Source organism: Nonomuraea sp. NPDC001699 (genome assembly GCF_053596455.1).
Genome location: NZ_JBSFGF010000011.1, coordinates 54,305 through 110,855, shown reverse-complemented (window position 1 = coordinate 110,855; position 56,551 = coordinate 54,305). Strand labels below are relative to the sequence as shown.

At 73.2% G+C, this 56,551-nt stretch carries 51 protein-coding genes (2 of these 51 cut by a window edge); 34 read left to right on the top strand and 17 right to left on the bottom strand.

The window, feature by feature from the left end; translation table 11 throughout:
• The 10 genes from ACWCSU_RS30215 to ACWCSU_RS30170 form a co-directional block, all read left to right on the top strand.
• Nucleotides 1-2,711, top strand: the end of a protein-coding gene (locus ACWCSU_RS30215) for an ATP-binding protein (protein WP_449939538.1). The gene continues 2,788 nt to the left of window position 1, outside the view; only the last 2,711 of its 5,499 coding nucleotides appear in the window; the start codon falls outside the window, past its left edge; it ends in the stop codon at nt 2,709-2,711.
• A 210-nt stretch (nt 2,712-2,921) separates the two neighbouring features.
• The gene (locus ACWCSU_RS30210) at nt 2,922-3,380 is read left to right on the top strand and encodes a hypothetical protein (RefSeq protein WP_364087738.1); all 459 of its coding nucleotides are present in this window, start codon (nt 2,922-2,924) and stop codon (nt 3,378-3,380) included.
• A gap of 45 nt (nt 3,381-3,425) precedes the next feature.
• Nucleotides 3,426-3,788: a hypothetical protein gene (locus ACWCSU_RS30205; RefSeq protein WP_449939535.1), complete on the top strand. Its 363-nt coding sequence runs from the start codon at nt 3,426-3,428 to the stop codon at nt 3,786-3,788.
• A 125-nt stretch (nt 3,789-3,913) separates the two neighbouring features.
• The gene (locus ACWCSU_RS30200) at nt 3,914-4,294 is read left to right on the top strand and encodes a hypothetical protein (RefSeq protein WP_364087734.1); all 381 of its coding nucleotides are present in this window, start codon (nt 3,914-3,916) and stop codon (nt 4,292-4,294) included.
• A gap of 79 nt (nt 4,295-4,373) precedes the next feature.
• Entirely contained in the window at nt 4,374-4,967 is a 594-nt protein-coding gene (locus tag ACWCSU_RS30195; RefSeq protein WP_357696960.1) for a DUF305 domain-containing protein, read from the top strand.
• Nucleotides 4,968-5,569: 602 nt separating this feature from the next.
• Nucleotides 5,570-7,534, top strand: coding sequence for a glycosyl hydrolase family 8 (locus tag ACWCSU_RS30190; RefSeq protein WP_449939533.1), 1,965 nt, complete (start codon nt 5,570-5,572; stop codon nt 7,532-7,534).
• A gap of 72 nt (nt 7,535-7,606) precedes the next feature.
• Nucleotides 7,607-8,650, top strand: a complete 1,044-nt coding sequence (locus ACWCSU_RS30185; protein WP_449939531.1) for a hypothetical protein — start codon at nt 7,607-7,609, stop codon at nt 8,648-8,650.
• 251 nt (nt 8,651-8,901) lie between these two features.
• Nucleotides 8,902-10,221 carry a discoidin domain-containing protein gene (locus ACWCSU_RS30180; RefSeq protein ID WP_449939528.1) on the top strand — a complete coding sequence of 440 codons (1,320 nt, stop codon included), beginning with the start codon at nt 8,902-8,904 and terminating at the stop codon, nt 10,219-10,221.
• Nucleotides 10,222-11,394 (top strand): MFS transporter, encoded by a 1,173-nt coding sequence (locus ACWCSU_RS30175; protein ID WP_449939525.1) that lies wholly within the window; start codon nt 10,222-10,224, stop codon nt 11,392-11,394.
• A gap of 14 nt (nt 11,395-11,408) precedes the next feature.
• A complete protein-coding gene (locus ACWCSU_RS30170) occupies nt 11,409-12,344 on the top strand; it encodes a TolB family protein (RefSeq protein WP_449939522.1) in 936 nt (311 codons plus the stop codon).
• Nucleotides 12,345-12,407: 63 nt separating this feature from the next.
• Here ACWCSU_RS30170 and ACWCSU_RS30165 read toward each other — a convergent pair whose 3' ends face one another.
• Nucleotides 12,408-13,031, bottom strand: coding sequence for a response regulator (locus ACWCSU_RS30165; RefSeq protein WP_449939519.1), 624 nt, complete (start codon nt 13,029-13,031; stop codon nt 12,408-12,410).
• Nucleotides 13,028-14,230 carry a sensor histidine kinase gene (locus ACWCSU_RS30160; RefSeq protein ID WP_449939517.1) on the bottom strand — a complete coding sequence of 401 codons (1,203 nt, stop codon included), beginning with the start codon at nt 14,228-14,230 and terminating at the stop codon, nt 13,028-13,030. The genes ACWCSU_RS30165 and ACWCSU_RS30160 overlap by 4 nt, the downstream gene beginning before the upstream one ends.
• Nucleotides 14,231-14,430: 200 nt before the next feature.
• Here ACWCSU_RS30160 and ACWCSU_RS30155 point away from each other — a divergent pair, with 200 nt between their 5' ends.
• The 6 genes from ACWCSU_RS30155 to ACWCSU_RS30130 all read left to right on the top strand — a co-directional run bounded on the left by ACWCSU_RS30155 (nt 14,431) and on the right by ACWCSU_RS30130 (nt 21,628).
• Complete coding sequence (locus ACWCSU_RS30155; RefSeq protein WP_449939514.1) at nt 14,431-14,997, top strand: GlcG/HbpS family heme-binding protein; 567 nt, start codon at nt 14,431-14,433, stop codon at nt 14,995-14,997.
• Nucleotides 14,998-15,055: 58 nt separating this feature from the next.
• Nucleotides 15,056-15,730, top strand: a complete 675-nt coding sequence (locus ACWCSU_RS30150) for an ankyrin repeat domain-containing protein (RefSeq protein WP_364087719.1) — start codon at nt 15,056-15,058, stop codon at nt 15,728-15,730.
• Nucleotides 15,731-15,981: 251 nt separating this feature from the next.
• The gene (locus tag ACWCSU_RS30145; protein WP_449939510.1) at nt 15,982-17,604 is read left to right on the top strand and encodes an ABC-F family ATP-binding cassette domain-containing protein; all 1,623 of its coding nucleotides are present in this window, start codon (nt 15,982-15,984) and stop codon (nt 17,602-17,604) included.
• A gap of 95 nt (nt 17,605-17,699) precedes the next feature.
• Nucleotides 17,700-18,137 carry a Fur family transcriptional regulator gene (locus tag ACWCSU_RS30140; RefSeq protein ID WP_357696981.1) on the top strand — a complete coding sequence of 146 codons (438 nt, stop codon included), beginning with the start codon at nt 17,700-17,702 and terminating at the stop codon, nt 18,135-18,137.
• Between the two features lie 32 nt (nt 18,138-18,169).
• Complete coding sequence (katG, locus tag ACWCSU_RS30135; protein WP_449939506.1) at nt 18,170-20,398, top strand: catalase/peroxidase HPI; 2,229 nt, start codon at nt 18,170-18,172, stop codon at nt 20,396-20,398.
• A gap of 132 nt (nt 20,399-20,530) precedes the next feature.
• Nucleotides 20,531-21,628 carry an LLM class flavin-dependent oxidoreductase gene (locus tag ACWCSU_RS30130; protein WP_449939503.1) on the top strand — a complete coding sequence of 366 codons (1,098 nt, stop codon included), beginning with the start codon at nt 20,531-20,533 and terminating at the stop codon, nt 21,626-21,628.
• On the opposite strand, the gene ACWCSU_RS30125 is transcribed toward ACWCSU_RS30130, so the two are convergent.
• Complete coding sequence (locus tag ACWCSU_RS30125) at nt 21,625-22,212, bottom strand: TetR/AcrR family transcriptional regulator (RefSeq protein WP_357696986.1); 588 nt, start codon at nt 22,210-22,212, stop codon at nt 21,625-21,627. The genes ACWCSU_RS30130 and ACWCSU_RS30125 overlap by 4 nt on opposite strands.
• Before the next feature lie 110 nt (nt 22,213-22,322).
• Between ACWCSU_RS30125 and ACWCSU_RS30120 the strand changes: the two genes are divergently transcribed.
• Together ACWCSU_RS30120 and ACWCSU_RS30115 are read left to right on the top strand one after the other, a co-directional pair.
• Entirely contained in the window at nt 22,323-24,554 is a 2,232-nt protein-coding gene (locus ACWCSU_RS30120) for an arylsulfatase (protein ID WP_449939499.1), read from the top strand.
• Nucleotides 24,555-24,672: 118 nt separating this feature from the next.
• Complete coding sequence (locus tag ACWCSU_RS30115; RefSeq protein WP_449939496.1) at nt 24,673-25,860, top strand: MFS transporter; 1,188 nt, start codon at nt 24,673-24,675, stop codon at nt 25,858-25,860.
• A gap of 19 nt (nt 25,861-25,879) precedes the next feature.
• Here ACWCSU_RS30115 and ACWCSU_RS30110 read toward each other — a convergent pair whose 3' ends face one another.
• Genes ACWCSU_RS30110 through ACWCSU_RS30100 form a run of 3 tightly spaced genes read right to left on the bottom strand, consistent with a single transcriptional unit; the run spans nt 25,880 to nt 28,065 of the window.
• Complete coding sequence (locus tag ACWCSU_RS30110) at nt 25,880-26,212, bottom strand: metalloregulator ArsR/SmtB family transcription factor (protein WP_364087700.1); 333 nt, start codon at nt 26,210-26,212, stop codon at nt 25,880-25,882.
• Nucleotides 26,199-26,630 (bottom strand): SRPBCC domain-containing protein, encoded by a 432-nt coding sequence (locus tag ACWCSU_RS30105; RefSeq protein ID WP_357696994.1) that lies wholly within the window; start codon nt 26,628-26,630, stop codon nt 26,199-26,201. The genes ACWCSU_RS30110 and ACWCSU_RS30105 overlap by 14 nt, the downstream gene beginning before the upstream one ends.
• Nucleotides 26,631-26,688: 58 nt before the next feature.
• Complete coding sequence (locus ACWCSU_RS30100; protein ID WP_449939490.1) at nt 26,689-28,065, bottom strand: MFS transporter; 1,377 nt, start codon at nt 28,063-28,065, stop codon at nt 26,689-26,691.
• Between the two features lie 124 nt (nt 28,066-28,189).
• Here ACWCSU_RS30100 and ACWCSU_RS30095 point away from each other — a divergent pair, with 124 nt between their 5' ends.
• The 5 genes from ACWCSU_RS30095 (at nt 28,190) to ACWCSU_RS30075 (ending at nt 35,248) form a co-directional block, all read left to right on the top strand.
• Nucleotides 28,190-28,954: an IclR family transcriptional regulator gene (locus tag ACWCSU_RS30095; RefSeq protein ID WP_449939487.1), complete on the top strand. Its 765-nt coding sequence runs from the start codon at nt 28,190-28,192 to the stop codon at nt 28,952-28,954.
• A gap of 25 nt (nt 28,955-28,979) precedes the next feature.
• The gene (locus ACWCSU_RS30090; protein WP_449939484.1) at nt 28,980-29,828 is read left to right on the top strand and encodes a fumarylacetoacetate hydrolase family protein; all 849 of its coding nucleotides are present in this window, start codon (nt 28,980-28,982) and stop codon (nt 29,826-29,828) included.
• On the top strand, nt 29,828-30,841 hold the full coding sequence (locus ACWCSU_RS30085; RefSeq protein WP_449939481.1) for a zinc-dependent alcohol dehydrogenase: 1,014 nt from the start codon (nt 29,828-29,830) through the stop codon (nt 30,839-30,841). Before ACWCSU_RS30090 ends, ACWCSU_RS30085 begins: the two co-directional genes overlap by 1 nt.
• A 20-nt stretch (nt 30,842-30,861) precedes the next feature.
• Nucleotides 30,862-33,651 (top strand): FAD-binding and (Fe-S)-binding domain-containing protein, encoded by a 2,790-nt coding sequence (locus ACWCSU_RS30080; protein WP_449939478.1) that lies wholly within the window; start codon nt 30,862-30,864, stop codon nt 33,649-33,651.
• 70 nt (nt 33,652-33,721) lie between these two features.
• Nucleotides 33,722-35,248 carry a serine/threonine-protein kinase gene (locus ACWCSU_RS30075; RefSeq protein ID WP_357697006.1) on the top strand — a complete coding sequence of 509 codons (1,527 nt, stop codon included), beginning with the start codon at nt 33,722-33,724 and terminating at the stop codon, nt 35,246-35,248.
• A 165-nt stretch (nt 35,249-35,413) separates the two neighbouring features.
• On the opposite strand, the gene ACWCSU_RS30070 is transcribed toward ACWCSU_RS30075, so the two are convergent.
• The 5 genes from ACWCSU_RS30070 to ACWCSU_RS30050 form a co-directional block, all read right to left on the bottom strand.
• Nucleotides 35,414-36,589, bottom strand: coding sequence for a sensor histidine kinase (locus ACWCSU_RS30070; protein WP_449939475.1), 1,176 nt, complete (start codon nt 36,587-36,589; stop codon nt 35,414-35,416).
• On the bottom strand, nt 36,586-37,245 hold the full coding sequence (locus ACWCSU_RS30065) for a LuxR C-terminal-related transcriptional regulator (RefSeq protein WP_449939472.1): 660 nt from the start codon (nt 37,243-37,245) through the stop codon (nt 36,586-36,588). Before ACWCSU_RS30065 ends, ACWCSU_RS30070 begins: the two co-directional genes overlap by 4 nt.
• Before the next feature lie 107 nt (nt 37,246-37,352).
• Entirely contained in the window at nt 37,353-38,324 is a 972-nt protein-coding gene (gene pip / locus ACWCSU_RS30060) for a prolyl aminopeptidase (protein ID WP_357697234.1), read from the bottom strand.
• Between the two features lie 50 nt (nt 38,325-38,374).
• Nucleotides 38,375-39,361, bottom strand: coding sequence for an FAD binding domain-containing protein (locus tag ACWCSU_RS30055; protein WP_449939470.1), 987 nt, complete (start codon nt 39,359-39,361; stop codon nt 38,375-38,377).
• Nucleotides 39,358-39,873 (bottom strand): (2Fe-2S)-binding protein, encoded by a 516-nt coding sequence (locus ACWCSU_RS30050; RefSeq protein WP_364087676.1) that lies wholly within the window; start codon nt 39,871-39,873, stop codon nt 39,358-39,360. The genes ACWCSU_RS30055 and ACWCSU_RS30050 overlap by 4 nt, the downstream gene beginning before the upstream one ends.
• Nucleotides 39,874-40,046: 173 nt before the next feature.
• Here ACWCSU_RS30050 and ACWCSU_RS30045 point away from each other — a divergent pair, with 173 nt between their 5' ends.
• Nucleotides 40,047-40,685 (top strand): DUF4396 domain-containing protein, encoded by a 639-nt coding sequence (locus ACWCSU_RS30045; protein WP_449939468.1) that lies wholly within the window; start codon nt 40,047-40,049, stop codon nt 40,683-40,685.
• Nucleotides 40,686-40,747: 62 nt separating this feature from the next.
• On the opposite strand, the gene ACWCSU_RS30040 is transcribed toward ACWCSU_RS30045, so the two are convergent.
• The gene (locus ACWCSU_RS30040; protein WP_449939466.1) at nt 40,748-41,128 is read right to left on the bottom strand and encodes a nuclear transport factor 2 family protein; all 381 of its coding nucleotides are present in this window, start codon (nt 41,126-41,128) and stop codon (nt 40,748-40,750) included.
• A gap of 59 nt (nt 41,129-41,187) precedes the next feature.
• On the opposite strand from ACWCSU_RS30040, the gene ACWCSU_RS30035 reads away from it, so the two are divergent.
• The 5 genes from ACWCSU_RS30035 to atpB all read left to right on the top strand — a co-directional run bounded on the left by ACWCSU_RS30035 (nt 41,188) and on the right by atpB (nt 45,922).
• A complete protein-coding gene (locus ACWCSU_RS30035) occupies nt 41,188-41,781 on the top strand; it encodes a winged helix-turn-helix domain-containing protein (RefSeq protein ID WP_449939465.1) in 594 nt (197 codons plus the stop codon).
• Nucleotides 41,774-43,096, top strand: a complete 1,323-nt coding sequence (locus tag ACWCSU_RS30030; protein WP_449939463.1) for an MFS transporter — start codon at nt 41,774-41,776, stop codon at nt 43,094-43,096. Before ACWCSU_RS30035 ends, ACWCSU_RS30030 begins: the two co-directional genes overlap by 8 nt.
• Before the next feature lie 187 nt (nt 43,097-43,283).
• Entirely contained in the window at nt 43,284-44,468 is a 1,185-nt protein-coding gene (locus tag ACWCSU_RS30025; protein WP_449939461.1) for a sensor histidine kinase, read from the top strand.
• Complete coding sequence (locus ACWCSU_RS30020) at nt 44,465-45,058, top strand: response regulator transcription factor (RefSeq protein ID WP_364087658.1); 594 nt, start codon at nt 44,465-44,467, stop codon at nt 45,056-45,058. The genes ACWCSU_RS30025 and ACWCSU_RS30020 overlap by 4 nt, the downstream gene beginning before the upstream one ends.
• A gap of 87 nt (nt 45,059-45,145) precedes the next feature.
• Nucleotides 45,146-45,922, top strand: a complete 777-nt coding sequence (gene atpB / locus ACWCSU_RS30015; protein WP_449939457.1) for a F0F1 ATP synthase subunit A — start codon at nt 45,146-45,148, stop codon at nt 45,920-45,922.
• A 5-nt stretch (nt 45,923-45,927) separates the two neighbouring features.
• On the opposite strand, the gene ACWCSU_RS30010 is transcribed toward atpB, so the two are convergent.
• Complete coding sequence (locus ACWCSU_RS30010; RefSeq protein ID WP_449939455.1) at nt 45,928-46,803, bottom strand: diacylglycerol/lipid kinase family protein; 876 nt, start codon at nt 46,801-46,803, stop codon at nt 45,928-45,930.
• Nucleotides 46,804-47,010: 207 nt separating this feature from the next.
• Here ACWCSU_RS30010 and ACWCSU_RS30005 point away from each other — a divergent pair, with 207 nt between their 5' ends.
• From ACWCSU_RS30005 to ACWCSU_RS29995, 3 genes are read left to right on the top strand one after another with little or no spacing between them, the layout of a single operon-like run.
• Entirely contained in the window at nt 47,011-47,577 is a 567-nt protein-coding gene (locus ACWCSU_RS30005; RefSeq protein WP_449939452.1) for a hypothetical protein, read from the top strand.
• Between the two features lie 51 nt (nt 47,578-47,628).
• Nucleotides 47,629-48,300, top strand: a complete 672-nt coding sequence (locus tag ACWCSU_RS30000; RefSeq protein ID WP_364087651.1) for a response regulator transcription factor — start codon at nt 47,629-47,631, stop codon at nt 48,298-48,300.
• Complete coding sequence (locus tag ACWCSU_RS29995; RefSeq protein ID WP_449939449.1) at nt 48,297-49,631, top strand: sensor histidine kinase; 1,335 nt, start codon at nt 48,297-48,299, stop codon at nt 49,629-49,631. Before ACWCSU_RS30000 ends, ACWCSU_RS29995 begins: the two co-directional genes overlap by 4 nt.
• Before the next feature lie 71 nt (nt 49,632-49,702).
• On the opposite strand, the gene ACWCSU_RS29990 is transcribed toward ACWCSU_RS29995, so the two are convergent.
• The 3 genes from ACWCSU_RS29990 to ACWCSU_RS29980 all read right to left on the bottom strand — a co-directional run bounded on the left by ACWCSU_RS29990 (nt 49,703) and on the right by ACWCSU_RS29980 (nt 53,067).
• Entirely contained in the window at nt 49,703-50,677 is a 975-nt protein-coding gene (locus ACWCSU_RS29990) for a hypothetical protein (RefSeq protein ID WP_449939446.1), read from the bottom strand.
• Nucleotides 50,678-50,767: 90 nt separating this feature from the next.
• The gene (locus ACWCSU_RS29985) at nt 50,768-51,880 is read right to left on the bottom strand and encodes a low temperature requirement protein A (protein ID WP_449939443.1); all 1,113 of its coding nucleotides are present in this window, start codon (nt 51,878-51,880) and stop codon (nt 50,768-50,770) included.
• A 35-nt stretch (nt 51,881-51,915) separates the two neighbouring features.
• On the bottom strand, nt 51,916-53,067 hold the full coding sequence (locus ACWCSU_RS29980; RefSeq protein WP_449939441.1) for an IS701 family transposase: 1,152 nt from the start codon (nt 53,065-53,067) through the stop codon (nt 51,916-51,918).
• 330 nt (nt 53,068-53,397) lie between these two features.
• On the opposite strand from ACWCSU_RS29980, the gene ACWCSU_RS29975 reads away from it, so the two are divergent.
• Together ACWCSU_RS29975 and ACWCSU_RS29970 are read left to right on the top strand one after the other, a co-directional pair.
• The gene (locus ACWCSU_RS29975) at nt 53,398-54,279 is read left to right on the top strand and encodes a sensor histidine kinase (protein WP_357697040.1); all 882 of its coding nucleotides are present in this window, start codon (nt 53,398-53,400) and stop codon (nt 54,277-54,279) included.
• Nucleotides 54,257-54,895 carry a response regulator transcription factor gene (locus ACWCSU_RS29970; protein WP_357697043.1) on the top strand — a complete coding sequence of 213 codons (639 nt, stop codon included), beginning with the start codon at nt 54,257-54,259 and terminating at the stop codon, nt 54,893-54,895. The genes ACWCSU_RS29975 and ACWCSU_RS29970 overlap by 23 nt, the downstream gene beginning before the upstream one ends.
• Here ACWCSU_RS29970 and glgB read toward each other — a convergent pair.
• A protein-coding gene (glgB, locus tag ACWCSU_RS29965) for a 1,4-alpha-glucan branching protein GlgB (protein WP_449939437.1) crosses the window boundary here: on the bottom strand, nt 54,878-56,551 show its 3' portion. The gene runs 222 nt beyond the window's last position; 1,674 of the gene's 1,896 nt are visible here — the last part of the coding sequence; the start codon falls outside the window, past its right edge; the stop codon is at nt 54,878-54,880. The two genes, ACWCSU_RS29970 and glgB, sit on opposite strands and share 18 nt — an antisense overlap.

The following is a 56,551-nucleotide window of genomic DNA, read 5'->3' as shown; positions in this document are numbered from 1 at the left end:
TGCTCGGCCAGCGCATCGGCCGGCCCGAACGCGACCTCGCCCCCCTGCTGGAGGTCCTGACCCGCCGCTACTACGGCAACCGCGGGTTGTCGCAGGTCGCCACCAGCGACAGCGCGGGCTGCCGGTTCGTCACCGCCGAGCACACCGGCCCGCGCGGCGTGACCCGCCTGGTCACCACCGCCGCCGACATCGCCGCCCTGCCCGACGTCATCGACGCCGTCGGCGCGCTGGCCGACGGGGTCGGCGGGCGCGGGCTCGTCGCCGACCTCTACCTCACCTGGGACGACCAGCCCGACGCCGAGGAGATGGCCGTACGGCTCGGGCGGGTCCTGGCCGAGCGCCCGCAGCCCGCGGGCATCCGGCGGATCACCACCACCGTCGTGGGCACCAGCGGCGCGGTGATGCACCACCACTTCACCTTCCGCCCCGACGGCGCCGGCTTCGCCGAGGACCGCCTGATCCGCGGCCTGCACCCGCAGATCGCCCAGCGCCTGCAACTGCACCGGCTCCAGGAGTTCGACCTCACCCGGCTGCCCTCGGTCGACGAGGAGCTCTACCTGTTCAAGGCCGTCGCCAAGAGCAACCCGGCCGACGAGCGGCTCATCGCCATGGGCCAGGTCCGCGACCTGACGCCGCTGCGCGAGGCCGACGGCCGCCTGGTCGCGCTGCCCGCCGTCGAGGACGCCCTCAACGCCGGCCTCGACGCGATCCGCAACATCCAGGCCCAGCGCCCCCAGAACAAGCGGTTCGACACCAACCGCATCATGATGTACGTCTGGCCCTCGACCGAGCTGACCACCGACGAGCTCAACATGCTGGTCCAGCGCATCCTGCCGACCACGGCGGGCGCCGGGCTGGAGGAGGTCCAGTTCGTGGCCCGCCAGCGCACCCCCTCGGGCGAGCTGAGCGAGGTCGCCGTGCGCATCACCCTCGACCCCGGCCACGGCGCCAGCCTCCAGGTCGGCAAGCCGTCGGACGAGCCGGTCCAGCCACTCGACGACTACCGCCAGAAGGTGCTGCGCGCCGCCCGGCGCGGCAACGCCTACCCCTACGAGCTGACCGGCCTGCTCACCGGCCCGCAGGGCGGCTTCGTCGAGCACGACCTCGACGCCGACGGCGTGCTCGTCCCGGTCGAGCGGCCCAAGGGCAACAACTCCGCGGCGATCGTGGCCGGCGTGGTCACCACGCCGACCGCCCGCCATCCCGAAGGCGTCACCCGGGTGGTGCTGCTCGGCGACCCGACCAAGGCGCTGGGCGCGCTGTCGGAGCCGGAGTGCTCGCGGGTGATCGCGGCGCTCGACCTGGCCGAGCGCATGCGCGTGCCCCTGGAGTGGTTCGCGCTGTCGGCCGGCGCCCGGATCTCGATGACCTCGGGCACCGAGAACATGGACTGGGTGGCGGCGGCGCTCAAGCGCATCGTCACCTTCACCCAGGCCGGCGGCGAGATCAACATCGTGGTCGCGGGCATCACCGTGGGGGCGCAGCCGTACTGGAACGCCGAGGCGACGATGCTCATGCACACCAAGGGCATCCTGGTCATGACCCCCGACTCGGCGATGGTGCTCACCGGCAAGCAGTCGCTCGACTTCTCCGGCGGCGTGTCGGCCGAGGACAACTTCGGCATCGGCGGCTACGACCGCGTGATGGGCCCCAACGGCCAGGCCCAGTACTGGGCGCCCAACCTGCCGGCCGCCCGCGACGTGCTGATGGCCCACTACGACCACACCTACGTCGTGCCCGGCGAGAGCGGCCCCCGGCGGGCGCCCACCGCCGACCCGGCCGACCGGGACGTCCGCGACTACCCGCACACCGTGGCGGGCAGCGACTTCACCACCGTCGGCCAGATCTTCTCCGCCGAGCACAACCCCGACCGCAAGAAGCCCTTCGACATCCGCACGGTGATGCGCGCCCTGTCCGACCAGGACCACCCGGTGCTGGAACGCTGGGCGGGCATGGCCGACGCCGACACCTCGGCCGTCCAGGACGTGCACATCGGCGGCCGGCCGGTCTGCCTGATCGGCATCGAGTCCCGGCCGGTGCCGCGGCGCGGCTTCCCGCCCGCCGACGGGCCGGACGCGTACACGGCCGGCACGTTGTTCCCGCGCTCGTCGAAGAAGACCGCGCGGGCGATCAACGCGGCCTCCGGCAACCGGCCGCTGGTGGTGCTGGCGAACCTGTCCGGCTTCGACGGCTCACCCGAGTCGATGCGCAAGCTCCAGCTGGAGTACGGCGCGGAGATCGGCCGGGCGATCGTCAACTTCGAGGGCCCGATCGTGTTCTGCGTCATCTCCCGCTACCACGGCGGCGCGTTCGTGGTGTTCTCCAAGGCGCTCAACCCGAACATGACCGTGCTGGCGCTGGAGGGCTCGTTCGCCTCGGTGCTCGGCGGCGCCCCGGCGGCGGCGGTGGTCTTCTCCGGCGAGGTGAACAACCGCACCGCGACCGACCCACGCGTGAGCGAGCTGCAACGGCAGGTCGCGGCGGCCAGCGGCGCCGAACGGGCCGCGCTCAACGCCCGCCTGGCCGAGGTTCAGCCGGCCGTACGGGCGGAGAAGCTCGGCGAGGTCGCCGCGGAGTTCGACCGGGTGCACAACATCCAGCGCGCGGTCGAGGTCGGCTCGGTCGACGCGATCGTCAGCGCCGCCGAGCTGCGTCCGCGGATCATCGAGGCCGTCGAACGCGGCATCGCCCGGCTGCACCAGGGTTCCTGACCGCGCACGTCCTCTCGACTCGGGGGGACGTGCGGCCTCATCCGCGCGGCTGGACGCCCACGAGCACGGGCATCGTGCTCATGGGCGGCGTTCCCCGGGACGGCGGAGGCGGTCGGGATCAGGTCGTCGCCTGGTCCGGCGTGGCGTCGTCCTTCGCTGGGGCGAAGTGGCCAGAATGGAACCGTCTGGTCACAACGCGTGAGGGGAAAGATGCTGTCGATCACTGTGCTGGCGGCGGTCGCCCTCGCGGGCGTCCCCGTGGGGCCCGCCGTCCTCGCCGAGGTGGCCTCCGGCCAGGACGGGGACACGTCCTGGAAGAAGCTCACGTCCTTCCGCGTCTCGCCGGCGGCGCCGCACCAGAACGACGCCATCCGGCTGCTCATCCACTGCCCCACCCAGGCCAACCACGCCGTCGTCGGGTCCACCGCGTTCCCCGTCAAGGGGTCGTGGCGGATGTTCCGCGAGGTGGGCATCGGGCTGGGCGGGATGGGGTTCGGCAAGAAGGGCGTCGTCATCTCGCGGTTCGCGCCGCCGGGGGAGCACGAGGTGCGGCTGAAGTGCGTCAAGGTGACGGCGGACTGGCGGACCGGCTTCAGGAAGGTCAAGGTCCTCAGCCGTTCGGAGGTCCCGCTGGTGGTGCGTCCGTTCCGCCTCGCCCAGTTCTTCTGACACACTCAGGCGTCCCACGACCCCGCCGCCCTCGGAGCGACTCCCTTGGACGACAGCCCTTACTTCACCTGGGCCGAAGACGGCTTCACCCTGGACATCCTGCTCGACGGCGAGGCCGACCCCTCGCGGCTGGAGGCGGGCGACGCGATCGTCACGTTGCCGTCCGGCGAGCGATACAGCGCTCTCATGCTCACCCTGGAGGAGGCGGGGCGCGTCATGGACCGGCACGCCCGGTCCGGGGAGAGCCTGGGCGGTCGGTACTGCTGCACCCCCGACCTGGTTCTCGTGCGGGAGCCGGGCGTCGCCGGGATGGTCGAGGTGATACGGGATCTCGTCGACGAAGGGGAGATCTCCGCCTGCCTGCCGAGAATCGGGGAGAGCGGCGCGCTGGTCAAGCCGGGAATGTAGGAGGAAGGCTCTGGGTCACCATCGTGATTCAGGTCTCATATACCCGTACCGGGTCCAGGTTGCCCAAGGTGGGCGGCTCCCGTATCGTGCTCGTTCGTCAGAGCCGGAGCTACGGGGGAGGGCCGGTGGGGATCCTGCGGCGGGGTGCGCGTGCCCTCCTGCTCGTCGTCCTCGCTCTCGGCGTGTGCGGGATGCACACTCTCGGGCACGTGAACGCCCGGCACGACATGGCGATCGCCCACGAGGCCCCCGCCGCCCATGCGGGGCTTCAGTCCGGCCACGCGGGGCTTCAATCGGGCCACGAGATGCCGGGGCTCGATCCGGCCGGGGTCTGCCTGGCCGTGCTGAGCTCGCTGCTCGTCGTGGCGCTGCTGGCCTTCTGGGTCGGCGCGCGGCGGCGTGCCTTCGGTGGTGCCGGCGCTGGGTCGTCTCTCCGGCCGGTCGCCAGGCCGCCGCCACGGCCCACGTCCCTACGGCTGGCCCACCTCTCGATCCTGCGCATATAGGCCGGCGGCCGGCGCGGACGCCCTCCACGGCGATCCGCGAGAACCTGCCGACCGTCCCAGCGAATCGAGAGATCACAGCATGTCCAGCAACCGTAAGATCGCCGTCGTCGTCGCCGCAGGGGCGCTCGCCCTGCTCACCGCGTGCGGCGGCACCGACACCGCCTCCACGGCCACGCCCGACGCGGCCGCCACCACCGCTGGTGCCCAGCCGTCGCAGGCGTCGTTCAACGACGCGGACGTCATGTTCGCCCAGATGATGATCCCGCATCACCAGCAGGCGGTCGAGATGGCCGAGCTGGCTCCGCAGCGGGCTAAGGACCCGGAGATCAAGGAGCTCGCCGCCAAGATCAAGGCCGCCCAGGATCCGGAGATCCAGACCATGAAGGGCTGGCTGGCCGAGTGGGGCAAGCCCGTCCCGTCCGGCGGGATGGGGCACGACATGCCCGGGATCATGTCCGCCGAGGACATGAAGAAGCTCGAAGGCTCCAAGGGGACCGCCTTCGACAAGCTGTTCGCGGAGCAGATGATCGCCCACCATGAGGGCGCGATCGAGATGGCGCGTACCGAGCAGGCGAGCGGGGCCGACCCGCGGGCCAAGGAGCTGGCCAAGGGCATCGAGAGCGCGCAGCAGGCCGAGGTGGCCCAGCTCCGCAAGCTCCTCGAACGCCTCTGATCCCACCTGCCGCCGGGACGTTCCCGGCGGCACCGGCCCCCTGGCCGGGGCGCACGTGCCCCCTGCTCGGCGAGGGCAGGGTCAGGGGCGGCCGTGCTGGGCCAGGGGCTCGGGGCGGCCGCCCGGTTCGGGGGTGGCGCGCCTGGCGGTGACGACGATCGCCGCCATGGCCGCCGCCGTGAGAGCGGGAACGGCAGACGCTCATCAGGCGCGAACGCGTCCCCCACAGGCGCCGCGACCGGTACGTCGCGGCACCGCCCGGCGAGATCGACCCGCCGTCACACCCCGCCTTCTGACGTCGCTGAGGGCGACCCGCTGTCATGTCCTGCCTTCTGACGTCGCTGAGGGCGACCCGCTGTCACGTCCCATCTCCTGGCGCCGTTGGGGGCGCCCGCTGTCGGGTGGGTTTGGGGTGGTTTGGGGAGGGGGTGGGGTGGCGGGGAGGTGAACGGGGGCGGTTGGTTTGGGGGGAAGGGTTGCGGAAGAGGGTGTTCTTGTTTAGCGTCCGCTGTGAGGGTTAGGAAAGTTTCCTAACGCCCGCCTTTCGATCACGGTCCACCTGCGGATGGCCCCATGGCACCCCCTATCCGAAGGATCAACGCATGATCAGACGTCCTGAGCGGCGCCCCCGGCGGTCGTCGCTTCTCGTCACGGCCCTGGTCGCGGCGCTGATGGCGGCGACGCCCTTGGCGCCACCGGCCACGGCCGCGGCCGGTTCCGTCAGCGCCGACACGCTGCTGTCCCGTGGCAGGCCGGTCACCTCGTCCTCGGTCGAGGGCAGCGGCTTCGAGGCGGCCAAGGCGGTGGACGGCAACGCCTCCACCCGCTGGGCCAGCGTCGAAGGCCACGACCCCGAATGGATCCGGGTCGACCTCGGCGACACGTACACCGTCTCCAGGGTGAAGCTGACCTGGGAGGCGGCGTACGGCAAGTCGTACAAGATCCAGACCTCTCCCGACGGCGGCACCTGGACCGACGTCTACTCCACCACCTCCGGCAACGGCGCGACCGACGACCTGACGGTCAGCGGCAGCGGCCGGTACGTGCGCATGTACGGCACCGCCCGCGGCACGACGTACGGCTACTCGCTGTACGAGCTGGAGGTCTACGGCAGCGGCGGCGGCGGAGGCACCGACACCACCCCGCCCTCCGTCCCGGGCAACCTGCGCGCGACCGGCACCACCTCCACCAGCGTGTCCCTGGCCTGGGACGCCGCCACCGACGACGTGGGCGTCACCGGCTACCTCGTCTACCGGGGCTCGACCCTGGTGACCACCGTGGCGGGCACCACGTACACCGACACCGGCCTGACCCCGGCCACCGCCTACGGCTACACCGTCAAGGCGCGCGACGCCGCGGGCAACCAGTCGGCGGCCAGTGGCGGCGTCACGGCGACCACGCAGCCCGGCGGCAGCGGTCCCGCGGTGCCCTTCGGCAGCCACACCATCCCGTACGCCGCGGGCATGCTGCGTCCCACGGGCGACCAGGCCACGCTGGACGCGCGGGTGGTCGACTACTACAAGCGGTGGAAGGCCGCCTTCGTCCGGCAGAACTGCGGGAACGGCTGGTACGAGGTGATCTCGCCCGACGCCGACCACCCGTACGTGGCCGAGGCCCAGGGGTACGGCATGGCGATCGTCGCGACCATGGCCGGGGCCGACCCCGACGCCAAGAAGATCTTCGACGGCATGGTCAAGTGGATGATCGACCACCCGTCGTCCATCAACCCCGACCTGCTGGCCGCCGAGCAGGACACCGCCTGCAAGAGCGTCGACGGGAGCGACGGCGCCACCGACGGCGACATGGACGTCGCCTACGGCCTGCTCCTGGCCCACCGGCAGTGGGGCAGCTCGGGCACGTACAACTACCTCGACCTGGCGGTCAAGCACATCAACGCCATCAAGAAGGACGAGATCAACCCGTCCACGAACCTGCTCAAGCTGGGCGACTGGAGCAGCTCGGGCGACCAGTACTACTACATCACCCGTACCTCGGACTGGATGATCGACCACTTCAGGGCCTTCAGGAAGGCGACCGGGAACAGCGCCTGGGACACGATCAGGACCGCCCACCAGAACCTGATCACCACGCTCCAGGCCAACTACGCCTCCGCCACCGGCCTGCTGCCGGACTTCGTGGTCAACACCAACACCACCGCCAAGCCGGCCCCCGGCCAGGTCCTGGAGGACCCGAACGACGGCCAGTACTGGTGGAACGCCTGCCGTACCCCGTGGCGCATCGGCGACGACGCCGTGACGAGCGGGGACGCCAAGTCGCTCGCCTCGGCCAGGAAGCTCAACTCCTGGATCAAGGGCAAGACCGGCGGCGACCCGAGCAAGATCGCGATCGGCTACAAGCTGAACGGCACGCAGATCTCCAGCGGCAGCGAGGCCGCCTTCTTCGCGCCGTTCGCGGTGGCGGCGATGACGGACTCCGGCAGCCAGGCGTGGCTGGACGCGCTGTGGAACAAGATGCTCGGCACGCCGATCGACGCGAGCAGCTACTACTCGGCCAGCATCCAGCTCCAGGTCATGATCACGGTGACCGGCAACCACTGGGTGCCCTGACCGGCGGCGGAACCCTCGGCCGTGCCCGCGGACGGCGTTCGCGGGCACGGCCCACCGAAGGGAGGAACCCCCATGAGACGGACCCTGCTGGCCGGCCTGCTGCCCTTCCTGCTCACCTCTCCGCCCGGCGCCGCTGCGGGTGAGGTGGTCGACGTGTCCACGGCGGCTCAGCTCGTGAGCGCGCTGGCCGGGGCGGCTCCCGGGCAGACCATCAGGCTCGCGCCCGGCGAGTACCACGGCGTCTTCGTCGCCCAGCGCCCCGGTACGGCCGCCGCGCCCATCACGCTGACCGGCCCGGCGAACGCCGTCCTGGTCAACGACGGTCCCTCGGGCGTCGCGCCGTCCTGTCCCGCGCCCGGCGGCGGCTGGGACTCCGGTTACGGGCTCTGGCTGTACGCGGCTCCCTACTGGCGGCTCACCGGGTTCACCCTCAAGGACTCCAAGAAGGGCATCGTCCTGGACGCCTCCGCCCACGTGGTGATCGACGGCGTGTACGTCCACCACGTCGAGGACGAGGGCGTGCACTTCCGGCGCAGTTCCTCCGACGGCGTCCTGAGGAACTCCCGCGTCGCCTACACGGGCCTCGTCCAGCCCGGCCACGGCGAGGGTGTCTACCTCGGCTCGGCCGGCTCGAACTGGGGCTGCCACGGCAACACCGGCGGCGTGGACCGGTCGGACCGCGTCCAGGTCACCGGCAACACGATCGGCCCGTACGTCGCCGCCGAGCACGTCGACGTCAAGGAGGGCACGAGCGGCGGCCTGATCAGCGGCAACACCTTCGACGGCACCGGCGTCAGCGGCCAGAACTCCGCCGACTCCTGGGTGGACGTCAAGGGCTCCCGCTACACGATCGAGAACAACACGGGCACGTTCGCCCCACCCGGCACCTTCGCCAACGGCTACGAGACGCACAATCCGGCCACGACGCCGTCCTTCCTCAACGGGTGCGGGAACGTCTGGCGCGGCAACCGCTCCGACCTCGGCGGCGTCGGCGCGTACGCCATCAAGATCACCTCGACCTCGAAGTGCGTGACCGACCCGAACGTCGTGCACTCCTCCAACACCGTCACGGGCGCGACCCGGGGCCTGACGAACGTCCCGGTGACCCCGGGCTGACCGGCGGCGCGGACCCGCCGCCCGGTCTCCGGGCGGCGGCCTCGGCGTGCCGCGCGGCGGCCGGGTGAACCCCGCCCAACAGGGTTAAGAAAGCTTCCTAACTTTATTGACAGCCCTCCGCGCCCTGGGCCACGATCCCGGTAAGCGGCTCGGCGCGGCCTCCCACGAGGAGGTGACGCGCTCAGCGAAAGACTCCTGACCCGGCCGCCCACCGGACCGTGCTCCGATCTCTCACCCCCAGGAGAATCGCCATGTCCAGAGTCCGCCTGGCCGTCATGGCCGTGATCGGCCTGGTGGCCGGCCTGCTCGTGGCCGCCACCGCCTCGGCCGGCACCGCCGAGACGCTGCTCTCGCAGGGCAGACCCGCCACCTCCTCCTCCAAGGAAGCCTCCTCCTACGCCGCCGCGAAGGCCTTCGACGGCGACCTCGCCGCCACCCGGTGGGCCTCGGCCGAAGGCCACGACCCCGAATGGCTGCGGGTGGACCTCGGCGCCTCCCAGCAGATCAGCCGGGTCAAGCTGACCTGGGAGGACGCCTACGGCAAGTCGTACAAGATCCAGACCTCCGCCGACGGCAGCACCTGGACCGACGTCTACTCCACCACCACCGGCGACGGCGGCGTGGACGACCTCGCCCTGACCGCCACCGGCCGCTACGTCCGCATGTACGGGACCGCGCGCGGCACCTCCTACGGCTACTCCCTGTGGGAGATGCAGGTCTACGGCGGCGGCACCCAGCCGACCGACCCGCCCACCGACCCGCCGGGCGACACGTTCGTGGTGGCCGCCGCCGGTGACATCGCCGAGCAGTGCACCGCGAGCTCCTCCTCCTGCGTGCACCCCAAGACGGCCGCCCTGGTCGAGTCGATGAACCCGGAGTTCGTCATCACCATGGGCGACAACCAGTACGACGACGCCCTCCTGTCCGACTTCCGCAACTACTACGACAAGACGTGGGGCAGGTTCAAGGCCAAGACCCGCCCGGTCCCCGGCAACCACGAGACCTACGACCCGGCCGGGTCCGAGGCCGGGTACAAGTCCTACTTCGGCGTCATCGCCTTCCCACAGGGCAAGAGCTACTACAGCTACGACCGCGGCAACTGGCACTTCGTCGCGCTCGACTCCAACCACTTCGACCAGTCGGCCCAGCTCACCTGGCTCAAGAACGACCTCGCCGCCACCACCAAGCCGTGCGTGGCCGCGTACTGGCACCACCCGCTGTTCAGCTCCGGCGAGCACGGCAACGACCCCGTCTCCAAGCCCGTCTGGCAGGCGCTGTACGCGGCCGGCGCCGAGCTGGTGCTCAACGGGCACGACCACCACTACGAGCGGTTCGGGCCGCAGAACCCCAGCGCCCAGGCCGACACCGCGAAGGGCATCGTCGAGGTGCTCGGCGGGATGGGCGGCGCGTCGCCGTACCAGATCGAGAACGTGCAGCCGAACAGCCAGAAGCGGCTGACCGACACCTTCGGCGTGCTGAAGCTGACGTTCGCCGGGAGCACGTTCGGCTGGCAGCTGGTCGGGACCGACGGCTCGGTCAAGGACAGCAGCCCGACCTACTCCTGCCACTAGATGTACATCTCGCTTCTCGGCACCCGGCTGACCAGGGCGGTGCCCGCCAACGTGGTGGCGCTCGGCCTGGTCAGCCTGGTCACGGACATCTCGTCGGAGATGGTCACCGCGGTGCTGCCGCTGTACCTGGTGGGCGCGCTCGGGCTCAGCCTGGTGCAGTTCGGGCTGCTGGACGGCCTGTACTTCGGTGTCACCGCGCTGGTCAGGCTGGCCGGCGGGCACGCCGCCGACCGGTGGAGCCGCCGCAAGCTGGTCGCCGGGCTCGGGTACGGGCTCTCGGCCGTCTGCAAGCTGGGCCTGCTCGCGGCCGGCGGGTCGGCCGCGGCGCTCGGCCTGGTGGTGGCCGCCGACCGCACCGGCAAGGGGCTGCGCACCGCGCCCAGGGACGCGCTCATCACGCTGAGCGCCCCGCCCGAACGGCTGGGCGGCGCGTTCGGGGTGCACCGGGCGATGGACACCGTGGGCGCCTTCCTCGGGCCGCTGGCCGCGTTCGCGGTGCTGACGGCGACGGCGGGCGCCTACGACGCGGTGTTCGTGACGAGCTTCTGCGTGGCCGCCCTGGGCGTGCTCCTTCTCGTTCTGTACGTACGGGACCGGCGCGGCCCCCTGACCGTCCGCGTACGGCTGCGGGCGGCGGTGACGCGTGAGCCCGGGTTCCGCCGGGCCTGCCTGGTGGCGGTGGCGCTCGGCCTGGTGACGGTCAGCGACTCGTTCGTCTACCTGGTGCTGCAACGGCGGCTGGCGATCGCGCCCGAGCTGTTCCCGCTGCTGCCGCTCGGCACGGCGGGCGCGTACCTGCTGCTGGCGGTGCCGCTCGGCAGGCTGTCGGACCGGTTCGGGCGCGCGGCGGTGTTCGTCGCCGGGCACGTGGCGCTGCTCGCGGTGTACCTGGTGCTGCTGGGCCCGGCCTGGCTGGTGCCCGCGCTGCTGCTGCACGGCCTGTTCTACGCCGCCACCGACGGCGTGCTCATGGCGCTGACCGGGCCGATGTTGCCCGAGAGCGCGCGGACCGGCGGCCTGGCGCTGCTCCAGACCGGGCAGGCCACGGCCCGGATGGTGTCGTCCATCCTGTTCGGCCTGCTGTGGGCGGGGACGGGGGAGGGGCCGGCGCTGGCGGTGATGGCCGCGGGGCTGGTGACGGCGTCCGTGGTCGCCTGGCGGACGCTGCGATGACAAGGAGGTCGTCAATGAGACGGGTGCTCGTACTCCTGGCCGCGGTGGTGCTGCTGGCCGGCGGCGCGACCGCGTACGCCACCTGGGCGGCGTCCTCGCGCCAGGTCGCGCCCGCCGCCGCGGGGTTCGACGCCGCCGAGCCCGGCCGGGTGCTGGTACGCAGCGGCGGACGCGTCGCGTCCGTGCCCCTCGCCGACCCGGGCGCGCCGCCGCGGGTCAGCTCCCGGGCCTGCGACCGCTTCTACACGGCGAACGGCACCACCCTGTGCCTGGCCACCCGCCCCGGCCCGCTGCCGAAGACCGAGGCGCTCGTCCTGGACCGGTCGCTGAAGGAGACCCGCCGGGTCAACCTGGCCGGGGTGCCGAGCCGGGCCCGCGTGTCCGCCAGCGGCCGGATGGCCTCCTGGACGGTGTTCGTCACCGGCGACTCCTACAGCACCGGCGGCTTCTCCACCTGGACCGGCATCCTCGACACCCGGACCGGCTACCTCATCACGAACATGGAGGACATCCCGCTCTACCTCGACGGCCGCCGCTACCACTCCGCCGACGTCAACTACTGGGGGGTCACGTTCGCCGCCGACGACAACCGCTTCTACGCGACCGTCGGGACCAAGGGCCGGACGTACCTGGTGGAAGGCGACTTCGGGGCCTGGCGGGCCCGCGTGCTCAGGGAGAACGCCGAGTGCCCGTCCCTGTCGCCGGACGGGACCCGGCTGGTGTTCAAGAAACGCGTCTCACCCGGCCCGTGGCGGCTGCACCTGCTGGACCTGGCCACGATGCGGGAGAGCCCGCTGGGGGAGCGGGCCAGCATCGACGACCAGGCCGCCTGGCTGGACGACCGCACGGTCATGTACGCCAAGGACGGCGACGTGTGGGCGGCCGACGTCACCGGCGGCCCGCCGCACCGGCTCGTCCCCGGCGCGACCTCCCCCGCCGCCATCCGCTGACGCCTGGCACGCGACCCCGCGCGCCCGGCCGCTCGCCCGGACGTCCGGGCGGGCGGCCGGTGCTCAAGGGAGCCGGATGAGGCGGCGTTCGACGGCGGCCGTGACGGCGGCCGTGCGCGTCTCCACCCCGAGCTTGTCGTAGATGTGCACCAGGTGGGTCTTGACCGTCGCCTCGGTGATGAAGAGCCGCCGGGCGATCTCCCGGTTGCTCGCCCCGCTGGCCAGCAGCTCCAGCAGCTCGACCTCGCGGGCGCTCAGCGCCGGGCCGGGCTCGCGCATGCGCCGCATCATCCGGGTCGCCACCTTGGCCGACAGCACGCTCTCGCCCCTGGCCGCGGCCCGGATGCCCTGGAACAGCTCCTCGGGCGGGCACGCCTTGAGCAGGTAGCCGATGGCCCCGGCGTCGACGGCCCGCATGATGTCGGCGTCGCTCTCGTACGTCGTCAGCACCAGCACCTGCGGCGGCGCGGGCAGCTCGCGGACCCGCCGGGTGACCTCCACGCCGTCGATGCCGTCGCCGAGCTGCAGGTCCATGAGCACGACGTCGGGGGAGCGGGCGGCGATGCCGCGCAGCGCCTCGGTCCCGTCGGCGGCCTCGCCGACGACCTCCATGTCGTCCTCGCCGCCGAGCAGGGCCACCAGCCCCGCCCGGACCACCGGATGGTCGTCGACCAGGAACAGCCTCATGCCGGGCCACCTCCGTCCAGGACGCGCGGGGGCCACGCGGCGGGCACCCGGGCCGCGACCGCCGTGCCCTCGCCCGGCGCGCTCTCGACCACCAGGACGCCGTGCACCTCCGCCAGCCGGTCGCGCATCGCCCGCAGCCCGTAGCCGCGACCGGGAGCGGGGGCGGGCTCGGCGAAGCCCACGCCGTCGTCGAACACGTCGAGCGTGACCTCGCCGTCGAGGTAGGACAGCGTCACCGTGGCCGTCACCGTGGCCGCCGCTGTGCCCGCCGCCGGTCCGGCGTGGTCGCGTACGTTGGCCAGCGCCGCCTGCGCCACCCGCAGCAGCGCCGCCTGCACCTCCGGCGCCAGCGGGTACTCCTCGCCGGCCAGCCGGAAGCGCACCCGTGGCCCGGTGCCGTCGGCGTCGGCGCAGAGCCGGGCCAGCGCCTCGGGCAGCGAGACGTCCACCAGGCCGGACGGCTGGAGGCCGCGGACGAACCGGCGCGCCTCGTCGAGGTTGTCGGCGGCGGCCGCGGCGGCCCGCCGTACGTGGGCGCGGGCCTGGGCGGGGTCGGTGGCCCACATGCGGTCGGCGGCCTGGAGCAGGATGCCCATGCTGGTCAGGCCCTGGGCGAGCGTGTCGTGGATCTCCCTGGCCAGCCGCTCGCGCTCCTCCAGCACGCCCGTGCGGTGGCGGGAGTCGGCCAGCGTGCCGCGGGTGCTGATCAGGTCGTCGATGAGCAGTTGCCGGGCGGCGCTCTCGCGTTGCAGCTCCCCGAAGATGACCGCCGTCATGGCCGCGATGCCGACCGGCGCGAGGATCAGGCTGACGTCGAGCTCCCGGGCGATCTCCAGCTGGGCCACGATCACCACCAGGGTCAGCGCCGCGGCGGCCACCGCGAAACCGCGCGCGTCGAGCAGCCGCAGGCACAGGAAGAGCAGGGGCACCGCGCACCAGCTGAACGACGGCGCCAGCATCACCAGCGCCAGCCACACCGCCGCCACGCCGCCCAGCCAGACGAGCCGCCCCTGCCGCCCCAGCCGGTCCCACCCCACGATCCCGGCCGCGTACGCGAGCGCGAGCAGGGCGCAGACGGCCAGCGACGTCACCGTCTGCGGGACCATGCCGTGCCGGGACACCAGCCGCAGGGCCGAGGCGGCGAGCAGCAGGTAGAACCCGACGTGCATGGCCCAGTTGAGCCAGGTGCGCTCCCTCATCGCCCTCCCCGTCGCCATGCCCTCCGACACTATCCCCTGCCCGATGGTGGCCCCCACCAGCACGGGAGCGCATCAACCGATCGGTTGACCCGGCGCTCGACCGGCCGGCGCGCGGGGATCGCCCGTGCTCCCGATGGCCCGGCGCGGTCCGCCGGGAAACCTTGAGGTGTCCGACTTCGCCCTGCCGAACTGGAGAAACCATGAACATCCGTACTCGCCTGGTCGCCGGCTCGCTGTCGGGGCTGGCCGTGCTGGCCGGCGCCGTCGCCGCCACCTCGCCCGCCCAGGCCGCCGACGCCGCCCACAGCGCACACAGCGCCCACAGTGCCCGCGTGGCCGCCGCCGAGCCCGTCGTGCAGACCGGGACGCTCTCCGCCGACGCCGCCCTGAAGATCGCCGACGCCGTGCTGAAGGAGGCCGTCAAGCAGAAGCAGCGCGTCTCCGTCGTGATCGTCGACCGGTCCGGCGCGACCCGCCTGGTGCTCAAGGGCGACGGCGCGGGCCCGCAGACCGAGGAGTCGGCCAGGCGCAAGGCGTTCACCGCGGTCTCCTTCGGCCGGACGACCAGTGAGCTCGGCAAGGGCATCACCGGCGGCGGACCGTCCATCGCCGACATCCCGGGCACCCTCTTCCTCGGCGGCGGCGTGCCCGTCGCCTCGGGCGGCGCCCCCGTCGCGGGCATCGGCGTCGGCGGCGCCCCCAGCGGCGACATCGACGAGTCCATCGCCCAGGCGGGCCTCAAGGCGGTCGCCGGGCAGCTGCGCTGACCGGCCGTGCCCGGCCCCCGGCGCGCGGCCGGGGGCGGGAAGGCGGAAGGATGAAGGGATGAAGCGCCGAGCCGTCCTGACCTGGGGGCTCGGTCTGATGCTCGCGGCCTGCGGCGGGCGCGAGGTGAAAGGAGCGGGAATGGCCGACGAGGAACTGCTGGCGGGGGCCGCGCGCGGTGACGCCGCCGCCGTCCGGGACGCGCTCGGGGCGGGGGCAGACGTCGAGGCCCGCGACGCGCAACGCCGTACGGCCCTGCTGCTCGCGGCGGCGGCCGACCACGTCGAGGTGGCCAAGCTGCTGGTCGCGGCGGGCGCCGACCCCGACGCCCAGGACTTCAGGAAGGACACCCCCTGGCTGGTCACCGGCGTCACCGGAAGCGTCGCGATGCTCAGGGCGCTGCTGCCCGCCGGGCCCGACCTGACCAAGCGCAACCGCTACGGCGGCGTCTCCCTCATCCCCGCCTGCGAACGCGGGCACGTCGAGTACGTCCGCGAGGTGCTGAAGACCGGCATCGACGTCGACCACGTCAACGACCTGGGCTGGACGGGCCTGCTGGAGGCGGTCATCCTGGGCGACGGCGGTGAGCGTCACCAGGAGATCGTCCGGCTGCTGATCGCCGCGGGCGCCGACGTCGACCTGGCCGACCGCGACGGCGTCACCCCGCTCGCGCACGCCGTGGCCAAGGGCCAGAGGCAGGTGGCCGCCCTGCTCCGCGCCGCCGGAGCCCACTGACACCTCACCCGGGAAGCAGGCGGCCGGAGCACGACGGGCCGCCTGCTAAGGTGTGAAATGCTTGTGATTCTCAGCTAGGAGACCAGACATGGCAGGTGACGACGACATCTCCGGGTGATACCGGAGGTTGATCGGCCCCGGCGTGAGCGCGTGAGCGCCGCCGGTGTGGCCCTGTTCGTCGTTTCCCGAATCCCTGTCCTTTCACCGGGCGGCTTCGGCATGCCCGCGTTCTCCGTTGAGGTCTTCTTCACATGTCCGACGCGTTCATCGTCTGCTCCAACCTGTCCTTCTCCTGGCCTGACGACACCCCGGTCTTCAGCGACCTGTCCTTCAGCGTGCCCGGCGGCCGTACGGGCCTGGTCGCCCCCAACGGCGCGGGCAAGAGCACCCTGCTCAAGCTCATCGCCGGGGAGTACCGGCCGCGCGCCGGCAGCGTGTCCGTCGCCGGCGTGCTCGGCTACCTGCCGCAGAGCCTGCCGCTGGCCGGCGACCTGAGCGTGGCCGAGGTCCTGGGCATCGCCCCGGTGATCGCCGCGCTCAACGCCATCGAGGCGGGCGACACCGCCGAGGAGCACTTCACCACCATCGGCAACGACTGGGACATCGAGGAGCGCACCCGCGCCCAGCTCGACCGGCTCGGCCTCGGCCACCTCGACTTCGCCCGCACGCTGCGCACGCTGAGCGGCGGGCAGATCGTCTCGCTCGGCCTGGCCGCGCAGCTGCTCAGGCGGCCCGACGTCCTGTTGCTCGACGAGCCCACCAACAACCTCGACCTCGACGCCCGCGACCGGCTGCACACCGTGCTCGGCGACTGGAAGGGCTGCCTGCTCGTGGTGAGCCACGACCGCGCCCTGCTCGACCGCATGGACCGCATCGCCGAGCTGGACCGGGGCGAGGTGCGCTTCTACGGCGGTGACTTCACCGCCTACGAGGAGGCCGTACGCACCGAGCAGGAGGCCGCCGAGCGCAACGTGCGCACGGCCGAACAGGAGCTCAAGCGCGAGAAGCGGGAGATGCAGCAGGCTCGCGAGCGCGCCGAGCGCAGGGCCGGCAACGCCGCCCGCAACCTCAAGAACGCCGGCCTGCCGCGCATCTTCGCCGGGAACATGAAGCGCGGCGCCCAGGAGTCGGCCGGCCGGGCGAGCCAGACGCACGCCGCCCGCGTCAGCGACGCCAAGGCCCGGCTGGACGAGGCGGGCCGCGCCCTGCGCGACGACCAGCGGATCTCCCTGCAACTGCCCGGCACCAACGTGCCCGCCGGGCGCACGGTCTTCCAGGGCGAGCACCTCATGGCCCGCGGGCTGTTCGCCGAGCCGGGCCTCGACCTGGTCGTCCGCGGGCCCGAGCGGATCGCGCTGACCGGTTCCAACGGCGTCGGCAAGTCCACGCTGCTGCGCCTGATCACCGGCGAGCTCGAACCCGACAGTGGCACGACCAGGCGGGCCGACGGCCGGGTGGCCTACCTGTCGCAGCGGCTCGACCTGCTCGACGACGAGCTCACCGTCGCCGAGAACCTGGCCGCCTTCGCCCCCGCGATGCCGGCCGCCGAGCGGATGAACCTGCTGGCCCGCTTCCTGTTCCGGGGCGCGCGGGCCCACCTGCGGGTCGCCGTGCTGTCGGGCGGCGAACGGCTGCGCGCCACGCTGGCCTGCGTGTTGTGCGCCGAGCCGGCGCCCCAGCTGCTGCTGCTGGACGAGCCGACCAACAACCTCGACCTGGTCAGCGTGAGCCAGCTGGAGAGCGCGCTCGGCGCGTACGAGGGGGCGTTCGTGGTGGTCAGTCACGACGAGAGGTTCCTGGCGGAGATCGGGGTGGACCGCAGGCTGGAGCTGTCCGGCGGGCGGCTGCTGGAAGGGGGTCCGGCTCCGGCGTAATGCCCCTTCTGGGGGAACATTTCCGGACATCTTACTAAACTTGGATGATTCGTTCTCTTGTGTCATTCAGGTTTATGTGGGTAGGTTTGGCGGCTATGACCGCATCGAACGCTCCGACGACCGCCGAGGAGCTGCGTGGCGCCGGGCTGCGGGTGACCGCCGCCCGGGTCGCGCTGCTCGAGACCGTCCGGGACGGCGACCATCTCGGGGTCGAGGCGATCGCCTCCGGGGTGCGCGAGCGCGTGGGTCATATCTCGTTGCAGGCCGTGTACGACGCCCTCCACGCGCTCGCCGCCGCGGGGCTCGTCCGCCGCATCGACCCTCCCGGCAGCTCGGCCCTGTACGAGGGCCGCGTCGGGGACAACCACCACCATCTCGTGTGCCGGTCGTGCGGCGCCGTGGCCGACGTCGACTGCGCCGTCGGCCACGCACCCTGCCTGACCGCCTCCGACGACCGCGGCTTCGCCATCGACGAGGCCGAGGTCATCTATTGGGGCCTGTGTCCCGCCTGTTCCACCGGCAGCAGTGCCTGAGCACCCGATCCGCCTAGTCCGGAAGGATTCCCATGTCTGAGAACCATGATGCGATCGTCACAGACGCCAAGTCGGAGGACGGCGGCGGCTGCCCGGTCGCGCACGAGCGCGCCCCGCACCCGACCCAGGGCGGCGGCAACCGCCAGTGGTGGCCGGAGCGGCTCAACCTGAAGATCCTGGCCAAGAACCCGGCCGTGGCGAACCCGTTCGGCGCGGACTTCGACTACGCCGCCGAGTTCAAGACCCTCGATCTCGCGGCCGTCAAGCGGGACATCGCCGAGGTGCTGACGACCTCGCAGGACTGGTGGCCGGCCGACTTCGGCCACTACGGCCCGTTCATGATCCGGATGGCCTGGCACAGCGCGGGCACGTACCGGATCAGTGACGGACGTGGCGGCGCCGGGGCCGGGCAGCAGCGCTTCGCGCCGCTCAACAGCTGGCCGGACAACGGCAACCTCGACAAGGCCCGCCGCCTGCTGTGGCCGGTCAAGAAGAAGTACGGCCGCAAGATCTCCTGGGCCGACCTGCTGATCCTCACCGGCAACGTGGCCCTGGAGTCGATGGGCTTCACGACCTTCGGCTACGCCGGCGGCCGCGAGGACGCCTGGGAGCCCGACGAGGACGTCTACTGGGGCCCCGAGTCCACCTGGCTCGGCGACCAGCGCTACACCGGCGACCGCGAGCTGGAGAACCCGCTGGCCGCGGTCCAGATGGGCCTCATCTACGTCAACCCCGAGGGCCCCAACGGCAACCCCGACCCGCTCGCCGCGGCCCGCGACATCCGCGAGACCTTCCGCCGCATGGCGATGAACGACGAGGAGACCGCCGCCCTGATCGTGGGCGGCCACACCTTCGGCAAGACCCACGGCGCGGGCCCGGCCGACAGCGTCGGCCCCGACCCCGAGGCCGCCCCGATCGAGCAGATGGGCCTCGGCTGGCGCAACAGCCACGGCACCGGCAAGGGCGCCGACGCGATCACCAGCGGCCTTGAGGGCATCTGGACGGACACCCCCACGACCTGGGACAACAGCTTCCTGGAGATCCTGTACGGCTACGAGTGGGAGCTGTTCCAGAGCCCCGCGGGCGCCAACCAGTGGCGGCCGAAGGACGGCGCCGGGGCCGGCACCGTCCCCGACGCCCACGACCCGGCCAGGCGGCACGCCCCGACGATGCTGACGACGGACCTGTCGCTGCGCGTGGACCCGGTCTACGAGCAGATCACCCGCCGCTGGCTGGAGCACCCCGACGAGCTCGCCGACGCCTTCGCCCGCGCCTGGTACAAGCTCACCCACCGCGACATGGGCCCGCGCGCCCGCTACCTCGGCCCGGAGGTCCCGGCCGAGACACTGCTGTGGCAGGACCCGCTGCCCGCGGTGACGCACGAGCTCGTCGACGCGGCCGACGTCGCCGCGCTCAAGGAGCAGATCCTCGCCACGGGGCTGTCGGTGTCCGAGCTGGTCTCCACCGCGTGGGCCTCGGCCTCCTCCTTCCGCGGCAGCGACAAGCGTGGCGGCGCCGACGGCGGGCGCATCCGCCTGCAGCCGCAGAGCGCGTGGGAGGTCAACGACCCCGACCGCCTGGCGACCGTGCTGGGCACCCTGGAGGGCGTCCAGAAGACGTTCAACGGCGCTCAGACCGGCGGCAAGCAGGTCTCGCTGGCCGACCTGATCGTGCTCGCCGGGTGCGCGGGTGTCGAGCGGGCCGCCAAGGAGGCCGGCTACGACGTCCAGGTGCCCTTCACGCCGGGACGGGCCGACGCGACGCAGGAGCAGACGGACGTGGAGTCGTTCGCCGCGCTGGAGCCGACCGCCGACGGGTTCCGCAACTACCTCGGCAAGGGCAACCGCCTGCCGGCCGAGTACCTGCTGCTCGACCGGGCCAACCTGCTGACGCTGAGCGCGCCGGAGATGACCGTCCTGGTGGGCGGCCTGCGCGTGCTGGGCGCCAACCACCGGCAGTCGACGCTCGGCGTCCTCACCACGACCCCGGGGACGCTGACCAACGACTTCTTCGCCAACCTGCTCGACCTGGGCACGACGTGGCACTCGACCGAGGACGCCAACGTCTTCGAGGGCCGCGACGCCGTCACGGGCGAGGTGCGCTGGACCGGCACCCGCGCCGACCTCGTCTTCGGCGCGAACTCCGAGCTGCGCGCGGTCGCGGAGGTCTACGCGAGCGACGACGCGAAGGAGAAGTTCGTCCGTGACTTCGTCGCGGCGTGGGACAAGGTCATGAACCTCGACCGGTTCGACCTGGCCTGAGCGTGACCGGAACGCCCGGGGCGGTTGCCCCGGGCGTTCCGCGTGCCCGGAGGCTTGCGCGGTGGCTGGGGGTATTTCATACTAAACGAGTCGTTTTTACAGGATAATACCCGGTGTCCCCGAGGAGCCCTGATGCGCTTTCACTGGTTCCTGCCCACGACCGGCGACGGCCACGACGTGCGCTCGGCCATCACCACCACAGACGCCTTCCGCCCGGCCGCCCGCCCCGCCACGCTCGGCTACCTGACACAGGTCGCCAGGGCCGCCGAGCAGGCCGGGTTCGAGGGCGCGCTCACCCCGGTCGGCGCGGGCTGCCCCGACCCGTGGATCGTGTGCGCGGCCCTGGCCCAGCACACCGACCGGCTCAGGACGCTGGTCGCCTTCCGCACCGGCTACGCGCTGCCCACCCTGCTCGCCCAGCAGGCCCAGTCCTTCCAGGAGATCTCCGGAGGAAGGCTGCTGCTCAACGTCGTCACCGGCGGCGACCCCGTCGAGCAGCGCGCCTACGGCGACTTCCTCGACCACGACGCCCGCTACGCCAGGACCGCCGAGTTCCTGCACGTGCTCCGCCGCGCCTGGGACGGCGTGCCGTTCGACCACCACGGCGAGCACTACCGCGTGGAGGGCGGTGGGCTGGCCGCGCCGCTCGACCTGCGCCCGCCGATCTACTTCGGCGGCGCCTCCCCGGCGGCCGAGCGGGTCGCCGCCCGCCACGCCGACGTGGTGCTCATGTGGGGCGAGCCGCCGGCGGCCGTCGCCGAGCGCGTCGCCCGGCTGCGCGCCCTGGCCGAGCCGCTGGGCCGCGAGCTCCGGTACGGCCTGCGCGTGCACGTCATCGCCCGCGACACCTCGGCCGCCGCCTGGGCCGAGGCCGACCGGCTGCTGGCGGGCATGGACCCCGTCCGCGTGGCCGCCGCCCAGCGCCGCTTCGCCCGCTACGACTCCGTCGGCCAGCGGCGCATGGTGGACCTGCACGCCGGCGGCACCCGCGACCTGGAGATCCATCCGGGGCTGTGGGCCGGGGTCGGGCTGGTGCGCGAGGGCGCAGGCACCGCCCTGGTCGGCTCGTACGACGAGGTCGCCGCGCTGCTGCGCGAGTACGCCGCCACGGGGGTGGCGGAGTTCGTCCTGTCGGGCTGGCCGCACCTGGAGGAGGCCTACCGGGTCGGCGAGTACGTGCTGCCCCGCCTGGCCCGCACGCCGTCGGTGGCCCTCGCACCCGGACGCTAGGCGGTGAGCAGGGCGTGGGCGGTGACGCGCAGGTCGGCCACGGCCGCCGCCGCCCGCGCGGCGTCGAAGGCCGGGTCGCCCAATCGCTGCTCCAGGTCGGCCAGCACCACGACGACGTGCAGGTTGAGCACCCGCAGGCGCTCCTGCGTCAGGCCGGGCAGCCGCCGCCGCAGCAGGCCCGCCAGCTCGCCGACGCCGGGGTGGTGGTCGCTGGAGTAGGGCCAGGACCGGTAGGCGCCGGACAGCACGTACCGGCTGGTGAAGCGCAGGTACCAGCTCGCGCCCCGGTGGGTGAGCACGTGCTCGGCCAGCGGGGCGAGGTAGGCCTCGACCAGGGCGGGAAGGTCCTGCTCCAGGCCGTGGGCGCGCAGGTCGTCGATCAGCTCGCGGCGGCGGTGGTTGAGGGGGGTCATGCGGTGGGCGTACAGGGCGTCGATCAGGCCGGCCTTGCCGTCGAAGTGGTACTGGACCGCCGAATGGTTGCCCTGCCCGGCCGCGAGGGCGATCTCCCGGAGCGAGACGTCGAGACCGCGCTCGGCGTAGAGCCGTTCGGCCGCCAGGAGGATCTTCTCTTTGGCCTGCATTCCCACCTTTTCCGGATCGCCGAGGTATCGTCGCGGATTAAGACACCCTGTCTTACTCTGCTGCCGTCTGCTGTCCAAGACCGTACGCCTCTCCTCGCAGGAGCCTCTCCGTGACCGCAGAACCGACCTCTCGTGCCTCCAACGGTGTCCCGAACGTGCTCGCCGTCGTCCTGGACGACACCGGCTTCGCCCAGCTCGGCTGCTTCGGCTCCGACATCGCCACTCCGCACATCGACCGGCTCGCGGCGGGCGGCCTGCGCTACAACCGGTTCCACGTCACGGCCCTGTGCTCGCCGTCGCGCGCCTGCTTCCTCACCGGGCGCAACCACCACGCGGTCGGCATGGGCTTCCTCGCCGACCTCCCGCTCGACCACCCCGGCTACACCGCCCGCATCCCGCGCTCGGCCGCGACCCTGCCGCGGATCCTGCGCGACCACGGCTACTCCACCCTGGCCGTCGGCAAGTGGCACCTCACGCCGCGCTACGAGCGCTCGGCCGCGGGCCCGTTCGGCCACTGGCCGCTCGGCCTGGGCTTCGAGCGCCACTACGGCTTCCTGCAGGGCGACACCAACCACTACGCGCCCAACCTCGTCCGGGACAACCACCACGTGGACCCGCCCGCCACCCCCGAGGAGGGCTACCACCTCACCGAAGACCTCGTCGACCAGGCCGTCCGTTACCTCGACGACCAGCGCCACGCCGCCCCCGGCAAGCCCTTCCTCCTCTATCTCGGCCTCGGCGCCACGCACTCGCCGCACCACGTCGGGCCCGAGTGGAGCGAGCCCTACCGCGGCCGCTTCGACCGGGGATGGGACGCCTGGCGGGAGGAGATCTTCCGGCGCCAGGTGGAGACCGGCGTCGTCCCGCCCGGCACCGTGCTCACCCCGCGCCCGGACTGGGTGCCCGCCTGGGACGACCTCACCGCCGACCGGCGCCGCCTGTACGCCCGCCAGCAGGAGGTCTTCGCGGGCTTCCTGACCCACGCCGACGCCCAGCTCGGCCGCCTGCTCGCCCACCTGGAGGAGACCGGGCGGCTCGACGACACCATCGTCGTGCTCTTCTCCGACAACGGCGCCAGCGCCGAGGGCGGCGTGGACGGCAGCGTCAACGAGCACCGTTTCTCCGCCGGCATCCGCGAGTCCCTGGAGGACAACCTCGCCCACCATGACGACTGGGGCGGCCCGCGCACCTACAACCACTACGCGTGGGGCTGGGCGTGGGCCGGGAACACGCCGTTCCGGCTGTGGAAGCGCTATACCTGGCTCGGCGGCACCCGTACGCCGCTCATCGTGCACTGGCCGGCCGGGATCACCGGCGGAGGCGCGGTGCGCGACCAGATCGTGCACGTCAACGACCTGTTCCCGACGCTTTTGGACGCCGTCGGCATCGAGCCGCCGGCCGTCGTGGACGGGATCGAGCAGCAGCCGGTCGACGGGGCCAGCTTCCTGGCCACGTTCGGCGACGCCGCCGCGCCCGCGCCGCGCGAGACCCAGTACTTCGAGATGCTGGGCTCACGTTCCCTCATCCACGGACGCTGGAAGGTCACCACCGACCACGTGTCCACGGGCGTCCTGGACGAGGAGGAGCTCCTGACCGGCAGCCGCGACCTCGACGGCGACCACTGGGCGCTGTTCGACCTGGCGGCCGACTTCTCCGAGGCCGCCGACGTGTCCGCCGACCATCCGGAGGTGGTCGCCGGGCTGCGGCGGCTGTGGGAGCGGGAGGCCGGGCGCAACAACGTCCTGCCGCTGTTCGACAACCTCGTGGCGCGCTTCGGCGCCCTCATCGGCCCGGCCTGGCCGCCCGGCGACGACCGCACGTTCCGGCCGGGGGCCTCGCCCGTGTGCGACGAGTCGCTGCCGCTGCTGTTCGGCGGCTTCCGCTGGACGGCCGAGATCGAGGCGGCGGCGGAGCCCGATGGGGTGCTGTTCGCGCTGGGCGACTGGAACGGCGGCTTCGCCCTGTACGTCACGGAAGGCCGCCTGGCCTTCACCTTCTCGCGGGCCGGGGAACTGCTGGAGCTCACCGCCGACCGTCCACTCCCCGCCGGCCGCCGGTCCGTGGGCGTCGTCCACACGACGGGCCCCGGAGGATCGGCGTTCCACCTGACGCAGGAGGACGTCGTGGTGGGCGCCCTGGCGTTCGACGGCCTGCTGCCGGTCGCGCTCCAGCACGGCGGGGCCGGGTTGCGGCTCGGCCACGACCTCGGCCTGCCCGTCTCCGACCGCTACCGCGTCCCGGCCCGGTGGAACGGGCGGCTGCTGTCGGTCCGGCTCCGGACGCCGGGCGCCACCGCGCCCGACCTGCTCGCCGGACTCCGGACCGCGCTCCACGCCGACTGACAGCGCCTCCCGGGGAGCGGGAGGCGGGTGATGGTGTGGTCCGAAATCGGCCGGTGTCAAGGACGTCGTGGCTGGTTGGCTGGTTCGCCGTAGATCATTCCTTGTCCGGAACGGAACCATGGCAACCACCACCACCCTCGCCCCGCCGCGCCCGCCGCTGATCTCCTGGCTCGCGGTCACCTCGATCACCCTGGGCATCTTCGCCATCGTCACCAGCGAGATCCTGCCCATCGGCCTGCTGACCACCATCGGCGCCGACTTCCGCGTCACCGACGGCACCGCCGGGCTCACCATGACGCTGCCCGGGTTCGTCGCCGCCGTCGCGGCCCCCGTCCTGACCGTGGCCACCGGCCGCCTGGACCGCCGCGTGATGCTCTGCGTCATGATGGCCGTGCTGGCCGCCGCCGACGTCCTGGCGGCCGTGGCCGGGGCCTACTGGGTCGTGCTGGTCTCGCGGGTGCTCGTCGGCCTCACCATCGGCGGCTTCTGGTCGATCGCGGCGGGGCTGGCCTCCCGGCTGGTGCCGCCGTCCGCCGTGGGCGCCGCCACGGCCCTGATCTTCTCGGCCGTGCCGCTGGGCTCGGTGCTCGGGGTGCCGGCCGGAACCCTCATCGGCCACCTGGCGGGCTGGCGGACGGCGTTCCTGGTGCTGGCCGGGCTGGCCGTGCTCGTGCTGCTCGCGCTGCTGACCCTGCTGCCGCCGCTGCCCGCCCGTCAGGCCACCGGCTCGCGCGTGCTGCTGGACCTGCTGCGCCTGCACGGCACCAGAATCGCGCTGCTGGCCACGTTCCTCGTCGTGCTGGCGCACTTCGGCACCTACACCTACGTCACCCCGTTCCTGGAGCACGTCACCCGGCTGTCCCCGGCCGCCGTCAGCGCCGTCCTGCTGGCGTACGGCGTGGCGGGGATCGCGGGCAACTTCCTGGCGGGCCGGGCCGTGGCCACCGCGCCGCGCGCGGCGTTCGTCGTCTGCGGCGGCCTGATCGCGGCCGCCACCGCGCTGCTGCCCCTGGCCGGCACGTCCCAGGCCGGGGCCGTCGTGCTGCTGGTGCTGTGGGGGCTGGCCTACGGGGGAGTGCCGGTCTGCTCCCAGGCGTGGTTCCTGCGGGCCGCGCCCGGCACGCCGGAGGCGGCGACCGTCATCTTCACCTCTTCGTTCCAGGCGACCTTCGCCCTGGGCGCCCTCCTGGGCGGCGTGATCGTCGACGCCTGCTCGGTGTCGGCCGTGATGGTCGCCGGCGGGCTGGTCGCGCTGCTGATGGCCGGGTCCTTCTCCTGGCTCGCCCGTCCCCGCCCTGCCGCGTGAGCGGGGCGGGGACGGGCGGTCAGCCGTCGAGGTGGTTCCTCAGCGCGTCGAGGCGGCCGTCCCAGTCGCTCGCCAGCGCCGCCAGGAACTGCTGGGCCACCCGCATCGGGGCCGAGCGCAGCCGGTAGCGGACGCGGCGGCGCTCGCCCGGCTCGGCCGTCACCAGCCCGGCCTCGGCCAGCAGCGTCAGGTGCTTGGCGATCGCCTGCCGGGTGATCGGCAGGCGGGCGGCCAGGTCGGTCGCCGTGGCCGGGCCCCGGGAGGCCAGCTCGGCCAGGATGGCGCGCCGGCTCGGGTCGGCCAGGGCGACGAAGACCTGCTCGGCCACCGCCTCGATGTCAGGCGGCGTCAAGGTGCTCGACCAGCTCGCCCAGCTCGCTCGCCCACCCCTCGGTGTGGGCGTCGTACGCCTTGCGGTGGTGGTCGTCGGGGAGCTGGGCGAAGCCGGTCTCGACGACGGTCAGCCGCGTGCCCGTGCCGGCCGGTTCGAGGGTGAACTCGACGTACGTGCGGCGCAGGTCGTCCTCCGGCATGCCGAAGACCGGCCAGGTGAAGCCGAACACCGACGGCTCCTCCACGCGCTCCACGCGCATGTCGACCGTGTGCCCGTGGCTCCAGCTCATCCGCGCCGGCCCGCCGGGACGCAGCTCGATCGCCGCCTCCTGGCCGAACCAGGCGGCCAGCCCCTCGGGGGTGGTGAGCGCGGCCCACACCTTGCCGGGCGGGTGCGCCAGCTCGACGGTCCGCTCGACTCGATCGGGGAATCCCATGACGACCTCCATATGCAGCAGGAAAAGGTTGCCACATCTTGTGGCGACCGGTGGACGGTCACTGCTCCGGCCGTGGGTGCCGGCGCAGGCCGTAGGAGATGAGGGCGACGGCGGCGAGCGTCATCGCGACGTCCACCAGCAGGGCCAGGCGGATGCCGGCCAGCTCCCCGCCGCGCGTGGCGGCGACGGCGCCGAGGAGCGGGACGCCGACGGTGATGGCCACCTGCTGCGTCATGGACGTCAGCCCGGTCGCCAGCCCCTGCTCCTCGTCCGGCAGGCCCGAGGTCCCGGTGACGGTGTAGGCGACGATCGCGGTGACATGCCCGAAGAAGCCGACGAACAACGCGGGGACCAGCACCGCGAGCGCCGTCCAGCCGGTCCCGAGCAGGACGGTGGGCAGGGTCGCCAGGGCCTGGACCGTCATGCCCACGACCAGCACCAGACGGCTGCCGTAGCGCCCGACGAACCGCCCCGCGATCACGCCGGCGACCACCGACGCCAGCCCGGGTATCCCGAACACCAGGCCCGTGGCCAGCGGTGACAGCCCCAGGACGCGTTGCAGGTACAGCGTCACCAGGAAGATCATGGCGGGCTCCATCATGAAGATCACGAAGCCGGCGAAGTTGCCCCACTTCACCGTGGGCCGCCGCAGGATGCGCACCGGCGCGAGCGGCGCCGGCGCGCGCAGCTCGATCCGCCAGAACGCGCCCAGCAGCACCACGCCGACGACGGCCGCCACCAGGTCGGTCTCGACGGCCGCGTAGATCACGGCCAGCAGGCCGCCGGTCACGGTGACCGCGCCGGGCAGGTCCAGCCGCACCCGCTCCGGCAGCACGCTCTCGCGGATCAGGAACGGCGTCAGCACCACGATCGCCACCGCGACCGGCACGTTGAACAGGAACGCCGCCCGCCAGCTCAGCAGGCTGACCAGGGCGCCGCCGAGCAGCGCGCCGACGGTGAACCCGCCCGACAGCAGGGCGCCGTTCAGCCCGAGGACGCGGGCGCGCAGCGGGCCCTCCTTGAAGGTGGTGGTGAGCAGCGACAGCGCGGCGGGGATCGTCATCGCCGTGGCCAGGCCCTGCAGCACGCGGGCGGTCAGCAGCGTCCCGGGCCCGTCGGCGAGGCCGCCGAGGAGGGAGGCCCCGGCCAGGACGACCATGCCGGCCAGGAACAGCTTGCGGCGGCCGAACAGGTCCGCCGTCCGGCCGAACACGAGGGTGAACCCGGCCGCCGGCAGCGCGTACGCCGAGGTGATCCAGGGCCACTGGGCCGGGCTCAGCCCGACACCCGCGCCGGCCTGGGGAAGGGCGACGTTCAGGATCGAGAAGTCGACCGCCAGCATGAAACCGGCGCCGAGCAGGACGAACGCGATCAATCGTTGTCTGCCGTCGAGGCGCGGCGGGGCGGCCTCAACGGTCGCGACAGGAACACTCATGGCGGCCTCTCATTAATAGCAACCGAACGGTTGCCACATTATGGCAACCGTTGAGTTGCGTCAATGGAGGGCGGGGAGGGGGGCGAACTTCCGTTTTCCGGAACGGTGGTCTAACCTTCGGAACATGTCCGACAGCGACGCCAAGCTCGTGGGAGCCGACCGCGTGCTGGCCGTGCTGGCCGAGCTGGCCCGGCATCCTGACGGCATCGGGCTGGAGGAGATGGCCCGCGCGGTGTCCAGCCCGAAGCCGACCGCCCACCGCGCCCTGGCCGCGCTGCGCCGCGCCGGGTTCGCCGTCCGCAACGGCCACGGCCGTTACGTGCTCGGCGACGAGTTCCTGCGCATGGCCTTCGCCCACCACGAGGCCCGGCCCGACCACGTCCGCGTCACCCCGATCCTCCAGGCGCTGTGCGACCGCTACGGCGAGACCGTCCACTACGCGGTGCTGGAGGGCACGTCGGTGGTCTACCGGTCCAAGCTCGACCCGCCGTCCGGCGCGGTGCGGCTGACCTCGGTCGTCGGCGGGCGCAACCCGGCCCACTGCACCGGCGTCGGCAAGGTGCTGCTGGCCGAGACGCTGCGCGACGAGGCCGCCGTGCGCGCCTGGGTGGGGGGCCGGCGGCTGGAACGGCCCACCGAACGCTCGATCGGCACCGCCGAGGAGCTGCACGCCGAGCTGGTGCGCGTCCGCGAGCAGGGCTACGCGGCCGACGACCAGGAGAACGAGCCGGGTGTCAACTGCGTGGCGGTCCCGGCGTACCTGACCTCGCCCACCGTGCCGAGCGGCGCGATCAGCATCAGCGGCCTGGCCTACCGCACGCCCCTGCGGGCGCTCGTGGAGGACGTGCCGGCCATCCGCGCGCTCGCCGCCGGACAAGACCTTCCCTGACCCCCGCAGAACTGGAGAGATTCCCTTGTACCTCATGCGCATCGGCGCGCCCGGCGCCGAGAAGCCGGTCGTCCGCGTGGACGACGACCACTACGTCGACGTCTCCGACCTCACCCCCGACTTCGACGAGCGCTTCTTCGCCGCGGGCGGCCCCGCCCTGCTCGCCGGACGGGTCGCCGACGGCCCCCGGCAGGCGTTCGCCGGCGAGCGGATCGGCGCGCCGATCGCCCGCCCGCACCAGATCCTGTGCATCGGCCTCAACTACAGCGACCACGCCGCCGAGACCGGCCAGGCCGTCCCCGCCGAGCCGATCCTGTTCACCAAGTCGCCCAACACCCTGGTCGGCCCGGACGACGACGTGCGCATCCCGCGCGGCGCCACCAAGACCGACTGGGAGGTGGAGCTCGGCATCGTGATCGGCAGGCGCACCTCCTACCTCGGCTCACCGGCGGAGGCCGCGGCCGCGATCGCCGGCTACTGCGTGGTCAACGACGTCAGCGAGCGCGCCTTCCAGATGGAACGCGGCGGCCAGTGGAGCAAGGGCAAGTCGGCCGAGACGTTCAACCCGGCCGGCCCCTGGCTGGTCACCCCCGACGAGCTCGGCGACGTCCGCGACCTGGGCATGTGGCTGGACGTCAACGGCGTACGCCGCCAGACCGGCAACACCAAGACGATGATCTTCGACCCGTACGTCATCGTCCACCACCTGAGCCAGTTCATGGTGCTGGAGCCCGGCGACCTGATCAACACCGGCACCCCGCCCGGCGTCGGCATGGGCCACGACCCGCAGATCTGGCTGCGGCCCGGCGACATGATGGAGCTCGGCATCGACGGGCTCGGCAGCCAGCGCCAGCGGGTCGTGGAGCCCCGGTAGTGCGGGCGCTCGTCCTGACCGGGCCGGGCGCGGCCGAGGTCCAGGAGGTCGAGCCCCCGTCCGCCGGGCCCGGCCAGGTCGTCGTGGACGTCGAGCGCGCCGGTGTGTGCGGCACCGACATGGAGCTGTTCAACGGCGAGATGAGCTACCTGCGCACCGGCCGCTCCCGCTACCCGCTGCGCCCCGGCCACGAGTGGTGCGGGCGCGTCGCCGAGGTGGGCGAGGGCGTGGACCCGTCGTGGCTGGGGCGGCGGGTCGTCGGCGACACCATGCTCGGCTGCGGACGCTGCGACCGCTGCCGCCAGGGCCGCCACCACGTGTGCCCCGACCTGGCCGAGCTCGGCATCAGCCGGGGCGCCGCGGGGGCGCTGGCCGAGCGGCTGGCCGTCCCGGTCGCGGCGCTCCATCCGCTGCCCGATACGGTGGACGAGACCTTGGGCGCGCTGGTCGAGCCCGGTGGCAACGCCTTACGCGCCGTCCGCGCGGCGGGGCTGGAGGCGGGGGAGCGGTTGCTGGTTCTGGGCACGGGCACGATCGGCCTGCTGGCCGCGCTGTTCGCGCGCGCCGGCGGCGCCGACGTGCACCTCATGGGCCGCGCCGAGGCCGACCTGCGCCTGGCCGCGGGCCTCGGCTTCCGGCACGCCTGGACGCGGGCGACCCTGCCCGGCCTGCCCTGGCACGCCGTCCTCGACGCCACCAACGCCGCCGAACTGCCCGCGTTCGCCCTCGGCCTGGCCGAACCCGCCCGCCGCGTCGTCTACATCGGCCTGGCCGGCACGCCGTCCACGCTCGACACCCGCGACCTGGTGCTCAAGGACGTCACCGCGGTCGGCGTCCTGGGGGGCTCGGCGGGGCTGGCCGGGGCCATCGACGCCTACGCCGGCGGCTCGGTGGACGCCCGTCCGCTGGTGGCCGCCACGGTCGGGCTGGCGGACACGGCCGGCGTCCTGGCCGGACGGCGACCGTCCGGCGCCGGCCCGGGGCCCAAGATCCACATCGACCCCCGGCAATGAACTCGGAAGTGAGCACGAGCATGACCCATCGTGAACCGCGACGGCTGAACGCGCCGGACGCCGCCGTCCTGGCGGCGGTCGAGACGGCCGTCCCGGGGATCACCCGCGCCCGCGCGAGCGACCGGCTCGGCATGGCCCACGACGCCTCCCACTACCTGCTGACCCCGCAGGCCGTGCTGGTGGCCGAGAGCGCCGGCCAGGTCGCCGCGCTGCTGCGCACCGGCCTGCCGCTGACGTTCCGCTCCGGGGGCACCAGCCTGAGCGGCCAGGGCGTCAGCGAGCACCTGCTCGTGGACACCCGCCGGCACTTCCGCTCGATCGAGGTCCTCGACGGCGGCGCCCGGGTACGGGTCCAGCCCGGCGCGGTGCTGCGTCAGGTCAACGCCCGCCTGGCCCCGTACGGGCGCAAGCTGGGCCCCGACCCGGCCAGCGAGTCGGCCTGCACGATCGGCGGCGTCGTGGCCAACAACTCCAGCGGCATGACCTGCGGCACGCACGCCAACACCTACCGGACGCTGGAGTCGATGACGCTGGTGCTGCCGAGCGGCACCGTCGTCGACACCGGCGCCCCCGACGCCGACGAGCGGCTGCGCGCCCTGGAGCCCGACCTCGCGGCCGGCCTCGAACAGCTGCGCGACCGCGTGCGCGGCAACCCCGACTCGGTGCGCCGCGTCCAGGCCCAGTTCTCGCTGAAGAACACCATGGGCTACGGCCTCAACAGCTTCCTCGACCACGACGGCCCGGCGCAGATCCTCGCCCACCTGGTCATCGGCAGCGAGGGCACCCTCGGCTTCGTCGCCGAGGCCGTCTTCCGCACCGTCCCCGCCCATCGGCTGGCCGCCACCGGCCTGCTCGTCTTCCCGACACTGCGGGCGGCGATGGCCACGATGCCGGAGCTGGTGGCCGCCGGGCCCGCCGCCGTCGAGCTGCTGGACGCCGAGTCGCTGCGCGTCGCGCAGACCGACCCCAAGGCCGACGACGCGCTGCGCGCGCTGGCCGTCGCCGAGCACGCCGCGCTGCTGATCGAATGGCAGGAGACCGACGCCGAGCTGCTCACCGAGCGCGAACAGGACGCCGAGCGGCTCTTCGCCGGGCTGAGCCTGGCCGCCCCCGCCCGGCTGAGCAGGGAGGCCGGCGGCCGGGCCGCGCTGTGGCACATCCGCAAGGGCCTGTACGCCACCGTCGCCGGCGCCCGCCCCAGCGGCACGACCGCCCTGCTGGAGGACGTCGCCGTCCCCGTGCCCGCCCTGGCCGACCTGTGCGACGACCTGACCCGCCTGTTCGCCGAGCACCGCTACGAGCGCAGCGTCGTCTTCGGCCACGCCAAGGACGGCAACCTGCACTTCATGCTCAACGAGCGCTTCGCCACCGACCTCGACCGCTACGCCGAGTTCACCGAGGACATGGTCGAGGCCGTCCTGGCCAGGGGCGGCACGCTGAAGGCCGAGCACGGCACCGGCCGCGTCATGGCCCCGTTCGTGCGCCGCCAGTACGGCGACGAGCTGTACGAGGTGATGCGCGAGGTCAAACGCCTGTGCGACCCGGCCGGCACGCTCAACCCCGGCGTCGTCCTCACCGACGACCCCGAGGCCCACCTGCGCGACCTCAAGACCGTCGTGACCGTCGAGCCCGAGGTCGACCGCTGCGTCGAGTGCGGCTACTGCGAGCCGGTCTGCCCCAGCCGGGACCTGACCACCACCCCGCGCCAGCGCATCGTGCTGCGCCGGGAGCTGGCCGCGGCGCGGGCGGCCGGCGACGACGCCCTGGCCCGCGAGCTGGAGGACGCCTACGCCTACGACGCCGTGGACACCTGCGCCGTGGACGGCATGTGCGCCACCGCCTGCCCCGTCCTCATCAACACCGGCGACCTGACCAAACGCCTGCGCGCCGAGCGCCACGGCCGGTCCGCCCGCCGGGCCTGGACGAGCGCCGCCCGCCACTGGGACGGCGTCACCCGCGCCATGACCCTGGCCCTCGACACCGCCGCCGCCGTCCCGCCCGCGCTCCCGGAGGCCGCCTCCCGCGCCGCCCGTGCCCTGGCCGGCGCGGACGACGTCCCGAGCTGGAGCCGCGACCTGCCGCGCGGCGGGAGCAGGCGCCGCCCGTCCCCGGCCGGGGGCGCCGACGCCGTCTACCTGCCGTCCTGCCTGAACACCCTGTTCGCCCCCGCCGACGGCGGCCCCGGCGTGATGACCGCCTTCCAGCGCCTGGCCGCCCGCGCGGGGCTGACGCTGCACGTCCCCGAGAAGATCGCCAGCCTGTGCTGCGGCACCCCGTGGTCGTCCAAGGGCTTCGCCGGAGGCCAGGAGGCCATGGGCGAGCGCGTCGGCGACGTGCTCGCGCGGGCCACCGACGGTGGCCGCCTGCCCGTGGTCAGTGACGCCGCCTCCTGCACCGAGGGCTACGCCCATCTGGTGCCCGGCCTCCAGGTGGTCGACGCGGTCGCCTTCACCGCCGAGCACATCCTGCCCCGCCTGCCCGAGGCGCGCCGCCTGCCGTCGCTGGCGCTCCATCCGACCTGCTCCTCCACCCGCCTCGGCCTGGACGCCGCCGTCGCCCGCGTCGCCGAGGCGGTCGCCGAGCAGGTGGTGATCCCGGACGGCTGGCAGTGCTGCGCCTTCGCCGGCGACCGCGGCCTGCTGCACCCCGAGCTGACCGCCTCGGCCACCCGCGCCGAGGCCGCCTCCGTGGCCGAGGCGGGCTGCGCCGCCCACGCCTCGGTCAACCGCACCTGCGAGCTGGGCCTGACCCGCGCCACCGGCCAGACCTACCGGCATCTCCTGGAGCTCCTCGACGAAGCAACCGCCTGAGGGGGGCGCGCTTTACACCGATGGTCAATAAGATCGTCGCTGTTGCGAAGATCCGGCGATCGGGAGCACGATGAGCGACCCCGGCGGTTTCGGCCCCCTGGAGATGGACGAGCACGAGCGGATCGGTCCCTACCGGATCGTGGGCCGGATGGGCGCGGGCGGCATGGGCGTCGTCTACGCGGGGGTCGCGCCCGACGGGGCCCGGGTCGCGGTCAAGGTCATCCATCCGGGGCTGGCCGCCGACCCGCACTTCCACGACCGGTTCGTCCGCGAGGTGGAGGTGCTGTCGCGGGTGCGCGGGCGGTGCACGGTCGCGGTCCTGTCCGCCGACACCGCCGCCTCGCCGCCGTGGCTGGCCACCGAGTTCGTGCCCGGCCAGACGCTGACCGATCACGTACGCGACCACGGGCCGCTGCCGCCGGACGAGCTGGGCGCGTTCGGGGTGGACATCGCCGAGGCGCTCACCGACATCCACCGGGCCGGGATCGTCCACCGCGACCTCAAGCCCGGCAACGTGATCGTGGCCGCGTCCGGGGCGAAGGTGCTGGACTTCGGCATCGCGCGGGCCCTCGACGAGAGCGGGCTGACCGGCACCGGCGCGCTCATCGGCTCGCCCGGCTGGATCAGCCCCGAGCAGTACCGGGGCGACCAGGCCGACGCCGCCGCCGACGTCTTCGCCTGGGGCGCGCTGATGGTCTACGCCGCGACCGGGCGGCCGCCGTTCGGGATCGGGGCGCCGGACGTGCTCGCCTACCGGGTCATGAGCGTCGATCCCGACCTGTCCGAGGTGCCCGAGGGCGTGCGTGACCTGGTCCGTGGGGCGCTCGCCAAGGACCGGGCGGCGCGTCCGGGGTCCGGCGACCTGCTCGCCGCACTCCGCTCGGGGTCGGGCACCGTGCTTCTGCCGCGGCCGCCGTCCGGCACGCTCAGTCTGACGCCGCCGCCACCTCCGCCCGGCACGCTCTCCCTGACGCCGCCGCCCCCGTCCGGGAGGCGGGCGCCGCTGTGGCCGGTGGCGGTCGCCGCCGTGGCGGTCGTCGCGGTCGTGGGGGTCGGCGCGGCGTTCGCGCTGAACGCGGCCGGGACGCCGGAGGCGCTGCAGTCCCCGGACGACGGCCCCACCACCTCCTCCTACACCGACCCGCCCGCCACCTCCGCCGACCCCGACCCGACGGACACCCCCGAGGAGAGCGAGACCCCCGAGGAGACGCACACCCCGGAGGACACCCCGACCGAGACCGGCACCCCGGAGGAGACCCCCGAGAAGACGCCCGAGGACACGCCCACCACGCACAGGCCCCGCGCGCTGCCGTGCGCGTCCTCGGGCTCGATCCTGCGCGAGGCCGCCGCGCTGAACGGCGGCAGCCTCCCCCAGGACGCCGTGGTCGCCCGCAAACGCTGCGTCGGCTCCTGGGTCGCCGCGGAGCTCAGCTCGCCGAGCGTCGGCGGCATCGACCTCATCGCCCGGCGGAACGCCACACGGTTCCTCGACGCCGACATCGGCAGCAACTTCTGCTCCCAGCAGGACCGCCCGGCGTTGCTGGCGAACGCCCCCGCCTCGATCAAGAGCTTCCTGTGCCCCCAGGGCTTCGGCTGACCCCGCCCGCGTGCCGTCCCCGCCCGCCGCAGTTCGAGCCAGCCGTCGGAGGCCGGTCCGGAGCAGCTTCGGCCACCTCCAGGGAGAGTTCGGGTTCGTCGGCACGATCGGGGCCGGGCGGCGGGTCCGGATCTGTGGTGCGGCTCGTGGTGCGTTGACAGGACGTCATTCGCCGGACGGCAGCGGGATGCGCACCGACACCAGCGTCCCCTCGCCGGGCGCGGCCTCGACGTCGGCGCTGCCGCCCACCGCGCGGGCGCTCTCCCGGATGGACCGGGCGATGCCGAGGCCGGTCGTGGGCGCGTCCGGGTCGAAGCCGCTGCCGTGGTCGAGCACGCTCAGCGCCAGCGTCCCGGACCGGCACTCCGCCCGCACCACGGCGTGCCGCACGCCCGCGTGCTTGCGCACGTTCGTCAGCGCCTCGCGCAGGATGCCGCTCAGCACCTCGACGACCTCGGCGGGCATGCCCTCGCGTTCCGGCGCGGAACGCAGCCGTCCCGCGTTGAACTCCACCCGCAGCCCGCTGCCGACGGCCTGCCGCACCACCTCCTCCAGGGCGGCCACGACGTCCTCGGCCGGATCACCGTCGTCGCCGCGCAGGAAGGCGCGCAGCCACTGAGACTCCTCCGCCACCCGCGCCCTGACCGAGGCGTCGGCGATCCAGCCGTCGCGGGTCAGCGCCTCCATGGTCTGCAGGATCCGGTCGTGCAGCACGCGGGCCGTCCGGCCGCGCTCGCGCTCCTGCGACAGCTGCGCCGAGCGGCGCAGCTCCCCGGCCCTGGCCTCGTCCAGGTCGCGGGCGGTCCTGAACAGGATGCGCATGACGTACGCGGCCATCGTGGCGTTCGTCGTCAGCCCGGCGACGTGCGGCAGGCCGGCCCACCACGCCAGATCCGCCTGGACGTAACCGAGGACCAGCGCGCCGCCCAGCGCCGCCGTCCACGCCAGCACGACCGGGAACGTGCGGAAGGAGATCCCGGCCATGATGCCGACGAGCAGCACGTACGGCAGGACCGTGCCCGGCCAGCCGTCGGTCACCCGAGAGCCCGCGTAGTGACCGGCGGCCAGCACCGCCACGGTCACCAGGCCCAGGTCCGCGGCGAGCAGCGCGCGCGGCGCGAGCGCGGCGCGGACGGTCGTGACCACGCACACCAGCAGGCTGACGGCCCCCATCGCGCCCAGCAGGTACGGCAGCGGCCCAAGCGTCAGCCACCGCCCGTCGCCCAGGACCTCCAGCGACCCGCACAGCACCAGCGCGCCCACCCGGACGACCACCATGGTGATGGCCCGGCTGCGCTCGATGCCGGCGACCGCCGTCCCCGGCGGGCGCGGGGGGCTCACGGCCGGTCGCGTCGTTCGAGCCGGTTGAGCGCCGCGCGCGTGAGCTCGGCCTTGTTGCCGACCTGGAGCTTGGCCCTGATGCGCTCGACGTAGGTGTCGACCGTGGCCTTGCTGACACCCATCCGGCGGCCCACCTGGGCGTGGGTGAAGCCCTGGGCGATGTAGGACAGGGTCTCCTCCTCCCGGGCCGACAGCCGGGGCCTCGCCTCGGCCTCCTCGGCGCCGTCGTCCCCGGCGGGTGGGCGGGTGGTGTCGTCCAGCTCGCTCTGCAGGATGTCGGCCAGGCCCGCCGACAGGTAGAAGCCGCCCGCGGCCACCGTGCGCACGGCTGCGACGATGAGCTCGGAGGGGGCGTCCTTGGTGACGTAGCCGTTGGCTCCGCCGCGGATCGCCGCCAGCACGTCGGCGGGCCGTCCCGAGGCCGACACGATGAGGACCCGCGTGACGGCGGCCAGCTCCTTGACCGCGGCCAGGCACGGCCGGTCCTCGGCCAGGTAGAGGTCGAGGATCAGCACGTCGTACCCGGCGTCGAAGCCGCGCAGGTCCCCGACGGACGAGCCCCGCAGCACCACCTTCAGGTCCTCGTGCCGGTGAAGGAGGTACTCCAGCCCATGGCGGATCAGCTCGTGGTCGTCGATCACGGCGATCCGGATCACGTCTTGCTCCGCGGCAGGCTGCGAACGTGGTGACATGTCAACAACGGTGAGCAGAGGTGCACGGAACCAGCAAGTCCCGCAAAACCACTACAAATTCGTAGTGTAGATCACGAATCGTGTGGTGCACGGGCCTTCCGGCGGTAGCCGTCGGTGGCCCTGACGAGCTCGTGCAGGGTGCCCGGTTCGGCGCCGCCGTGGCCGGCGTCCTCGACGATCCGCAGCTCGGCCTCCGGCCAGGCGCGGTGCAGCTCCCAGGCGGCGTCGGGCGGCGTCTTCATGTCGTAGCGGCCGTTGACGATGACGCAGGGGACGTGCCGGATCGCCGCCACGTCGAGCAGCTCGCCCTCCTCCAGGAAGCAGCGCCGGGTGAAGTAGTGCGCCTCGATCCGGGCGAAGCCCAGCACCTCCCGGTCCTCCAGGGGCGGGGGAGGGACGGGCAGCAGCGTGTTGGCCGCCAGCTCCCACGCCGCCCACGCCCGCGCCGCCGGCAGGTGCACCTCCGGGTCCGGGTCGAACAGGCGGCGGTGGTAGGCGGCGAGCAGGTCGTCCCGCTCGGGCTCCGGGATCGCGTCGCGGAAGGCCGTCCACTCCGCGGGGAACAGCCGGGCCGCCCCCGAACCGGTGAACGCCCACTCCTCGTCGGCCGCGCTCGCCAGGTAGACGCCGCGCAGCACCAGTTCGGTCACCCGGCCGGGGTGCCGGCGCGCGTACGCCAGGGCCAGGGTCGTCCCCCACGAGCCGCCGAACACCTGCCAGCGGTCGATCCCGAGCCGCCGTCTGAGCAGCTCCATGTCCGCGACCAGGTGCCAGGTCGTGTTGGCCGCCAGCGACACGCCGGGGTCGCCCGCGTGCGGGCGGCTGCGTCCGCAGTTGCGCTGGTCGAACAGGACGATCCGGTAGGCGGCCGGGTCGAAGAAGCGGCGCTGCACCGGCAGCAGGCCGCCGCCGGGGCCGCCGTGGAGGACGACGACCGGCTTGCCGTCGGGGTTGCCGCAGGTCTCCCAGTAGATCTCGGCGCCGTCGCCGACGTCGAGCAGGCCGCTCTCGTAGGGCTCGACGGGCGGGTAGAACGTCATCAGCGTCATGGCTACCAGACCTACTCGCCCGGGACGCCCGGCGCGCGGCGGATCTACGGCGTGATGGCGGCGAGTTCGGTGAGGGTGCGGCGGACCAGGCGGGCGGCCAGGATCGGCTTGAAGCCGTTGTGCCGCAGCGGGCGGGCGTCGGCCAGGGCCAGGCTCGCGGCCCGCTCGAAGGAGGCCGCGTCCGCCGGCGCTCCTTCCAGCAGGTCCTCGGCCGCGCGGGCGCGCCACGGCTTGTGCGCCACCCCACCGAGCGCGACCCGGGCGAACACGATCCGGCCGTCCTCGACGTGCAGCAGCAGCGCCGTGCTCACCAGCGCGAACGCGAACCCGGCCCGGTCCCTGACCTTGGCGTACGTCCCGTGTCCCGGCGGCGCGGGCGGCAGGTCCACGCTGGTGACCAGTTCGCCGTCCCGCAGCACGGTCTCCACCTGCGGCGTCAGGCCGGGCAGGACGTGGAAGCCGGTGAACGGGACGCTCCGCTCCCCTTCGGGCCCCGTCAGGTTGACGGTCGCGTCGAGGACGGCCAGCGCCACGCACATGTCCGACGGGTGGACGGCCACGCAGCTCGGGCTCGCCCCCAGGACGGCGTGCGCGCGGTTGAAGCCCTCCAGCGCGTCGCAGCCCGCGCCGGGCGTGCGCTTGTTGCAGGCGGCGCCGGTGTCGTAGAAGTAGCGGCAGCGCGTACGTTGCAGCAGGTTGCCGCCGACGGTCGCCCGGTTGCGCAGCTGCGGCGAGGCGCCCGCCAGGATGGCGCGGGCGAGCACCGGATACCGCCGCCGCACCCGCGCGTCGGCGGCCACCTGGGTGTTGCCGGCCAGCGCGCCGAGCCGCAGGCCGCCGCCGGGTAGGTCCTCGACGGCCGACAGCGGCAGGCCCGAGATGTCCACGACCCGGGCCGGACGCTCGACCTCCTCCCGCAGGAGGTCGACCAGGTTCGTCCCGCCGGCCAGGTAGCGGGCCGGGCCGTCGTCCGAGGCCATCGCGACGGCCTCCGCCACGCTCGCCGCCCGCAGGTAGACGAACTCCCTCACGTCGCGGCCACCTCCCTGATGGCGGCGGCGATGTGGTGGTACGTCCCGCACCGGCACACGTTGCCCGCCATGCGCTCGCCGAGCTCGGCGTCGGTCAGCTCGCCCGGGGGAGCGGTCAGGTCGGGCGTCGCGGCGCTGGGCACGCCGTCCCGGAGCTCGGCCAGCAGGCCGACGGCCGAGCAGACCTGGCCGGGCGTGCAGTATCCGCACTGCAGGGCGTCGTGCCGGACGAACGCCTCCTGCACCCGCGCCCCCAGCTCGTCGTCGGCCAGGCCCTCGACGGTGACGATCTCCATCCCCACGCACTGGACGGCGAGCAGCAGGCACGCGTAGACCCGCAGGCCGTCGGCCAGGACGGTGCATGTGCCGCAGGCTCCCTGGTCGCAGCCCTTCTTCGTGCCGGTCAGGCGGAGGTGGTCGCGCAGGAAGTCGAGCAGTGACACGCGCGGGTCCGCCGGCGGCTCGTGCGGCTGCCCGTTGACGCGCAGCCGGAGCGGGGCACGGCCGTCCATCCCATCCCTCCGACCGTACGGACTGTGATGATCACCGTAACCCGGGCCGGGTGGGGCGGCGGGGGTCTCTGACCTGGTCGAGGGGCAAAACGGTACCGAACATTGCCGAATACAGATGGGGGGTATAGGTTTGCGCGGGTTGAGATGTGGCTGTTCGAGGTAGAAGGTAGCAAATGTCGGAATCTATGAGGCACGGTCGGCACGACTCCGGTCACCACGCCCCCCACCCCCACGACCAGGACGCTGCCCCCGGCGCGCACGCCCACCACGGTCAGGACTCCGCCCACGGCGACCACGCCCACCACGCCCACCACCAGGAACCCGCCCACGGCGACCACACGCAGCATGACGGCGGAGGCCACGGGCACACGATGCAGGCGACCTGGGGGGTGGCCGCCTCCGCGACGCTGCACTGCCTCACCGGGTGCGCCATCGGCGAGGTGCTCGGCATGGTGATCGCCACCGCTCTGGGCTGGCACAACCTGCCCAGCGTCGTCCTGGCCATCGTCCTGGCGTTCTTCTTCGGTTACGCGCTCACCCTGCGCGGGCTGTTCAGGGCCGGCGTGGACTGGCGCAACGCGCTGCGCCTCGCCCTGGCCGCCGACACGCTGTCCATCCTCGTCATGGAGATCGTCGACAACGGCGTCATGCTGATCATCCCGGGCGCGATGGACGCCGGGCTCGCGTCCGTCCTGTTCTGGGCGGCCCTGGCGATCTCGCTGGTGGTGGCGTTCCTCGTCACGACCCCGATCAACAAGTGGATCATCGGACGCGGCAAGGGCCACGCCGTCGTCCACGCCTACCACCACTGATCCACCGCTGATCCAGCGCTGCCCCGGCGCGCCACCGGTCCCGCCGGTGGCGCGCCGCCCGCTCACCCCTTGGCGCTCACGGCCTCCGCGACCGTCAGCCCGTCCTCGACGGTCAGATGCAGCGCGAACGGCGACGTGCAGGAAACCCCGTTGGCGCGCACGGTCTGCACGATCCGTCCCAGCACCACGGCGTCCGGCCCGTCCACCAGAATCTGCCGCACCGTGGTGGCGTTCAGCTCCGGCACGTGATGCGCGCCCAGCGCCCGGTAGTGATCGGCCACCTCGTCCCGGCCGGACCGGGGCCGGATCCACGGCGCCGCCGGATGCCCCTCGTCGTCGTCATGCCCCCAGTCTTCCGGCGCGCCCGTATGCCGTCGATCACTCCGCAGGTCATGCGATCCGTACACGACCGGAGGTGGCTCCCGCGCCTGCCGGGCGATCATCGGGCGGATTCCAAAGGAATCCTTGACATCGGTCGCCGGGGTGGCGGAACATTCCAAGCATGTCTTTGGAATCCTCGGGGCGGCGGCTGGTGCTCAACGATCCGGCCGCGATGCGGGCGTTCGCCCATCCGGTCCGGCTGGCGTTGCACGAGCTGCTGCTGCGGGCGGGGGCCACCACCGCCGCCGACGCCGCCCGCGAGGTCGGCATCAGCCAGGCGCTGGCCTCCTACCACCTGCGGCAACTGGCCAAGTACGGCCTGGTGGAGCAGGCCGAGGCGCGCGACGAGCGGGAGCGGCCCTGGAAGGTCACCGTCAGCGTCCAGGTGTGGGACGACGACGTGGCGGGGGCGGAGCAGTCGGCCGCGCGGAGCCTGCTGGAGCAGGTCATGGCCGAGCGGGCGTTGTCGCGGCTGGTGGAATGGCAGCAGGCGCGGCGCGACGAGGAGGAGCCCTGGCGGGGCGTCGGCGGCATCGGCAACAGCGTCCTCTACGTCACCCCGGCGGAGGTCACGGCGCTCAGCGACGCCGTCGCGGACCTGCTGCGGCCGTTGATGGCCCGCGTGGACGACACGGCGGCCCGCCCCGAAGGAGCCCGGCCCGTGCTGATGACCCAACTGCTGATCCCCCTCGCTCCGACGGCCTCCGGTGACTGAGCGCCACAGCCTCACCGGGGCAGCCGACCAAGCGGGCGAACAGCCCACCGTGGAGCCGTTCGCCGACCGTGCCGGTGGGCGGCCCGTCGCGGAGCCGTCGGGGCGGGATGGTGGGGTGCGGGCGCTGGTGGGTGGAGGGCGTGGGTTCGGGCGGTTGCTGGTCGCGTCCGTCGTGTCCCAGACGGGCGACTGGGTGATCAGCACCGGGCTGGCGTTCCACGTCTACCGCCTGACGGGCTCCACCTTGTCCACCGCGATCATGCTGTTGGTCTCCCGGATGCCCCACGTCCTGCTCGGGTCCGTCGCCGGGGTGCTGGCCGACCGCTGGGACCGCCGCCGGTTGCTGGTCGTCACCGACGTGCTGCTCGGGCTGGGGCTGCTGCCCCTGCTGGCGGTACGCGACCCGGCCCAGATCTGGATCGTCTACGCGGTCGCCCTGTGGACCGGCGTGCTCGGCACCCTGCTCGCCCCTGCGCAACGGGCGCTCGTCCCGCAGCTCGTGCCCGCCTCCGGGCTCGTCCGGGCCAACGCCCTGCACGGCCAGAGCGGCCAGCTCGCCCGCCTGCTCGGCGCGATGCTGGGCGGCGTAGCCGTCACGGCGGGTGGGCTGCCCGCGATCGTCCTGCTCGACGCGGCCAGCTTCATGATCTCCGCGGCACTGCAGGCGACCCTGCGTGTCCCGGCCCGGCCGCCGTCCGGCACGCGGGCGCCGTCCGTCCGCGCCCAGTGGGCCTCCGGGCTGCGGCTGGCCATGGGGAACGCCGGCATCCGGCTGCTGGTCGCGTACATGGTGATCACGGGGCTGGGCGAAGGGATCTTCGCCACGCTCGCCGCCCCCTTCGTGGCGGACGTCCTGGGCGGCCAGGGCGACGCGTACGGCCTGTTCCTGTCGGTGCAGGCGGTCGGCGGCCTGGCCGGCGCGCTGGCCGTGGCGTTACCCCGGCGCGACCCGGCGCCGCGCACGCTCCTCGGCTGGGGGACGGTCGCGTTCGGGCTGCTGGACCTCGCGCTGTTCGCCTACCCCCTCGCGCTGGACGCGTTGTGGCCCGCCCTGCTGCTGATCGCGCTGGCCGGGCTGCCCGCGGCGGCCGCGATGGCCGGGTTCACGACGCTGGCCCAGACGGCCACCACCGACGATCGCCGGGGCGGCGTCATCGGGCTGCTCGGCAGTGCCCAGGCCGTCACCTCGCTGCTCGGCATGGCGGCGGCCGGGGTGCTGGGGGAGGTCGTGGGCATCGTCCCGGCGTTGTGCCTGCACGCCGCCGGGCTCGTCACCGCGGGCCTGCTCGTCCTGACCCGCCGCACGTCCACCTGACTCCGCCTTTCCGTCACCACCACCGAGCCCCCCCTTGCGTTCCATGACGTTTGTCATGTCGGTGTCTCTGACGCCTGGCACTACACCCGGCCCGGCCCCTCCCAGCAGGCTGTTCCCATGCTGAGAATCAAGGACGGCGGCCCCCGACGGTCGCCGCGCCGGCCGCCGGGCGTTACCGTCGGGCCCTGTGACGGGTGACGCTGCGGTGCGGGAGCTGGAGTTCGTCCGGGGACGGGTGGCGGCGCGCGCCGGGTCGTGCGTGTGGCTGCTGCTGTTGGGGTGGCCGCTGTGGTCGTTCCTCTCCCCGCGCCCCGGCGTGCTCGCGGCGGTGTGGGTGGTCACCGGCGTCGCGGTCTTCGCGGCGTGCTGGCTGCGGGTCATGTGGCGGGTGTTCAGCCCCCTGGGGGCGGCGACGCCGACCTGGCCGGTGGTGGGGCTGGTGGCCGCGGCGCTGGCGCTGCTGCCGGTACTGCGGGCGCCGTGGGCCTACGTCGCGTTCGTGTACGTGGTCAGCGCCCTGTCGGCCTACCTCGGGCGGGCCGCCTTCGCCGCGTCGGTGGCGGTGACGATCGTCGTGGTGGTGGTCTCGCTGACGGCGTACGGGCGGCCGTTCGGGCAGGTCTGGTGGGTGCCCCTGGCGATCATGGTCGAGGCGGTGACCGTGGCGAGCATCAAGCACCTGGGCGAGTTGGTCGCCCGGCTCGACGCGGCCCGCGCCCACGTCGCCCGGCTTGCCGTGGACAACGAACGCCTGCGCTTCGCCCGCGACCTGCACGACACGCTCGGCCACACGCTGACCTCGATCACCATCAGGAGCCAGCTCGCCGCCCGGCTGGCCCGTACCGACCCGGAACGGGCCGCCCGCGAGATGGCCGACGTGGAGCGCGCCGCCCGCCAGGCGCTCGACGAGGTGCGCCACGCCGTGGCGGGCTGTCGTGTCCCCTCCTTGTCGGGCGAACTGCGCGCGGCCGCCCACAGCCTGAACCTGGCCGGGATCCGGCTGGAGATCTCGCCCGCGGGCGGTCCCGTCCCGGCGGCCGCCGAGACGCTGCTCGCCTGGACCGTACGGGAGGCCGCCACGAACGTCGTGCGCCACAACCGCGCCCACCGCTGCCACATCGACCTCGGCGTGGACGGCCACACCGCCACCGTCGAGATCCGCGACGACGGCACAGCCACCACCCCCGCCCCCGAAGCCACCGGGGCTGAGGCTGCCGGGGCCGGCAGTGCCGGGCTTGCGGGGGCCGTCGGAGGCAATGGGCTGACCGGGCTCGCCGAGCGGATCGCCGCCGTCGGTGGTCGGTTGGAGGCCGGGCCGCTGCCCGGCGGCGGATACCGTCTGCTCGCCCGAGTTCCCTTGGAGGGGCCGTGATCCGCGTCCTCATCGCCGACGACCAGGACCTCGTCCGGGGCGGCCTGGCCGCGTTGCTCGCCCTGGAGGACGGCATCGAGGTGGTGGCCGAGGTCGGCCGGGGCGACCTGGTCGAGCGAGCGGTGGCCGAGCACCGCCCCGATGTGGTCCTGCTCGACATCGAGATGCCCGGCATGTCCGGCCTGGAGGTCGCCGAACGGCTGCGCGGCCATCGGGTGGTCATCGTCACCACGTTCGGCAGGCCCGGCTATCTCAGCCGCGCCCTCGACGCGGGCGTGTCCGGGTTCGTCGTCAAGGACGCGCCGGTGGCCGAGCTGACCGCGGCCGTGCGCCGGGTGATGGCGGGGGAGACGGTGATCGACCCCAAGCTGGCGGTGTCCGCCCTGACCGTCGGGCCGAGCCCGCTCACCCAGCGCGAGGCCGAGGTGCTGCGGACCGCCTCCGGTGGCGCCACCGTGGCCGACATCGCCCGGACGCTGTTCCTCACCGAGGGCACCGTCCGCAACTACCTGTCCTCGGCGATCACCAAGACCGGCGCCCGCAACCGAGCCGAGGCCGTCCGCGTGGCCGAGTCCCGCGGCTGGCTCTGAATCCGCAACCCTCGGAAACCTTTCAAACGATCCCGCACCCCTCGGGAAACCCCGAACGATCCCGCAACCCCTCAGAGGAGCTTCGCCATGCCCTCCGACGACTTCCGCCCGCCCGGACCGGAGTTGTTCGACTACCCCGCGCTGTGGGACGGCGCGCCGCTCTGGCTCACCAAGCCGGTGCTGCTGGCCGTCGCCGGCGTGCTCGTGGTGTGCGCGCTGGCCTGGGGCGCCTTCTCCCGGCCCAGGCTGGTGCCGCGCGGCCTGCAGAACGCCGGCGAGTACGCCTACCTGTTCGTCCGCGACCAGATCGCCCGCCCCTCGCTGGGCGCGGACGCCGACCGCTGGATGCCGTTGCTGCTCACGCTCTTCCTGATGATCCTGCTCTGGAACGTGATGGGCGTGATCCCGCTGCTCCAGTTCCCGGTCACCGCGCACGTCGCCTTCCCCTGGGTGCTGGCCGGCGCGGTCTACGTGCTCAAGCTCTACCTGGGCTTCCGGCACCAGGGCCTGGCCGGCTACCTCAGGAACGCCATGTTCCCCGAGGGCCTGCCCAAGGCCCTGGCGATCACCCTGTACGCGCCGCTCGAACTGTTCTACATCTTCGTCACCGCGCCGTTCACCCACGCCGTGCGGCTGTTCGCGAACATGTTCGCCGGGCACACGCTGCTGGCCTTCTTCAGCGCGGTCGGCTACTGGTTCCTGGTGGAGCGGCCGACCGTGGGCGGCGTGGCGGTGGGCGTGCTGGGCGTGTTCATGACGTGCCTGCTGACCGCGTTCGAGATCTTCGTCATGTTCCTGCAGGCGTACCTGTTCACCATGCTCACCGCCATGTACCTGGGCCAGTCCCTGCACCCCGAGCACTGACCGGGTCAGGCCGCGGGCGGCGCCAGGACCCGCCAGGCGGCCGGCCGCACGATCCAGGTACGCCGGTCCGCCACCTGCTCCAGCTCGCCGTCCACGCTGGCCGGGACGGGACCGCCCGCGACGGTGATCCGCCTGCCCCGGTAGGTGCGCACGTCGGGCCGGTCGGGGTGCTTGCCGCGGCGCAGGCCGGTGGCGAAGGCCAGCCGCGCCAGCGGTCCGGTGGCGTAGGACACCACCACGTCGGCGAGTCCGTCGTCGGGCCGGGCCGCCGGGGCCAGCGGGGTGCCGCCGCCGATCGTGGCGCCGTTCCCGACGCCGGCCATGAGCACGCGGCGGCGGCCGGTGCACACCTGGGCGCCGTCCACCCTGATCCGCAGCCGCCAGCCGCCCGTCCCCGCGCCGGCCAGCACCGCGCCCACCGCGTACGCGGCCCGGCTCAGCAGCGGTTTGAGCGGCGCGGCCCGCTCGGCGGCGTGCGCGCCCACGCCGAGGTGGGCCGCGTTGACCACGATCCCGCCGTCGTCGTCGATCAGCAGGTCGACGGGCCGCTCGTGCCCCGCCAGCACGACGCGGGCCGCCTCGGCCGGGTCGAGCGGGATGCCCAGGGTGCGGGCCAGGTCGTTGCCGGTGCCCATGGGGATCAGGCCGATCGGGCCGGCGTCCAGGCGACCGTGCTCCAGCAGCGCGGCGACCAGCGTGTGCACGCTCCCGTCGCCGCCCATCACCACCGGGACCCGGTCGTCGTGCGAGCGCGCGGCCTCCTCCGCGCCGCCGTCGCAGACCCGCACGTCGGCCTCCGTCCGCAGCAGCCGCAGCACCTCCCGGGTGCCGTCCTCGCCGACGCCGCCGGCCTGCCGGTTGCAGATCACCAGAAGTCTCACGGGTCCTCGCCTTCCCTTCCGCTGGGCGGATGGGTCTCTTCCCCAGGGGCCCGGCACAATTCCCCGCCGCCGGGGGCGTTTGTGGTGGAGCCGTGACGCTTCTATGGCGTTTCTAAGGTTCCCCGACGGTGGGGTGAAGGTCGTCGCGGTTGAGTTGCCCGCAGCGGGCCGGGCCACTGGGGACCGGCCGCCAGAAGGGCGACCGACATGAACGCACGAAAGACCGCGCTGGCCCTCGGGACGGCGGCGGCGCTGACGCTGACCGGTTCCGGAGCGCTGCCGGCCGCGGCGGCCGGCCCGTGTGCCCAGGTCTCGGCGACCTGCTCGCCCGCCGACGTGGCCAAGGCCCACGCGGGCGAGAAGGTCGTGGACGTGCGGAAGGACCCCGCGGGCGAGAAGAGCGGCGACGGATGGAAGGACCCCGGCGACGGCAAGCCCGGCCGTGAAGACCGCTACCGGGACGGCAAGCCCGGCTGCGGCCCGGACAAGCCCGGAAAGCCCGACAAGTCCGGTAAGCCGGGAAAGGGGGACAAGAAGGATCGCGGCATCTCCCAGGAGGCGATCGCCAAGGCTCTCGCGGCCGAGCTGGGCGTCGCCCACGACCGCGCCCTGCGAGCCGTCAAGGAATTGGACGCGCTGTCGGAGAAGGGCCGGGTGGACCCGGGCTCGGCCGGGTTCCGCGCGGTGGCCGAGCACCTCGGCGTCACGCCGGACCGGCTGGAGCAGGCGCTGCGGAACGTCAAGCGTTCGCTGGCCGAGTCCGAGCCCGCATAAAGACCGTCATCGATCTTCCTCGGCCGGGGGTGCGGAGGGGAGAGTGGCACCATGCACGTCCTTGTTGCCGATGACGACGAGGCGGTCCGCCGCTCCCTGACCCACGCGCTCACCCGCGAGGGCTACGACGTCAGCGTCGCCGCCGACGGCCTGCGCGCGCTGGAGGCGGCGACCGGCGGCCGCCAGGACGCTGTCGTGCTGGACATCATGATGCCCGGCCTGGACGGCCTGGAGGTGTGCCGCCGCCTGCGGGCCGTCGGCGACCGCACCCCGATCCTGATGCTCACCGCCCGCGACCTGGTCGGCGACCGGGTCGCGGGGCTGGACGCGGGCGCCGACGACTATCTGGTCAAGCCGTTCGCGCTGGAGGAGCTGCGGGCCCGGCTGCGCGCGCTGCTGCGTCGCAGCGCGCCCGCGCAGGGGCTGCTCCGCCACGCCGACCTGGAGCTGGACCCGGCCGCCTGCCGGGCCACGCGCGGCGGCCGCCCGCTCGACCTGACCAGGACCGAGTACACGCTGCTGAAGGTGTTCCTGCGCAACCCCGGCCGGGTGCTCAGCCGCGAGGTCATCTTCAACTCGGTCTGGGGGTACGACTTCGGGCCGTCCTCGAACGCGTTGTGGGTCTACATCAGCTACCTGCGGGCCAAGCTGGAGGCCGGAGGAGAGCCGCGGCTGATCCAGACCGTCCGCGGCCTGGGGTACGTGCTGCGGGAGGAGCCGTGAGGCTGCGTACCAGGGTCGCGCTGACGGTCGCCGCCGTGGTGGCCGCGGCGCTGGTGGCGGTCTCGCTGGTGGTCTACCCGGCGACCGCGGCGGGGCTGGCCGGCCAGCACGACGGCGAGCTGGTGCTGGCGGCCGGGCAGGCGCCGCGGCTGCTGGAGTCCCTGAAGACCTCCGACTCGCCGCTGCCGGCCACGCCGCTCCCGCTGGGCAACACGCTGCTGCAGTTCTGCCCCGACCCGCTGCTGACCGGCCCGACCAAGGGCTTCGTGCCGCTGGACGAGCAGGACGCGGCGGTCGCGTACGGCAAGCTGCCCCCCTATTTCCGGGACGTGACCTACGAGGGCGTGCGCTACCGGCTCTACACCGCGCCGCTCAACCTGGGCAAGGGCGTCCTGGTGCGGACGGCGTTCCCGCTGAACCTGGACGAGCAGACCCTGAACGGGCTGAAGCTGCTGCTGGCGGCGCTGACCCTGGGCGGCGCGCTGGTCGCGGCGGCGGGCGCGCGCTGGCTCGCCGGCCGGGCGTTGCGGCCCGTCGCCCGGCTGACGGCGGTGGTCGAGCGGGTCACCGCCACCGGCACCCTCACCGCCGACGGCCTGGACGGCATGGGCGCGGGGCGGGACGAGGTGGCCCGCCTGGCCGGCTCGTTCACCACGATGACGCACGCGCTGCGCGAGTCGGTGCTGGCCCAGCGCCGACTGGTCGCCGACGCCTCCCACGAGCTGCGCACGCCGCTGACCAGCCTCACCACGAACCTGGAACTGCTGGAGGAGGGACGCGGCACGGCCGACCCGCAGGCCCCGGCCCTGGTGCACGAGGCCCGCGTGCAGGCCGAGGAGCTGCGGGTGCTGGTCAACGACCTGGTCGAGCTGGCCAGGCACGGCGACGCCGAACTTCACCTGGAGGACGTGCGGCTCGACCTGGTGGCCGATCGCGTGCTGGCCAGGGCCGCGGCCCGCGCCCCGCACGTACGGCTGCGCGCCGAGCTGGCCGAGTGCCTGGTGACGGCCGACGCCGACGCGATCGAGCGGGCGGTCTCCAACCTGGTGGACAATGCGATCAAGTGGAGCCCGCCCGGGGGCGTGGTGCTCGTCCGGGTGGACGCGGCGGGCGTGTTGTCGGTGGCCGACCAGGGGCCCGGCATCGCGCCCGACGACCTGCCGTTCGTGTTCGACCGGTTCTACCGCGCCGAGTCGGCCCGCTCGCTGCCGGGTTCGGGGCTCGGCCTGGCCATCGTCCGGCAGATCGCCGAGGCGCACGCCGGATCGGTCCGCGCCGAGCCGCTGCGGCCCGGCGTACGGCTGGTCCTCGCGCTTCCGGCGGCCGGCTGACACCCCGATGAGGGCGCGACCACGGACGCGGACTCCCGCACCCGCAGCCGCGCCGGTCCAGGAGAGGCCGGTCAGTGGGCTGCGGGCGCGGCCCCGGCGGCGGGCACCGCCGGCGCGGCGGGCGCGGCCGGGCGGGGCATCGGCCGTGGCGGCAGAGCCATCAGGACCAGGCCGAGCACCGCCCACACACCGAGCACCGTCAGCGGGACGGCCAGGGCGGCGCCGTCGAAGTAGACCACGCTGCGCACCAGTTCGAGCGCCGACCGGGTGGGCAGCACGTACCCGAGGGCGGCGTACCAGGGCTCGATGAACGCGGCGCCGAACGGGCCGCCGCTGGCCGGCAGGCCGATGGGGATGAACAGCACCGCCGCCGCGATCACGCCGCGCGGCCCGAAGCGGCGCATCAGCCCGTTCACCGCGACCGAGACCAGGAAGATCACCGCGCCGGAGACGGCCAGGAGCCCGAGCGGGGCGCCGGTGAGCGCGCCGAGCAGGCCGTCCACGACCCAGGTGAGCGCCAGGCCGCCGGTCACCGCGCCGAGCGCGAGCACCGCCAGGCGCAGCCCCCGGTTGAGCATCGGCTGCATGCGCATGGTGAGCACGGTCGTGGCCAGCGCCGTCAGCAGCAGGCCCAGCACGTAGAACATGCCGGACACGCCGGAGGAGTCGCCCTCGGCCAGCGGGCGCACGTCCTCGACGGCGAGCTGCCGTCCGGCGGCGCGCTGCATCAGGGCGGTGAAGTGCGGGGCCGCGGTGTCGCCACCGGCGCTCGCGACCAGCAGGCGGCCCTCGCCGCCCAGGTAGGCGGCCTCGACCTCGCGCCGGAGCACCGCCGTCCGCGCGGCCGCCGCGTCGGCGTACGGGCGCGTGTCGACGGCCCCGCCCGCGGCCTGCTCCAGCCGGGCGGCGTCGGGGCCCACCACGGCGAGCGGCACCCCGTGCGGAACCGGGTGGTGCAGCGCGCCGACGAACGAGCCGATGATCACGGCGCCGACGACCGCGGACACCAGGTAGGCGACCGCGACTCGAACAGCGGGATTCTTCATGACGCTCCTCAGTTCTCCACCTCGGCTCCGGTCCTGCGGGCGCCCGTACGACCGGCGCCGCCGCCCATACCCTGCCGGTTAGAGCGCGCGCTAAGTCAAGGCGTCGCTCTCGGATCTGGCCCGCGAATGTTCCAGGAAGTTGAACGTCATCACCACGAGCGCCAGCACGACCACGGACAGCAGCGCCGGCGCCTGCAACGCGATCGGGATGACGGACAGGATGGCCACCGGCATGGCCAGCTGCGGCCCCGACCATCTGCCGAAGATGTGCCAGCGGGCGTAGCAGAACGTCGCGAAGTACAGGGCGCAGCCGCCGAACAGCAGCGCGGTCACGGGGGCGGTGAAGACCTGGCCGGGATGGGAGACGACCTCGGCCATGCCCACCGCCATCGCCATGATCGACCCGATGAAGGACAGATGGCCGTAGGAGAAGACGCGCCGGATCAGGTCGGTGCGGATCACGGCCTCGTCCAGGGCCTTGGGCAGCGACTCGGCGGCGAAGATGAAGTACACCCACCACAGGGCGCAGGCCAGCACGAACGTCGCGGCGACCGCGGTGATCGAGCCGACGGCGAGCGGGCGCGCCGCCGACGCCTGCGCGCCGATGGCCAGGATCGGCTCGCCCATCGCGATGATCAGCAACAGGCCGAACCGCTCGGGTAAGTGATGGGGGTGGAAGGTGACGCGTACCAGGTGGCTGCGGGTGAGCACCGGCGCGGCCAGGTCGATGGCGGCGGCCGCGGCCCAGACCCACACCCGGGTGCCGCTGTCGAGCAGGCCCCCGGCAAGCAGCAGCGGCCCGGTCACGCACACCGAGAGCGTGAAGGGGTTGACCAGCTCGAACGGCCGCCCGCGGAAGTACAGGACGGCCAGCAGCGAGCGCTGGGCGAAGTAGGCGGCGCCGAACATCAGGCCGCGCTCCTCGTAGGCCAAGGGGGTGGCCAGCGCCATGAACAGGCCGCACAGGCTGAGCGCCAGGATGCCCAGCCGGTCGGGGGTGTTGTTGACGTCGCGGGTGTTGGCGTGCACCGCCATGCCCACCCAGGCCCAGTACGTCGGCACCAGCACGACGACGGCCTGCCCGACGCTGCCCCAGCCGTGGCCGCGGTGGAGCAGGTCGGACAGCTGGGTGACGGCGAACACGAACACCAGGTCGAAGAAGAGCTCGACCCAGGTGACTTGCTTGTCTGCTTTCGGCTTCATCGAGCGGTGTGACTCCTCGTGCGTCGTACGGGTGCTCACGCGGGCAGCAGCGCGGGCTCGGCGCCGGCCGCCAGCCGCCAGCGCACGTCGAAGGCGTAGGCGGCCGAGGCCAGCGTGACGTGGTGGTGCCAGCCGTGGAAGGAACGGCCCTCGTAGTCGAACAGCCCGAAGCCGTCGGCCAGCTCGGCGATGGCGTGGGCGGCCCGCCAGCGGGACTTGGCCAGCGCGACCAGCTCCTGCGCCGGCGCGGACATGTTCGTCAGCCAGAACGTGCGCGGCCGGGGGCGGCCGAGCGGCCACTCGATCAGCAGCCTGCGTGAGCGCGCCTGCTCGTCGGAGACCGGCAGGAGGACGAACTGCGAGCGCAGCGACCGCCCCCGCGGCCCCTCCCACCAGGCCACCGTGCGCCGCTCCAGCCCGGCCGCGGCCTGCGCCGCCTCGGCGAGCGTGACGCGGGCCCGCGGGCCGCCCCCGCGCACCACGCTCATCGAGGCCTTGACCCGGTGGCGGGCGTCGACCTCGACCACGTAGTCCAGGCCCCGGTCCTCCAGGCCGCGCACCAGGTCGGCGGCGCCCCGGACGTGGGTGAAGTCGGCCACCAGCGGCGCGACGGGCGTGCCCCAGTCGAGCGTCAGGTCGTCGACCAGGTCGATCACGTGCTCGCCGAAGGGCCGGTGGCGCTCCTGGTCGGGCACGTGCGCCTTGGCCCGCCGGTCGTGGTCGGCCTCCCACGACTGCGGCAGGCACAGCCGCCAGTTGACCGGCACGGACGCCTCGCCGGAGTTCATCAGCACCGCCGCCCCCACCTGGCAGTTGACCGTACGGCCGAGGCCGCGGACGTACTGGCGCTCCACGCCCGCCGACCAGCGGCCGTGCTTGGCGAAGGCCACCTCCTCCACCAGCCACGCGGCCGGGGGCGCGCCGGCCGACAGCACGTCGGCGACGGTGCGGCGGACCGGCCGCGGGTCCCAGCGGCTCTGGTTGACGAACTGCTGCAGCGACTGGCCGTTGTGCGGGCCGCCCACCTCGTCGGCGATGCGCTGGATGGACTTGCGTCCGCCCGCGTGCAGCAGGCCGAGCACGTAGGACTCCGCCGCGCTACGCTGGTCGGAGCGCGGCAGCGAGCCGAATATCGTCGCGAAGAATTCCGCGAACTCTTCGCGTTCGTTCACCGCGAGTTCTCTCATGACCGCCCCTCACCTGCATTAGAGAAGATCCGTAATGGCGAACGCGGTCAGGATCGCAGTTAAGTTCGAGTGCGCACAAGAGAGTAACACCAAGGTGGCAGCGGAGCTGTCCAGGCGTATTAAAGGGAGTACTCCGAGAGGCATCTCCGGAGTGCTCTTCGATAACCCGGTATTACATCACATGCGGCCTCAGTCAGGCGTGCGGGTAATGGATCGGAGGCCCGATGAGTCTGGAGTGCACTCTTGCATCCGCCGGAATCATGTGATCATATGATGCGGGGATCTGCGCCGGTGACTGGGTAAGGCGACACACACTACGGGGGATGACCAGTGCAATGCAACATCCAGCCCACGGTTGTGATAGCCGAACGGATCGAAGCTCATAAGGCTGAGATCTTGGCACAGCTGTGCGGCGAAATTGAAGAATCAACTTCCGGTGCCGCTCCGGACGAGTGCACGGAGTTGGCGGAAGAGCTCCTCGACCTGATCGTGGCCCGGCTCAAGGCCGCTACGGAGCCTTCCGGCGGGGCCTTGACCGCGCTAATGGACGGCGGCCGCGCCGACGCGCGGGAATGGCGGCGAATTTCCCGCGACCTGCACGACCGGGTGGGCCACGAGATCAGCGTGGCGAGCCGGCAGCTGGAGCTCGCCGAAATCGGGCACGCACGTGGCAGGGGAAGTTTCCCGGTGCATGTGAGAGAAGCGAAGGCGGCGCTGCTCCGGGCTCACCAGGAAATCCGCGACGTCTTATCCGACCTGCGCGTTCATGCCCATTGGCCGGGAATGGAGCAAGCGCTTGTGCGGCTCATGACAACGGTCGTGGACCCTCGGCTGGAGCATCGGATCACCCTTATCGGCGATGTCGACGGCCTGCCTCCGCACATTCGGGACGAGTTATTCCTCATATTACGCGAAGCCATTACCAACAGCATCTCCCACGCGGGCGCCGACCTGCTCGAAGTGTGCGTCAAGATTGCGCACGACCGGATCACAGCAATTGTGCGTGACAACGGCCGGGGGTTCTCGGGCTGGCGCGCGAAACATGGGAACGGCCTGACCTCCATGCGCGAGCGCGGGGTCGCTCTGGGCGGCCTGGTGACGATAGAGAGCACCCCCGGGAAGGGCACCGAGGTCGTCTTCCGTGCCCCTGTCCGGGCTGTCCGGGACGAGCGGCCGAAGGAAACATCGGATGCAAAGAGAAGGCAGCATTGACGTCCTCATCGCCGACGACCACACGATCCTGCGGGAGACGCTCAAGCAGACGCTGGAGCTCGAACCCGACCTTCGTGTCGTCGCCACGGCGGGGGACGCGCGCGCGGCGGTGAAGTCGGCCGAGGCGCTGCGGCCGGACGTCGTGGTGCTCGACGTGGAGATGCCGGGGGACGGCGTCGTGCGCACCACCACGCACATCCACCGGGTCTCGCCCCGGTCCCGCGTCATCGTGCTGAGCATGTACGACGACCCGGTGCTCGTGCAGGAGCTCATCGCCCACGGCGTGCGCGGCTACCTGCTCAAGAGCGTCGGCCGGGAGGAACTGGTGCAGGCCATCCGCGGCGTCTGCGCGGACGCCGAGCGCGTGGTCCTGTCGGTGTCGCGGGAGAGCCTGATGATGTCCCGCCGGCCGCGCGCCGGCAAGCTCTCCGAGCGGGAGCTGAGCGTGCTGTCCCTGGCCGCCCAGGGCCTCAGCAACGCCCAGATCGGCACCCGGCTGATGATCGCCGAAGGCACGGTCAAGCGTCACCTGCGCAACATCTTCACCAAGCTCGACGCCACCTCCCGCCTCGACGCGGTGAACAAGGCCATGGCCGCCTCACTGCTGACGCTCTGACGCCTCCTTTCCGGGGGCCAGCCAGAGCGTCGCCAGCGGCGGCAGCAGTACCTCGGCGACCGCACCCCCCTCCGTGCACGTGACCGAGCCCAGGTTGCCGAGGTTCCCCCCGCCGTAACAGGCGGCGTCGGTGTTGAGCAGCTCGTGCCAGCGTCCGCCGGACGGCAGCGCCAGCCGGTGCCCGTGCCGCGGCACCGGCGACAGGTTGCTCACGCACACCAGCGGCGCCCCCTGCCGGTCCCAGCGGACGAAGGAGTAGACGCTGGAACCGGCGTCGTCGGCGTCGATCCAGGTGAACCCGTCGGGGGAGCAGTCCTGCCGCCACAGCGCGGGGGTGGCGGCGTAGTGCCGGTTCAGGTCCCTGACCAGGTCGCGCACGCCCTTGTGCCGGGGGTCGCGCAGCAGCGCCCAATCCAGCTCGCGATCGTGGGACCACTCGCTGTGCTGCGCGAACTCCTGGCCCATGAACAGCAGCTTCTTGCCCGGATGCGCCCACATGAAGGCCAGGTACGCGCGCAGGTTCGCCAGCCGCTGCCACTCGTCGCCCGGCATCTTCCCGGCCAGCGACCCCTTGCCGTGCACCAGCTCGTCATGGCTGAGCGGCAGCAGGAAGTCCTCCGCGTACGCGTACGTCAGCCCGAACGTCAGCGCGTGATGGTGGTACGGCCGGTGCACCGGGTCACGCCGCATGTAGCCGAGCGTGTCGTGCATCCAGCCCATGTTCCACTTGAAGTCGAACCCCAGCCCGCCGGCGGACGTCGGCCGGGTCACCCCCTCCCACGCCGTGGACTCCTCGGCGATCGTCAGCACGCCGGGGCAGAGCCGGTGGACGGTGTCGTTCAGCTCCCGCAGGAACGCGATCGCCTCCAGATGCTCCCTGCCGCCGTGGGCGTTGGGCCGCCAGGCGCCGTCCGGGCGGGAGTAGTCCAGGTACAACATCGAGGCGACGGCGTCCACGCGCAAAGCGTCGATGTGGAACTCCGCGCACCAGTACAGGGCGTTGGCGATGAGGAAGTTGCGCACCTCCGGGCGGCCGAGGTCGAAGGTGAGCGTGCCCCAGTCGGGGTGCTCGCCGCGCAGCGGGTCGGGGTGCTCGTACAGCGGGCCGCCGTCGAAGCGGGCCAGCGCCCAGTCGTCGCGGGGGAAGTGCGCGGGCACCCAGTCGAGTATCACCCCGATCCCGGCCAGGTGCAGCGCCTCGACCAGGGCGCGGAAGTCGTCCGGGGTGCCGTAGCGGGAGCTCGGCGCGTAGTAGGAGGAGATCTGGTAGCCCCACGAGCCGCCGAACGGGTGCTCGGCCACCGGCATGAGCTCCACGTGCGTGAAACCCAGGCCGCGCACGTACCCGGGGAGCTGCTCGGCCAGGTCGCGGTAGGTCAGGCCGCGCCGCCAGGAGCCGAGGTGCAGCTCGTACACGCTCATGGGCGCCTCGCGGGCCGGGCCGTCGCCGCGGGCCGCCAGCCACGCGCCGTCGCGCCAGCGGTGCCGGGAGGTGAACACCACCGACGCGGTGCGCGGCGGGTGCTCGGCCGCCAGGGCCAGCGGGTCGGCCTTGCGCCGGGTACGGCCGTCCGCGCCGGTGATCTCGTACATGTACCGGCAGCCGTCGCCGGCCCCCGGCACGAACAGCTCCCACAGGCCGCCGCCGGGCGCCCG

What these genes read in the sequence shown, in the direction of transcription:
- ACWCSU_RS30210 (WP_364087738.1), top strand. Translation starts at nt 2,922, where the DNA reads ATGCTGTCGATCACTGTGCTGGCGGCGGTCGCCCTCGCGGGCGTCCCC.
- ACWCSU_RS30195 (WP_357696960.1), top strand. Translation starts at nt 4,374, where the DNA reads ATGTCCAGCAACCGTAAGATCGCCGTCGTCGTCGCCGCAGGGGCGCTC.
- ACWCSU_RS30190 (WP_449939533.1), top strand. Translation starts at nt 5,570, where the DNA reads ATGATCAGACGTCCTGAGCGGCGCCCCCGGCGGTCGTCGCTTCTCGTC.
- ACWCSU_RS30185 (WP_449939531.1), top strand. Translation starts at nt 7,607, where the DNA reads ATGAGACGGACCCTGCTGGCCGGCCTGCTGCCCTTCCTGCTCACCTCT.
- ACWCSU_RS30180 (WP_449939528.1), top strand. Translation starts at nt 8,902, where the DNA reads ATGTCCAGAGTCCGCCTGGCCGTCATGGCCGTGATCGGCCTGGTGGCC.
- ACWCSU_RS30175 (WP_449939525.1), top strand. Translation starts at nt 10,222, where the DNA reads ATGTACATCTCGCTTCTCGGCACCCGGCTGACCAGGGCGGTGCCCGCC.
- ACWCSU_RS30170 (WP_449939522.1), top strand. Translation starts at nt 11,409, where the DNA reads ATGAGACGGGTGCTCGTACTCCTGGCCGCGGTGGTGCTGCTGGCCGGC.
- ACWCSU_RS30165 (WP_449939519.1), bottom strand. Translation starts at nt 13,031, where the DNA reads ATGAGGCTGTTCCTGGTCGACGACCATCCGGTGGTCCGGGCGGGGCTG.
- ACWCSU_RS30160 (WP_449939517.1), bottom strand. Translation starts at nt 14,230, where the DNA reads ATGAGGGAGCGCACCTGGCTCAACTGGGCCATGCACGTCGGGTTCTAC.
- ACWCSU_RS30155 (WP_449939514.1), top strand. Translation starts at nt 14,431, where the DNA reads ATGAACATCCGTACTCGCCTGGTCGCCGGCTCGCTGTCGGGGCTGGCC.
- ACWCSU_RS30150 (WP_364087719.1), top strand. Translation starts at nt 15,056, where the DNA reads ATGAAGCGCCGAGCCGTCCTGACCTGGGGGCTCGGTCTGATGCTCGCG.
- ACWCSU_RS30145 (WP_449939510.1), top strand. Translation starts at nt 15,982, where the DNA reads ATGTCCGACGCGTTCATCGTCTGCTCCAACCTGTCCTTCTCCTGGCCT.
- ACWCSU_RS30140 (WP_357696981.1), top strand. Translation starts at nt 17,700, where the DNA reads ATGACCGCATCGAACGCTCCGACGACCGCCGAGGAGCTGCGTGGCGCC.
- katG (WP_449939506.1), top strand. Translation starts at nt 18,170, where the DNA reads ATGTCTGAGAACCATGATGCGATCGTCACAGACGCCAAGTCGGAGGAC.
- ACWCSU_RS30130 (WP_449939503.1), top strand. Translation starts at nt 20,531, where the DNA reads ATGCGCTTTCACTGGTTCCTGCCCACGACCGGCGACGGCCACGACGTG.
- ACWCSU_RS30125 (WP_357696986.1), bottom strand. Translation starts at nt 22,212, where the DNA reads ATGCAGGCCAAAGAGAAGATCCTCCTGGCGGCCGAACGGCTCTACGCC.
- ACWCSU_RS30115 (WP_449939496.1), top strand. Translation starts at nt 24,673, where the DNA reads ATGGCAACCACCACCACCCTCGCCCCGCCGCGCCCGCCGCTGATCTCC.
- ACWCSU_RS30105 (WP_357696994.1), bottom strand. Translation starts at nt 26,630, where the DNA reads ATGGGATTCCCCGATCGAGTCGAGCGGACCGTCGAGCTGGCGCACCCG.
- ACWCSU_RS30100 (WP_449939490.1), bottom strand. Translation starts at nt 28,065, where the DNA reads ATGAGTGTTCCTGTCGCGACCGTTGAGGCCGCCCCGCCGCGCCTCGAC.
- ACWCSU_RS30095 (WP_449939487.1), top strand. Translation starts at nt 28,190, where the DNA reads ATGTCCGACAGCGACGCCAAGCTCGTGGGAGCCGACCGCGTGCTGGCC.
- ACWCSU_RS30080 (WP_449939478.1), top strand. Translation starts at nt 30,862, where the DNA reads ATGACCCATCGTGAACCGCGACGGCTGAACGCGCCGGACGCCGCCGTC.
- ACWCSU_RS30075 (WP_357697006.1), top strand. Translation starts at nt 33,722, where the DNA reads ATGAGCGACCCCGGCGGTTTCGGCCCCCTGGAGATGGACGAGCACGAG.
- ACWCSU_RS30050 (WP_364087676.1), bottom strand. Translation starts at nt 39,873, where the DNA reads ATGGACGGCCGTGCCCCGCTCCGGCTGCGCGTCAACGGGCAGCCGCAC.
- ACWCSU_RS30045 (WP_449939468.1), top strand. Translation starts at nt 40,047, where the DNA reads ATGTCGGAATCTATGAGGCACGGTCGGCACGACTCCGGTCACCACGCC.
- ACWCSU_RS30040 (WP_449939466.1), bottom strand. Translation starts at nt 41,128, where the DNA reads ATGATCGCCCGGCAGGCGCGGGAGCCACCTCCGGTCGTGTACGGATCG.
- ACWCSU_RS30035 (WP_449939465.1), top strand. Translation starts at nt 41,188, where the DNA reads ATGTCTTTGGAATCCTCGGGGCGGCGGCTGGTGCTCAACGATCCGGCC.
- atpB (WP_449939457.1), top strand. Translation starts at nt 45,146, where the DNA reads ATGCCCTCCGACGACTTCCGCCCGCCCGGACCGGAGTTGTTCGACTAC.
- ACWCSU_RS30005 (WP_449939452.1), top strand. Translation starts at nt 47,011, where the DNA reads ATGAACGCACGAAAGACCGCGCTGGCCCTCGGGACGGCGGCGGCGCTG.
- ACWCSU_RS30000 (WP_364087651.1), top strand. Translation starts at nt 47,629, where the DNA reads ATGCACGTCCTTGTTGCCGATGACGACGAGGCGGTCCGCCGCTCCCTG.
- ACWCSU_RS29990 (WP_449939446.1), bottom strand. Translation starts at nt 50,677, where the DNA reads ATGAAGAATCCCGCTGTTCGAGTCGCGGTCGCCTACCTGGTGTCCGCG.
- ACWCSU_RS29985 (WP_449939443.1), bottom strand. Translation starts at nt 51,880, where the DNA reads ATGAAGCCGAAAGCAGACAAGCAAGTCACCTGGGTCGAGCTCTTCTTC.
- ACWCSU_RS29980 (WP_449939441.1), bottom strand. Translation starts at nt 53,067, where the DNA reads ATGAGAGAACTCGCGGTGAACGAACGCGAAGAGTTCGCGGAATTCTTC.
- ACWCSU_RS29970 (WP_357697043.1), top strand. Translation starts at nt 54,257, where the DNA reads ATGCAAAGAGAAGGCAGCATTGACGTCCTCATCGCCGACGACCACACG.